We start from the raw sequence: 56,351 nt of genomic DNA on the forward strand, positions 1-56,351 counted from the left end.
AGCCGAGCAGCTCCTCCGCGGCGGGGCTCCAGAGCACCACCCGGCCCGCGGTGTCGAGGATCGCGATGGCCACCTTGAGCATGTCGAGCAGGCTGCCCTCGGACGGCACGCCGGGACCGTTCGGGGGGTCACCGGGCCCGCCGGGGAAGGGCCGGCCGGGGCGGCTGCGCAGGCCGGAGCGGTCGCCCGGCTCGGGGAGCGCGAGGGTGGGCGCCGGCCGGGCGGGCCGCTCGGCGTCGGGGGCGGCGAGGGTGCCGCGGCGGCGGCCGGCCCGCGGCTGGGGGGCGGTCGGACGGGCGGCGCGGCGCAGTCGGGCGCGCGCGGAGGCGCCGCCCGCGGTTCCTGTCCGCCGCTCTCCCCCGCCGCCGTTCCCGGTACTCGACACCGAGGGGGCCTCCGGCTCTGGTCGGGATCGGCGTCGCCGGCTGGGGCGGCTCACCGATGGTGACGAATGGTGCCGAAAAGTGACATACCCAGCAGAACCCAGGCTATCCCGGCCGCCGGGTCGTCTTGTCCGATTGACCTACCCGGCGGACAGCGCGTCGCCCACCGCTCCCGGAGCGGCGAGCAGCCGGGCGACGTAGGGCAGCACGTCGCGGTCGTGGTCGATCCAGTCGACGGCGTCCAGCTCGTCCGGGCCCAGCCAGCGCAGCGCGTCGTGGTCCTGCAGCGCGCGCGGCTCGCCGGCCAGCAGTTCGGCCGCCCAGAAGCGCAACTCCAGGCCGGGGCGCACGGCCCACGCGCCGGGCAGCCGGGCGAGTGCCCGCGCCCTGACGCCGAGCTCCTCCAGCAGTTCGCGCTCCAGCGCCTGCGCCTCGGTCTCACCGGGCTCGGCCTTCCCGCCGGGGAACTCCCACCGGCCGGCCACCGCCTCGGGCGCGCTGCGCCGGGCGGCGAGCACCCGGCCGTCGTGCACCAGCGCGCCACCGACCACGATCCGGGGCCCGACGGGGTGGTCCGCGGGCCGGTCGGCGGGGCGTGCGGCGGGTGTGGCGTCCATGGCCCCGACCCTACGGCCTCAGGCGTTGCGGAGGGTGGCGTCCCCGCTCCCGGCCTCCCCAGTGGGCTCGCCGGCGGCCTCCGCGGCGCCGGCCTCCTCGACCCAGTAGAGCTGTTTGTGGCCGCGGGCCTCGAACTCGGCGGCCAGCCGCCGCGCCTCGGCGCCGTCCAGGCCCTTGGCGACCAGGAAGCGGTTGCCGTTGTCGTCCTGCCGCATCACCCGATAGGTGCCCATGGCGGGAGGCTATCCGCCGTTCCCCGCCCGAGGGGCGCGCAGGGCGGATGCCCTCGTGCCCCCGGCTCGCGTGGGGGTCGGGCCGGGGGGCACGACCCGCGACGCTACGCGCCGTTCGCTACCGACAGGTACGGTCCTTGTTAACGGCCGGTAACCGGGGGCGCGAGGGCTCAGACCCGCAGGTCGGGCGCCTGCTCGCCGGTGGACAGGCCGAGCGATCGGCGGATGTCCACGGTCAGCGGGACGGTCTTGGCCACCTGCGCCCGCGCCCGGCGGATGTCGCCCGCCACGTCGTTGCCCGTGGCGGCGGCGTCCCAGGCGGCGGCCGCCTGGGACTGGGCCTCGGCCAGCTTGCCGATCTTCGGCAGGACGTCGGTCGGCCAGTCCGCGGCCGGCGAGCCGAGCGCGAGGGCCTCGGCGCGTGAGGCGGCGGCCACCCGGCGGGCCCAGGCGCGGTGATCCGCCTCCGCGGCGGAGACGTCCTTCTTCGGCTGGTCCAGGTACACGTCGTTGAAGCCCCGGACCGCCTGCAGGTAGGCCAGCTGGGGCGCGGTCAGACTGCCCCGGTCGGTGCGGACCGTGCCCCGGTGCTGGTCGTCGCGGTCCTCGAAGGCGCAGGTGACGTACCGTTCGCCGGCCGCCCAGTTCCGCGCGGTCGGGTAGAGGTAGACGTCGTCCATGCCGTCCGGGACGGCCCACTGGTCGAGCGCGTAGTCGTCCAGCACCGTGCGGCACAGCCGGGCGGCCGACTCGCGGACCGCGCTCTCGCCGGGGTACGGACCGTTGCCCGTGGGGAGCGCGGCGGTACCGGCCACCTCGCCGTGGTGCGGTTCGGCGCAGGCCACCCGGTGGACCCAGGACACGGTCTCGTCGCCGGCCCCGTCGCTCGCCGCTCCCCCGTCGGGGGAGCGGTAGCAGTCGCCGGCCTTGAGGTCGGACCAGTGGACGGAGCCGGCCGGGGCCTTCGGGCTCTGGGCGAAGCGGCCGTCGCGCGCGGAGCTGAGGTCCCCCGCCCCCAGCAGCAGCGAGAGCAGCACGGTGCCGATCGCGCCGAGCACCACGCCGGTCACCGCCATGGCGTGGCCCTGCTCCTTGCGGCGCTTGATCTGGACCAGCGCCACGATGCCCAGCACCAGGGCCACGGGTGCCACCAGGACCAGGCCGGTCACCAGGGCGGCGACCGCGAAGCCGTTGGTGGATGTCGGAGCGAAGAGCTGCGGGTACGGGTGGCCGGGCGGGAAGCCGGGCTGCGTCCCGGGGTGGAGGCCCGGGTGGGGGCCGGGCTGGAAACCGGACTGGGCGGAGGGCGTGACGGAGGCCCAGCCGCCGGCGGGCAGCGGGTGCGGCGGCGGGGGCGGGGCGGCCGACGGCAGCGGGACGGCCTGCGGGTGCGGGGCCGACACGGCGGCGGCCGGGGCGGGGGCGGCCGGGGCGGGGGCGGCCCAGGGATCGGGCGCCGCCCAGGGATCGGCGGGGGCCGCGGGGGTGGGCGGCTGCGCCGCGTCCGCGGGCGGGGCGGGCTCGGCGGACGGGGCGGGCTCGGCGTCCGCCGGGGCGGCGGCCGGCTCGTCGGCCCGCCGGCCGAAGTCCACCCGCGGATCCTGTCCCGCCGCCGGGGCCGCCGCGGCCGCCCCACTGTCCGCCCCCGCGTCCGAGCCGGTCCGCGCGGGCGGCTCCGACGCCGGGGCGGGCAGCTCGGACTCAGGCTCGGACACGTGGACTCCCCCTCCCGCCGGGGCGGGCATCGGCTCGGCGTTCGGCACCATGGCTCGGACCCGAACGGGCCCGGATGTGAACGGTCGCGCGACTTTACCCGATCATTCCGACACCGGCCCGGCCCGCCCGGGCCCCGCCCGACCGCTCAGCCGCGGGCCAGGATCTCGCCGTGCAGCATCGAGAACCAGCCGTCCCCGGCGGCGCTCCACTCGCGCCAGCCGGCCGCGATCCGCTCCACCTCCTCCTGCTCCGCGTAGCCCCGCTCGACCAGCGTCCGGCCCAGCGCCGTCCCGGCCACCCGGTCCGCCCACATCCCGCCCCACCAGGCGCGCTGCTCGGGCGTCGCGTACGTCCAGGTGCCGGCGCTCGCGGTGACCTCGGCGAAGCCGGCCGCGCGGGCCCAGGACAGCAGCCGGCGCCCGGCGTCCGGCTCGCCGCCGTTGGCCCGGGCGGCCCGCCGGTACAGCTCCAGCCACCGGTCCAGGGCGGGCACCTCGGGGAACCAGGTCATCGAGGCGTAGTCGACGTCCCGTACCGCGACCACGCCGCCCGGCGCCGTCACCCGCCGCATCTCGCGCAGCGCGGCCACCGGGTCGGCCACGTGCTGCAGCACCTGGTGGGCGTGCACCACGTCGAACTCGCCGTCCCGGTAAGGCAGTCGGTGCACATCGGCGCACTCGAGGACCACCTCGGCCGCGCCGCGCCCGGCCAGGTACCGGGCGGCCTGCTCCAGCACCTCGGCCGAGGTGTCCACGGCCACCACCCGCCCGCCCGGGCCGACCAGCTCGGCCAGGTCGGCGGTGATCGTGCCGGGCCCGCAGCCGATGTCCAACAGGGCCGCCCCCGGGCGCAGTTCGGGCAGCAGGTAGGCCGCCGAGTCGGCGGCGGTACGGGAGCGGTGCGAGCGCAGCACGGCCTCCTGGTGGCCGTGGGTGTAGACGGCGGAAGGCTGCGGTCCGGACATGGGGTCCCCCTGGGAGTGGTCGGCGTTCCGTTCTCCTCGACACCCCCGACGCTACTCGTCGTCCCGCATGTCGAGAAGTTCCGTCTCATATTCCGATCGGGGATCGCCCGGGCGGCACCCACCGGCCGTACCGTGGAGCCGCCCCCGACAGAACGGTCCCCGCCCATGCCCGGCCAGCGCCCCTTCGTCCTGCTGAGTGCCGCCGTCTCGCTCGACGGCCACCTCGACGACGCCTCCCCCGACCGGCTGCTGCTCTCCAACGCCGCGGACTTCGACCGGGTGGATGAGGAGCGCGCGGCCGCCGACGCGATCCTGGTCGGCGGCAACACCCTGCGCGCCGACAACCCGCGCCTGCTGGTCAACGACCCCGCGCGCCGGGCCGCCCGGCTGGCGGCCGGCCGGCCCGAGCACCCGCTGAAGGTGGCGCTCAGCGCGAGCGGCGACCTCGACGCCGGGCTGCGGTTCTGGCACACCGGCGGCGCCAAGCTCGTCTACACCACGGACGCCGGCGCGACGGCGCTGCGCCCCCGGCTGGACGGCCTGGCCGAGGTGGTCGCGCTCGGCGGCGCGGTGGACCTCGGCGCGGTGCTGGACGACCTGGGCGCCCGCGGCGTGCGCCGGCTGATGGTCGAGGGCGGCGGGGGCGTGCACACCCAGTTCCTGGCCCGGGGCCTCGCGGACGAGCTGCAGCTGGCCGTCGCCCCGCTGCTGGTCGGCCAGGCCGGGGCGCCCCGGTTCGTCCGCCCGGCCGCCTTCCCCGGCGGCCCGGCCCGGCGGATGCGACTGCTGGAGGCACGTACCGTGGGCGACGTCGTCCTGCTCAGGTACGCCCCGAAGGAGCCCGCGCCGTGAACCGCCCCGCGACCACCGACCTCGACCACCTGCGCCGGGCCGTCGAGCTCTCCCGCCGCTGCCCGCCCTCCGCGACGGCCTTCTCGGTCGGCGCGGTGATCGTCGGTGCCGACGGCGAGGTGCTGGCGGAGGGCCACAGCCGGGAGACGGACGACCACGACCACGCCGAGGAGGCGGCCCTGGCCAAGCTTCCGGCCGGCGATCCCCGGCTGCGCGGGGCGACCGTCTACAGCTCCCTGGAGCCCTGTGGGCAGCGCGCCTCACGGCCGGCGCCGTGCGCCCGGCTGCTGATCGCGGCGGGCGTGCCGCGGGTGGTGGTCGCCTGGCGCGAGCCGGACCTGTTCGTCACCGACTGCCAGGGCACCGCGCTGCTGGAGGCGGCCGGGGTCGAGGTGGTGGAGCTGCCGGAGCTGGCCGAGGCGGCCCGCGCGGTCAACGCCCATCTGCTCGGCTGATATTTTGTATCCTTGAGAAACAAACAGCTCGACGCCCCGTTCTCCCGAGGAGCCCCCATGCCCGCCGCCCCCGTCCGGCTGACCGCCCGCGCCGTCCTCCTGGACATGGACGGCACCCTGGTGAACTCCGACGCCGTGGTCGAGCGCTGCTGGGGGCGCTGGGCCGTGCGGCAGGGCCTGGACCCGGCCGAGGTGCTGGCCGTCGCCCACGGCCGCCAGGGCCACGCGACCATGGCCGCCCTGCTGCCCGACCGCCCGGTCGAGGTCAACCTCGCCGAGAACGAGCGGATGCTCGCCGAGGAGCGCGCCGACACCGAGGGCGTCGTCCCGGTCCCCGGCGCCGGGGCCTTCCTCGCCTCGCTAACCCGCCTCCCGCACGCCCTGGTCACCTCCGCCGACCAGCCGCTCGCCCGGGTCCGGATGGACGCCGCAGGCCTGCCGCTGCCGCCCGTCCTGATCACCGCCGAGTCCGTCGGCGCCAGCAAGCCGGACCCGGAGGGCTTCCTCAAGGGCGCCGCCGCCCTCGGTTTCGCCCCCGGAGACTGCCTCGCCTTCGAGGACTCCGGCGCGGGCATCGCCGCCGCGAAGGCCGCCGGCGTCCGCGTGGTCGGCATCGGCCCCCGCGCCACCGCGCACCGCCCGGACGCCCACGCCGACACCCTCACCGCCGTCACCGTCACGGCCGCCCCGGACGGCCTGCTCACCGTCACCGTGGGCTGAGCCCACCCGAGCCACCCGCGGAACGCCGGACCGCCCGGCCCCGTACGCACACGGGGCCGGGCGGTCCGGTCGGGTGTCAGCCGTCAGACGTTGAAGCGGAACTCCACCACGTCGCCGTCCTGCATGACGTACTCCTTGCCCTCGATGCGGGCCTTGCCCTTGGAGCGGGCCTCGGCGATGGAGCCGGTCTCGACCAGGTCGGCGAAGGAGATGACCTCGGCCTTGATGAAGCCCTTCTGGAAGTCGGTGTGGATGACACCGGCGGCCTCGGGGGCGGTGGCGCCCTTCTTGATGGTCCAGGCCCGGGTCTCCTTGGGGCCGGCCGTCAGGTAGGTCTGCAGACCGAGGGTGTCGAAGCCGACCCGGGCGAGGGTGGCGAGGCCGGGCTCCTCCTGGCCCATCGACTGGAGGAGTTCGAGGGCCTCGGCGTCGTCCAGCTCGATCAGCTCGGACTCGATCTTGGCGTTGAGGAAGATCGCCTCGGCCGGGGCGACCAGCGCGCGCTGGGCGTTCTTGAAGTCCTCGTCGGCCAGCTCGTCCTCGTCCACGTTGAAGACGTAGAGGAAGGGCTTGGCGGTCAGCAGGTGGAGCTCGCGGATCGGGGCGGTGTCGAAGCCGGCCTCGAAGAGGGTCTTGCCGGTCTCCAGGATCGCCTGCGCGGCCTCGGCGGCGGCCAGCACCGGGGCGGTGTCCTTCTTGAGGCGCGCCTCCTTCTGCAGCCGCGGCAGGACCTTCTCGATGGTCTGGAGGTCGGCCAGGATCAGCTCGGTGTGGATGGTCTCGATGTCGTCCTTGGGCGACACCTTGCCGTCCACGTGCACCACGTCGGGGTCGGTGAAGGCCCGCACGACCTGGCAGATCGCGTCCGACTCGCGGATGTTGGCGAGGAACTTGTTGCCCAGGCCCTCGCCCTCGCTCGCGCCGCGCACGATGCCGGCGATGTCGACGAAGTCGACGGTGGCCGGGAGGATGCGCTGGGAGCCGAAGATCTCGGCGAGCTTGGCCAGCCGCGCGTCCGGGACGCCGACCACGCCGACGTTCGGCTCGATGGTGGCGAACGGGTAGTTGGCCGCCAGCACGTCGTTCTTGGTCAGGGCGTTGAACAGGGTCGACTTGCCGACGTTCGGCAGGCCGACGATTCCGATCGTGAGCGACATGAAGCGCAGTCCCGGGGGCTTGGAGGAGTTGGGTCGGCACCGTACGGGCCGACCCCCAAGTCTACGGGCAGACCCCGCGGGCCCTCACGCCTCGGTCGCGGCCTCCCGGGGCTCCAGGAACTCCAGCCGGTTGCCCAGCGGATCCGCGCTGTGGAAGCGGCGGTGGCCGGGCAGCTCGTCGTCCCAGAGCACCTCGTGGCCGTGCGCGGCGAGGCGGTCGGCGAGCGCGTCGAGCGAGCGCACCAGGATGCCCGGGTGCCCCTTGCGCGCCGGACGGAAGTCGGGCGTCACCCCCAGGTGCACCTCCACGCCGCCGCCGCGGAACCAGCAGCCGCCCCGGGCGGCCAGGACCGGCGGCTTCGCCAGCTCCGTCATGCCGAGCACACCGGACCAGAACGCGCGGCACTCGTCCTCGGCGCCGGCCGGGATGTCGAGCTGGACGTGGTCGAACCGTTCGAAGGTGAAACCTGCCATGCGAAGCCCCCGTGCGACGATCTGATGATCATGTTTCGTCGACTCGGCCGAGCAGGTCAGCCCATCCGAGCGACGATCACATGACTACGCCATCCGGAGACACGGGACAAGACCTGAACGGTCCATTACACAGTGTGGCGATGATCGGACCGTACGTTGGGCGGGTGGAGCAGAGCATCCGAACCCAGCCGCCAGGGCCCAGACGCCGTCCGCCGAACGGCGCGGCCGCAGCCGCCGTCCCCGGTCCAGGCCGGGCTCCCGAGACCGCGGGGCCCGCCCCCGCCTCCCGGCTGCGCCCGGTGGCCGGCCCGTCCGGCGCCGCCCGTCCGCCCGCCCCGCGGCTGCGGCTGCCACTGCGCGGGCGCGCCGACGAACAGCTGTACGGCCGCCGCCGGACCGGCCGGCCGACCCGGCTGACGGCCGTCGGCACGGGCGTGCTCGCCGTGCTGGCCACGCTCGCGGTGGCGGGCGTGGACCGGCTGCTCTTCGACGACCTGGGCTGGCTGTTCGGCCTCGGCTACCTGGTGGTCTGCTTCCAGCTGGCCGTCCGGGTCCGCTACGTCGACCTGCTGGCCGCGCCGATCAGCGGGCCGATCGCCTTCGCCCTGGCGCTGCTGCTGCTCGCGCCGGTCGCCTCCTCGGGCGTCACCGCCCAGGTGGTCTCGCTGGCGACCGGACTGGCGCTGCGGGCCGGCTGGCTCTTCTCCGGCACCGGGCTCGCCGCGCTGATCGTCCTCGCCCGCTTCATCGCCCAGCGCCGGATCCAGCGCTCCCGCTGATCCGCCCCGGCCCCGCCGGCGAACGGGCCCCACCGGGAGCGGGTCTCAGCCCGCCGCCCGGGCCGCCGCCATGGCCGCCCCCACGATCCCCGCGTCGTTGCGCAGCTCCGCCGGCACCACCCGCGCCTCGCGGACCTTCAGCAGCGGCAGGAACTTCTCGTGCTTGCGGCTCACCCCGCCGCCGATCACGATCAGCTGCGGCGAGAACAGCATCTCCACCAGGTCCAGGTACTCGTCGACCCGCCCTGCCCACTGCTCCCAGTTCAGCCCGTGCCGCTCCTTGGCGGCCGAGGAGGCCCGGCGCTCGGCGTCCTTGCCGCGCAGTTCCAGGTGGCCCAGCTCGGTGTTGGGCACCAGCGCGCCGTCCACGAAGAGCGCGCTGCCGATGCCGGTGCCGAAGGTGAGCACCATGACGACCCCCGGCTGTCTCCGGCCCGCGCCGTGCGTCAGCTCGGCGAGCCCGGCCGCGTCCGCGTCGTTGAGGACGGTCACGGGCAGGTCCAGCGCTTCGCGGAACAGGCCCTCGGCGTCCACCCCGATCCAGCCCTTGTCCACGTTGGCCGCCGTCCTGGTCCGGCCGCCGACCACCACGCCGGGGAAGGTCAGCCCGACCGGGCCCCGGTGGTCGAAGTGGCGGACCACCTCGCGGACGGCGGCGACCACGGCCTCGGGGGCGGACGGCTGCGGGGTGAGCACCTTGTGGCGCTCCTCGGCGAGCACGCCCCGGGCGAGGTCGACCGGCGCGCCCTTGATGCCCGAGCCGCCGATGTCCACGCCGAATACCGCCGTCATCACGTCCACCCTCCTCCGGGGCCGCGCACCGGTCTGTCCACAGCCTGTGCACAAAGCTACGAGAGGGCGCGCGGGCCCGCACAGCAGAAGGCCCGGTACCCCCGCGCGGGGGTACCGGGCCTTCCGGTGTCGTCAGAGCTTGCCCGCCGCCTCGGCGCGCAGGTCACGGCGCAGTTCCTTGGGCAGCGAGAAGGTCAGGTGCTCCTCGGCGGTCTTGACCGTCTCGACCGTGTCGTAACCGCGCGCGGCCAGGAATTCGAGCACGCCGTCCACCAGGACCTCCGGCACCGAGGCGCCGCTGGTCAGGCCGACGGTGGTGACGCCCTCCAGCCACTCCTCCCGGATCTCCTCGGCGAAGTCCACCAGGTGGGCGGCCTTGGCGCCGTACTCCAGGCCCACCTCGACCAGGCGGACCGAGTTGGACGAGTTCTTGGAGCCGACCACGATCAGCAGGTCGGTCTCGGGGGCCAGCTGCTTCACCGCGACCTGGCGGTTCTGGGTCGCGTAGCAGATGTCGTCGCTGGGCGGGCTGACCAGCGCCGGGAAGCGCTTCTTCAGCTCGCCCACGGTGGCCATGGTCTCGTCCACCGACAGGGTGGTCTGGGACAGCCAGACGACCCGGGACTCGTCCCGGACCTTCACGTTGGCGACGTCCTCGGCACCGTCCACCAGGTGGATCCGGTCCGGGGCCTCGCCCATGGTGCCGATGACCTCCTCGTGGCCCTCGTGGCCCACCAGCAGGATGTCGTAGCCCTCGTCGGCGAAGCGCACGGCCTCCTTGTGCACCTTGGTGACCAGCGGGCAGGTGGCGTCGACGGTGGCGAGCTTGCCGGCCCGCGCCTCGTCGTGGACGGACGGGGCGACTCCGTGCGCGGAGAAGACCACGATCGAGCCCTCGGGCACCTCCTCCGTCTCGTCGACGAAGATCGCGCCCTTCTTCTCCAGGGTCTGCACCACGTACTTGTTGTGGACGATCTGCTTGCGGACGTAGATGGGTGCCCCGTACTGCTCCAGGGCCTTCTCCACGGCGATCACGGCGCGGTCGACACCCGCGCAGTAGCCCCGGGGGGCGGCGAGCAGGACACGGCGCGGCGCGGTGTTGGACATGGCTCCATCGTACGGGCGGCTGCGGGTGGCGCCGCCCGCAGCCGCGAGCCGCGCGGATGGCGGACACATTCCATGCCGACCCGGTCGCAGGTGATCGAATGTGGTGCCTATGAGCTCTGTGAGCGAGCGGACGACGCCCGGCGGCCTGCGCCGCAGCCTGGGCGTCCGCGATCTGATGGTCTACGGACTGCTGTTCATCGCCCCGATGGCCCCGGTCGGCGTCTTCGGCGTGCTGGACGCCGAGAGCCACGGCGCCGTCGCCACGGTCTACCTGGTCGCGACCGTCGCGATGGGCTTCACCGCCTTCTCGTACGCCCAGATGGTGCGCGCGGTGCCGCAGACCGGCTCGGTGTTCGCCTACGCGCGGGCCGGGCTGGGCGAGGGGCCCGGGTTCATCGCCGGGTGGATGGCGATGCTCGACTACCTGCTGATCCCCGCGGTGGCGTACCTGTTCGCCGGGATCGCGCTGCACTCGCTGGTGCCGGACGTCTCGCGCTGGGTGTGGACGGCGGTCGCGGTCGTGGTGACCACCGCGCTCAACCTGATCGGGGTGCGGACGGCGGCGGCGGTCGGCTTCGCCGTGCTCGCGATGGAGATCGTGGTCCTGCTGGTGTTCCTGGCGGCGGCCGTGGTGGCCTTGGTCCAGGACGGCGCCCGGCGCGGCTGGGACACCCCGTTCACCGCCGTCGGCGACTTCTCGCTGACCGCGGTGATCTCGGCGGTGTCCGTCGCGGTGCTCTCCTACCTCGGGTTCGACGCGATCGCGACCTTCGTGGAGGAGGCGGTCGGCGCCTCCGCCGCGGTGGCCCGGGCACTGCTCGGATGCCTGGCGCTGGCCGGGGTGCTGTTCGTCGCGCAGACCTACCTGGCGGCGCTGCTGGAGCCGCTCGGGCCGCAGCAGCTGGCCGCCGACCCGGCCGCGCAGGGCTCGGCCTTCTACGACACCGTGGAGAGCGGGATCGGGCACTGGCTGCACGTGCTGGTGGCGGCCGGCAAGGCGATCGGCGCCGCCTTCGCCGCCCTGGCCGGGCAGGCGGCGGCCGGCCGGCTGGTCTACGCGATGGCCCGGGAGGGGCGGCTGCCCCGCGTCCTCGGCTCGGTCGACCCGGGCAGCGCGGTGCCGCGCCGGGCGCTGCTGGCGACCGCGGTGATCACCATGGCGGCGGCCGTCTGGGCGGCGAACCGGGACGACGGGCTGGACCAGCTGACCTCGGTGGTGAACGTGGGCGCGCTGACCGCGTTCGCGCTGCTGCACGCCTCGGTGATCGGCTGGTACGCGGTGCGGCACGGCTCGCGGGACCGGCTGCGGCACGTGGTCGTCCCGCTGCTGGGGATCGCGGTGATCGGCGCGGTGATCCACGAGGCCTCGACCACCGCGCAGCTGGCCGGGCTGGTCTGGCTGGCCGTCGGACTGGTGGTGCTCGGAGTGCAGGGTTCCCCGGGAAGTGTCGGCGGGCGCCGCTAGCCTCGTACGCATGGCCAACACCAGCTCCCCCGAAGCCCCGCTCCCGGTCGGCAAGGTCTCCGCGCTGATCGGCGGCTGGATCGACCGGCTCGGCGCGGTGTGGGTGGAGGGGCAGATCACCCAGCTCAGCCGGCGGCCCGGGGCGGGCGTGGTGTTCCTGACCCTGCGCGACCCGCAGGCCGACGTGTCGCTCACGGTGACGTGCTTCCGCTCGGTGTTCGAGCAGGTCGCGGACGTCGTGCAGGAGGGCTCGCGGGTCGTCGTGCACGCCAAGCCGGAGTGGTACGCGGCGCGCGGGCAGCTGTCGCTGCGTGCCTCGGAGATCCGGCCGGTGGGGCTGGGCGAGCTGCTGGCCCGGCTGGAGCAGCTGAAGCGCCGGCTCGCCGGGGAGGGTCTGTTCGCGGCCGAGCGCAAGAAGCCCCTGCCGTTCCTGCCGCAGTGCGTCGGGCTGGTCACCGGGCGGGGCTCGGCGGCCGAGCGGGACGTGCTGGAGAACGCCCGGCGGCGCTGGCCGGCCGTCCGCTTCGAGGTGCGCAACGTCCCGGTGCAGGGCATCAGCGCGGTGGAGCGGGTGTGTGCGGCGGTGCGGGAGCTGGACGAGCACCCCGAGGTGGACGTGATCGTCGTCGCCCGCGGCGGCGGCAGCGTGGAGGACCTGCTGCCGTTCTCCGACGAGGGGCTGGTGCGGCTGGTCGCGGCCGCCCGGACGCCGGTGGTGAGCGCGATCGGGCACGAACCGGACCAGCCGCTGCTGGACTTCGTCGCCGACCTGCGCGCCTCCACCCCGACCGATGCCGCCAAACGGGTGGTTCCGGACGTCGGCGAGGAGCTGGCCAAGGTCCGTCAGCTGCGCGACCGCGCCCGCCGGCACGTCCTGGGCCGGGTCGAGCGCGAGCAGCACGGGCTGGACGGGCTGCGCAGCCGCCCGGCGCTGGCCGCTCCGCACCGGATGCTGGACGGGCGCGGCCAGGAGGTGGAGGGCCTGCTGGAGCGGGCCCGCCGCACCCTGCGGCACCGGCTGGACCACGCGCAGAGCGACCTCGGGCACACCCTGGCCCGGGTGGTCGCGCTCTCCCCGGCGGCCACCCTGGAGCGCGGCTACGCGGTGCTCCAGCGGGCGGACGGCACGGTGGTGACCGACCCGGCCCAGACCGCGCCCGGCGAGGCCCTGCACGCCCGGGTGGCGGGCGGCGGCTTCGGGGTCACCGTGGCCGAGGAGGGTTAGCCGGGCCGAGGAGGGCCGGCGGGGCCGGCGGTGTCGGTCCCACCCCCTACGCTGGCACCCATGGCAGAGCAGCAGGAGCAGCAGGACGCGGCGGCGCCGACCGCGGACGACGCGCTGGGCTACGAGCACGCCCGGGACGCGCTGCTGGACGTCGTCCGGCAGCTGGAGAACGGCGGGAAATCGCTTGAGGAGTCGCTCGCCCTGTGGGAGCGTGGCGAGCAGCTGGCGAAGGTGTGCCAGCGCTGGCTGGACGGCGCCCGGGCCCGACTGGACGCCGCGCTGGCCGCCGAGGAGGGCGGGGCCCCGCAGGGCGAGTGAGGCGGATCACATTCGCTTGGGGAATCGTTGAATATTCACCTATGTTGGAGGAAGTGATCGGCCACGGCCGCTCACCCCGACGAACCCCCTCCCGCATGAGGTGCAGAAGCATGACCACCGACGCCCTGGTACTCGACGCCGCCGCTCAGGACCTGCTGTTCCGCGAGGCCCGCACCGCGAACACCTTCACCGACGAGCCGGTCTCCGACGAGCAGATCCAGGCGATCTACCACCTGGTCAAGTTCGGCCCGACCGCTTTCAACCAGCAGCCGCTGCGCGTCGTCCTGGTCCGCTCGGCCGAGGGCCGCGAGCGCCTCGTCCGGCACATGGCGGACGGCAACAAGGCCAAGACCGCCGCCGCCCCGCTGGTCGCCATCCTGGCCGCGGACAACGAGTTCCACGAGGAGCTGCCGACCCAGCTCCCGCACTTCCCGCAGGCCAAGGACATGTTCTTCTCGGAGCGCAGCGTCCGTGAGCAGTCCGCCACGCTGAACGGCGCCCTGCAGGCCGCCTACTTCATCATCGGCGTGCGCGCCGCCGGGCTGGCCGCCGGCCCGATGACCGGCTACGACGCCGACGGCCTCAACAAGGAGTTCTTCGGCGACGGCGAGCACTCGGTGCTGGCCGTGGTCAACATCGGCAAGCCGGGCGAGGACGCCTGGTTCCCGCGTTCGCCGCGCCTGGAGTACGACGAGGTCGTCACCACCGTCTGACCCGTCCCGCGCCAAGGGCCCCGCACCGGTTCGTCCGGTGCGGGGCCCTTCGGCGTTCCGCCGATCGCCGCGCTACTTCAGCGCCTGCGCCAGCTCGGCCAGCTCCTCGTAGGAGGCGGTGCCGGTGAGCACGGTCGTGCCGGGGCCGCCCTGCGCGGCCAGCGCGCGGGCCTTCTCGCCCTGCACCCGGTCCCAGGTGCGGCCGGCCACGTCGGAGGTGCCGTCCGGCTTGCCGCCCGCGACCTTGTCGGCCAGCAGCGCGTCGCGCGACGCGTCGGTCTGCTCGACCGCCGCGTACTGGCCGGACGGCGTCACGAAGCCCAGGTGCCAGGCGTTGCCCTTGCCGTTGTTCTGGTCGGCCGGCCGGTAGCTGACCGAGGTGGCCCGCCACTTGTCGGACAGGCCCTCCGGGGCGAGCAGCGGGTACGGCGCGGCACGCTTGGCGGTGGCCGCGGCCACCCTGTACTCGACCACGTGCACCGGGTCGCTGTTGGCGTCGTGCGGGAGGAACAGGTACCCGATCCAGACGACGAAACCGACCGCCAGCATCGACAGGACCATGTCCCGTACGGTCTGGCGACCCCTCATGCCCTTGCTCTCTGCAGCCACCCCCACATGGTGACTCATCCACATCCGGGGGCGGCCACCCGGGGTGTCCACGTACGGGTGAAGCGGGACGAACCGGTGCTTTTCGCCGAGGGGCGGCGACCCGCGCCACAGACAGTCATCTCGTGGGCAGATACGATCGCAGAACCCTCACCACGGCGTTCGACCAGGCAGTAGTCGGGCGCTCACTGGCCGTCGCGTACAGAGAGGTAACGACGATGACCACGCAGTACCCGCACCACCTTCCCAGTGCCCTGGAGGTCGCGCCCGAGGCCCCGGACCGGAACCTCGCGCTCGAACTCGTCCGGGTCACCGAGGCGGCCGCGATGGCCGCCGGCCGGTGGGTCGGACGTGGCGACAAGAACGGCGCGGACGGCGCAGCCGTCAAGGCGATGCGCACCCTCGTCTCGACCGTCTCGATGAACGGCGTGGTCGTCATCGGCGAGGGCGAGAAGGACGAGGCCCCGATGCTCTACAACGGCGAGCGGGTCGGCGACGGCACCGGCGCCGAGTGCGACGTCGCGGTGGACCCGGTGGACGGCACCACCCTCACCGCCAAGGGCATGAACAACGCCGTGGCCGTGCTGGCGGTGGCCGACCGCGGCACCATGTTCGACCCCAGCGCCGTGTTCTACATGGACAAGCTGGTGGCCGGGCCGGAGGCCGCCGAGTTCGTCGACATCACCGCCCCGGCGGCGGTCAACATCCGCCGGGTCGCCAAGGCCAAGGGCAGCGCCGTCGAGGACGTCACCGTCGTGGTGCTCGACCGCCCGCGCCACGACGGCCTGGTCCGGGAGATCCGCGAGGCGGGCGCCCGGATCAAGTTCATCTCCGACGGCGACGTGGCCGGCGCCATCATGGCCGCCCGCGAGGGCACCGGCGTCGACCTGCTGATGGGCGTCGGCGGGACCCCGGAGGGCATCATCGCGGCCTGCGCGATGAAGTGCATGGGCGGCGTGATCCAGGGCCGGCTGTGGCCCAAGGACGACGCCGAGCGGCAGAAGGCCCTGGACGCCGGGCACGACCTGGACCGGGTGCTCACCACGGACGACCTGGTCAGCGGCGAGAACGTGTTCTTCGTCGCCACCGGCATCACCGACGGCGAGCTGCTGCGCGGGGTGCACTACCGCTCGGAGACCGCCACCACCAGCTCGCTGGTGATGCGCTCCAAGAGCGGCACGATCCGCGAGATCAACTCCACCCACAAGCTCGCGAAGCTGCGGGCCTACAGCGCGATCGACTTCGACCGCGCCAACTGACGCACCGGCGACGACGCGTCCTGCGGACAGCAGGCAGCGGCCCCGGCGGGGATCCTCCTCCGCCGGGGCCGCGGCACGTCCGGCCCCGGGTCCTCGGCTCCTCGGCGCCGCCTCCGGGGTCTTCGGCCCGCCGTCACCCGGCTATCCGGCGCCGCGCGGCCGCCGTCACCCGGGCCGCCTCGCGCAGCTCCGTGTCCCGGCGACGGCGCCGGGCCAGGACCACCCGCCGCTCGGCGGCCGTCAGCCCGCCCCAGACGCCGTACGGCTCCGGCTGCGCCAGCGCGTGCTCCCGGCACTCCAGCAGCACCGGGCAGCGGGCGCAGACCTGCTTGGCCTGCTCCTCCCGGGACAACCGGGCCGCGGTCGGCTCCTTGGAGGGCGCGAAGAACAGCCCCACCTCGTCCCGCCGACACGCCGCACCGGTGTGCCAGGGGTTGTCCTCGCCCGCGGGGGCACCGGCCGGGCCGCCCGGGGGCTGCGGCTGCGGGCGGACGTCGGGACGGCGCTCCAGCAACTGGGCGGCGGCGACTGGCGAGGTGGTGCGGGACTCGATCGGATGCAGCACGGCCGTACTCCTGACGAGGCTCTCGGACACGGGGAACCCTCGCTCCCCTGCCCGGCTGCGAGCCCCCGCTGTCCAACCCTCCGGAACGGCCGCTGGGCCGCCTCCGGTGCGCAGCCGTACAAGAAGCGATGTGCGGAAGGAACTACCCCGCCCGGCCCCGATTCATGCACACTGCACGCAATCGACTACGGAGTGCACCCGGCGCAACGTCGAGCGCCCGACCGGGAGTTGGTCCCCGGTCGGGCGCCGTGCAGGTCAACAGGGACTATTCGGTGCCGAGTTGGCGGCGGACCCACTCCTTGAGCTTCTTGCCCCGGCGCGGCTTGGCGGTGCAACCACCGAACAGGGCAAGGCCCTTGACCCGGACAACCGGAGCGTACGGATCCGCGGCGGTCTGCTCGCGGACGTCGAAACCGCCGAACAGGCCGACCCCGGCGCCCTGCAGGCTGACGTTCTCCGGCACCCGGACCTCGACCCCGCCGAACACCGCCACCACCACGATCTCCACCTCCGGAGACTCGAAGACGGCGTCGCTCAGGTCGATCTCCACCCCGCCGAACGCGGCGAAGGCCTTCAGGTGCGAGCCCACCCGCCAGCGGCCCTTGCGGGACGCGCCGCCGAAGACCGCCACCACGGCCGGCGACTCCTGGCGGGCGGGCGGCTGGGGCGGCGCGGCCGGCGCGCCCAGCGGCTGCTTCTCGAAGGACAGCGGGCGGGCCGGCAGGTCCCGGGTCAGCGGCGCGAGCTCGCCGAAGGTCTTGGCGGCGTACGCGGCCTCGATGCGCTCCGCGTGCTCGTCCGCGTCCAGACGCCCCTCGGCGTAGGCGTCCCGCAGCAGTTCCGCGATCCGCTCGCGGTCGGCGTCCGAGACGCGCATCTCCGCCTGCGCGACCGGCGCGTGCGACGGCTGCGGCTGCGGCTTCGCCTCCGGCGTGGCCTCGGGCTCGAGTTCGGACTTGGTCATCGGTACGGGCGCCGGCACCGGCTGCCCCGGATCGTCGTGCGACGGCGAGTTGTCCACGGGATCAGCCTAGTCGCTCGCACTCCAGCCCGAGTGAGCCCGGTCACGCAAGGCTGACCTGTCCGCATGCCGACCGCGACCGGGTCCTACCCTGGATGGTGCTTCGCCGACGCAGCCGCACCACTGGACCCTAAGGACCGCCCCGATGGCTCCCACGCCAGACTTCGAGTACAGCGACCTGCTCCCCCTGGGCGCTGACCCGACCCCGTACCGCAAGCTGACCTCCGAGGGAGTCTCCACCTTCGAGGCGGGCGGCCGCACGTTCCTCCAGGTCGAGCCCGAGGCCCTGCGGCTGCTCACCGCCGAGGCGATGCACGACATCTCGCACTACCTGCGCCCCGCCCACCTCGCCCAGCTGCGCCGCATCCTGGACGACCCGGAGGCCAGCCCCAACGACCGCTTCGTCGCGCTCGACCTGCTGAAGAACGTCAACATCTCGGCCGGCGGCATCCTCCCGATGTGCCAGGACACCGGCACCGCGATCGTCATGGGCAAGCGCGGCCAGAACGTGCTCACCCAGGGCGGCGACGAGGCCGCCATCGCGCGCGGCGTGTACGACGCGTACACCAAGCTCAACCTGCGCTACTCCCAGATGGCCCCGGTCACCACCTGGGACGAGAAGAACACCGGCAACAACCTGCCGGCCCAGATCGAGCTGTACGCCACCGACGGCGACGCGTACAAGTTCCTCTTCATGGCCAAGGGCGGCGGCTCCGCCAACAAGTCGTACCTGTACCAGGAGACCAAGGCCATCCTGAACGAGGCCAGCATGCTCTCGTTCCTGGAGCAGAAGATCCGCTCCCTCGGCACCGCGGCCTGCCCGCCGTACCACCTGGCCATCGTGATCGGCGGCACCAGCGCCGAGTTCGCGCTGAAGACCGCCAAGTACGCCTCGGCGCACTACCTGGACAACCTGCCGACCTCGGGCAACGCCAAGACCGGCCACGGCTTCCGCGACCTGGAGCTGGAGGCCAAGGTCACCGAGCTGACCCAGAAGATCGGCATCGGCGCCCAGTTCGGCGGCAAGTACTTCTGCCACGACGTCCGCGTGGTGCGCCTGCCCCGCCACGGCGCCTCGCTGCCCGTCGCCATGGCCGTCTCCTGCTCCGCCGACCGCCAGGCGCTCGGCAAGATCACCGCCGAGGGCGTCTTCCTGGAGCAGCTGGAGACCGACCCGGCGAAGTACCTGCCGGACACCACCGACGAGCACCTGGACGACGACGTGGTGCGCGTCGACCTCGACCAGCCGATGTCCGCGATCCGCGCCGAACTCTCCAAGTACCCGGTGAAGACCCGCCTCTCGCTCACCGGCACCCTGGTCGTCGCCCGCGACATCGCCCACGCCAAGATCAAGGAGCGCCTGGACGCCGGCGAGGGCATGCCCAAGTACCTGCAGGACCACCCGGTCTACTACGCGGGCCCGGCCAAGACCCCCGAGGGCTACGCCTCCGGCTCCTTCGGCCCGACCACGGCCGGCCGGATGGACTCCTACGTCGACCAGTTCCAGGCGGCCGGCGGCTCGATGGTCATGCTCGCCAAGGGCAACCGCAGCAAGCAGGTCACCGACGCCTGCGCCCAGCACGGCGGCTTCTACCTCGGCTCCATCGGCGGCCCGGCGGCCCGCCTCGCCCAGGACTGCATCAAGAAGGTCGAGGTCCTGGAGTACGCGGAGCTCGGCATGGAGGCCGTCTGGCGCATCGAGGTCGAGGACTTCCCGGCGTTCATCGTGGTGGACGACAAGGGCAACGACTTCTTCCGCGAGACGACGGAGGGCCCGCTGATCACCAACCTCCGGGTCCGCTCCAAGGAGTAGCCCGTAGGCTCCCGAACACCTCCGAACCGCCCCGGCCGCCTCCCGCGCCCGGGGCGGTTCTCGTAGCGACCGGCTCAGGCGTCGAAGTCGTACTCCAGGACGTAGGAGGCGGCGTCCAGGATCATCTCGTTGAGCTCGACCACCTGGCCCTCGTCGGCGAAGGCGGTGCGGCAGATCAGGATCACCGGGGTGCCGGCGGACAGGTCGAGGCGGGTGGACTCCTCGCCGCTGGGCATCCGGGAGCGGACCTCCTCGCGGAAGTGCACGGGCTTGGCGCCGATCTCGGCCAGCCGGGCGTAGGTACCGCCCGGGCCGGTGTCCTCGCGGGTGATCGCGGTGCCGGCCACCAGACCGGCCGGCAGGTACGAGGTGGAGAGCAGCACCGGCTTGCCGTCCAGGACGAAGCGGCGGTTCCGCACGCACATCGGAGCGCCCGGGTCCACACCCAGCACCCGGGCCACGTGCTCGGGCGCGCCCTGCTCGGTCACGGACACCTGGTCGACCACCAGGGTGCGGTTGTCGATGTCCGCCGACCATATCGACCGGCCGGACCCCCACTGCCCCTGCGCCAGCCGCTGGATGCCGCGCCGGCGCAGCGGCCGGAAGTCCCGGACGAACACCCCCGCACCGCGGCGCGCCTCGGCGATGCCCTCGCTCTGCAGCACCCCCAGCGCCTGGCGGGCGGTCATCCGGGCCACGCCGTACTCGTCCATGAGGTCGTTCTCGCCGGGCAGGCGGTCCCCCGCGCGGTACCGGCCGGTGTCGATGGCCGCCTTCAGCGCCTCGGCGATCCGCTGGTACTTGGGCCGTTTGTCGCCAGTGCTGCCGGTCATCGCCGCTCCCTCTGCCTCGGACAAATCGTAGGCGCGCCTGCGGCCGCTAGTAAGCAGATACGACCGTTGACATCTCTAGAGATATTAGCTTCTCTAGAGATGCTGGCCAGTCGCCTCCCAGAGCGAGGAGCACAGCGGTGAGCATCCGACAGCGCAACGCCCCGGCCTACCGACCGCACGTGGGTGAACTCGTCCTCGACCGGAGGACCGGACGCACCGGCATCTACATGGACACCATCGGCGGCGAGTACTACCTGCGCCCCGAGGGCGGCGGCCTCGAATGGGCCGTCGAACCCGCCCACGTCTCACCCGTTCCTGGGCCGCGCGAATCGGCTGAATGAGTTCGGCGTCGATAATTCCGGCGAAATCCCCGCGAACGGCAACATTCCGGACTTCGCAATCCCCGCGGTGAATCCGTAATTCCGGAACGCCCCGCGCGCGCCGCCGGGCACGTTACGGACAACGCCGGTCACCATGCGTGCACCGGGGGCGGGAATCGGCCACCGACCCGCCGGGGTACGAACTGGCGCGTACACCACCAGCAGTGCCCCCGCGCCCTGACGGGGCACGGGGGCACTCGAGGGGAACGGCTTACGGGTGGCCGCCGATGACGCTCTCCGGCACGTACTTCTTACCGGGCTCGTCGGTGGTCGGCGCGGTGGGCTCCGCCACGTGCTCGGCCTCGTCGCCGAAGAGGTCGTCCTCGACGTTCGCCTTCTGCTCGTCGGTCGGCGCGGTGTACTCGGCCGGGTTCGAGGTCGCTGCCACCGCGCCCTCGACAGTCTTGCCCGCCTCCACAGCGGCGGCCGGAGCCTCGGTCTTCGCCGCGTTCTCGGGCGCCGACGCCACCGGGGTCTCGCTCTGGTCGTTGGCCATGGGGCGGCCGCCTTTCGGTCATCAAATGTGTCCAGCCCGACCTCCGTGGCGCGGGCGCGCGGACAGTATCGTAGGGTTGATTAAATGTCCGATAAACATCGTGTGGCTTGCGCTGCCGTCCGGCAGAGTCGGGCGTCCGCCTAAGCTGAAGCACCGCGGCGGACCGCCGAGCGCCCTTTCACGGAATCGACACCACAGGCCATCGGGGGACTTCATGGAGTTTCGGGAGACGCCGCAGACCCCTGCGCTGCGCTTCCAAGTCCTCGGTCCGGTCCAGGCCTGGCTCGACGGCAAACCCCTCTCCCTCGGATCCCCCCAGCAGCAGGCCGTCCTGACCACCCTTCTGCTGCACTCCGGACGCCCGGTCACCACGCAGGACCTGGTCGACGCGCTCTGGGGCGACCGGCCCCCGACCCAGGCGGTGGCCGCCCTCCGCACGTACGTCTCCCGCCTGCGCTCCGTCATCGAGCCCCGGCGCGAGGTGCGCCGACCGGCCGAGCTGCTCGTCTCCGTCGCCGACGGCTACGCGCTCCGCATTCCGGGCGAGGCGCTCGACCTGACGGTCTTCGAGCGGCTCTCCGCCGAGGCCACAGCGGCTCGGACCTCGGGCGACAAGCACGAGGCGCACCGGCTGCTGCTCCAGGCACTGGACCTGTTCAGCGGCCGTCCGCTCACCGGCATCCCCGGCCCCTACGCCGACACCCAGCGGCAGCGCCTCGCCGAACGCCAGGTCGCCGCGGCCGAGGAACTCTGCTCCACCGCCCTCGACATCGGCCTGCACGCCGAGGTCGTCGGCGAGCTCAACAGCCTGACGGCCGAGCACCCGCTGCGCGAACGCCTGCGCGAGCTGCTGATGCTGGCGTTGTACCGCTGCGGCCGGCAGGCCGAGGCGCTCGGCGTCTACACCGACACCCGCAAGCTCCTGATCGAGGAGCTCGGCGTCGAGCCGGGCACCGGGCTGTCCGCGATGCACAACCGCATCCTCGCGGCCGACCCGGCGCTCGCCCTTCCGGCCGCAGCCGACCGCGCTGTGCGCGAGGACGGTCCGGCCGCACCTCCCGCCCCGGCTCAACTCCCTGCTGACGTCTCGGACTTCAGCGGCCGCACCGAGTTGGTCGGCGACCTCTCCACGGTCCTGATGAACGCCACCGGCCAGGCCGTGGTGGTCACCTCGCTGGCCGGCATCGGCGGTGTCGGCAAGACCACCCTCGCGGTGCACGTCGCCCACCGCGTCCGCGCCGAGTTCCCCGACGGACAGTTGTATGTCGACCTGCGCGGAGCCGGCGCCTCGCCGGCCGATCCGGTGGTCGTCCTGGGCGACTTCCTGCACGCGCTCGGCGTCGCGGAGAACCCGGACTCGCTCGAGCAGCGTGCCGCCCTGTACCGCTCGCTGCTCGCCAACCGGCGGATGCTCATCCTGCTCGACAACGCCCGCGACGCCGAACAGATCCGCCCGCTCATCCCGGGCGTCTCCGGCTGTGCTGTGCTCGCCACCAGCCGCTCCCGGCTGGCCGGCATCCCCGGTGCGCAGCTTTTCGACGTCGAGGAACTGACCCCGGCTGAAGCGCTGGCGCTCTTCTCGGCCATCGTCGGTGAGCAACGGGTCGCCGCCGAACCGGAAGCAGCCATGAAGGTGGTCACCGCCTGCGGCTTCCTGCCGCTGGCGGTCCGCATCGCCGCCGCCCGGCTGGCCAGCCGCCCGCGCTGGAGCGTCTCCGACCTGGCCAGTCGGTTAGCCGATCAGCGACGGCGGTTGGACGAACTCCAGCTCGGCAACCTCGCCGTGGAGACCACCATCGGACTCGGCTACGGACAGCTGTCCACGGACGAGGCCCGCGCCTTTCGGCTCCTCGCCCTGATCGACTCGCCCGACATTCCCCTGGCGGCCGCCGCGGCGCTACTCGGCGTGGACGAGTACACCGCCGAGGACCTCGCCGAGGCGCTGGTCGAGGCGAACATGCTGGAGTGCTTCACCCCCGGCCGCTACCGCTACCACGACCTGCTCCGGCTGTACGCCCAGCGGCAGAACGAGCGGATCGGGGACACCGGGGAGCAGGAGCGGGCGGTGCTGCGCCTGCTCGACCTGCTGATTCCGACCGTGCGCAACGCGGCCCAGGTCATCGAGCCGGACGATCCGCTGCCCGAGCTCCTGACCTCCCTCACCCAGCCGGGACTCGACCTGCCCACGAGCCAGGCCGCGCAGGACTGGCTTCGGACCGAGGGTTCCCTACTGCTCAGCGCCGTCGAGGCTGCCGCGCCAGGCCCCGGTGCCCTGCAGCGGGCTGCCGTCGACCTCTTGAACTACCTGTTCAGCATCGACCCGGACCCGACCCGCGGCCCTCGCATGCTCCGGGTCCTGGAGGCGATCGGCGAGGACACGCAGCACCGCGACGACTCCGCCGGAATCGCCCGGGTGTACTTCGCCCTCGGCACCCTGCAGTCCATCACCAGCGACTTCCAGGGGTCCGAGCGGTCCTTCCGCCGCAGCCTGGACCACCAGGCGCCGAACGACCCGACCGTCCTGCTCCTGGCCGCGGCCAACATGCTGGGCGTGATCCTGAGCGTGGGCAACCGTCCGGCCGAGGCCCTGCCGTTCCTCGAACAGGCCCTTACCATCAACCGGCAGGTCGGCACGGCCATCGGCGAGGCCAGGCTGATCAGCAACATCGCTCGCGTGCAGCACCGGTTGGGTATGACCGAGACGGCGGTCCAGTCCGCCCGGGACGGTGTCGCCGCCGCACGGGCCTCCAAGAACGGTCCGCTGCTCGCCCAGACCCTCTACCAGCTGGGCGTGGTGCTCTCCGGCGGTGAAGCCGTCCCGCATCTGCGCGAGGCGCACCGGCTGTACCAGTCCCAGCAGAACGCCCTCTGGGAGGGATACGCCCTGGCCCGCCTCGCCTCCGCCCTGTTCGCCGACGAGCAGCCTGTCGAGGCTGCCGAGACGGCCGGCGCGTCGTTGGCGATAGCCCAGGAAATGGACTTCGCCTACTGCCAGGGCCTGGCCAACGCCGCACTGGGCGAGGCACTGCTGGCCCTCGCCCAGCCCGCTCGCGGGCTCGCGTGCCTCCAGGAGGCGCACGCGATCTTCACGCGGCTCGGTGTGCCCGAGGCCTCCCCCGTGGCGGACCTCATCTCCCAGCAGCACACCGAGCCCATCATTCCCCCGGCGCCGTAAGGCCTCCGCTCCCCCTCGGAGTACCTCCCCCGATCCGCGCGTCGGCGCTCCCGCAGCCCCCCGGCTGCGGGAGCGCCCTCAACGCTTCCCCGGCGCTGGACTCCACTGTGCACCGCACCGATTGACGTTCGATAAACGTCCGATAGTCAGCCTGCAGATCGGAGAAACCGCAGGTCAGCGCCGCCGTCCCGGCGTCACCCCTGGCGTCACCCCCGGCGCTCCGTACGGCGCGCGGGCCCTCGCGCACCACCCCGGCCCGCACCGCCGTGCTTCCGCAACCCCGGCCACATCGACCCAAGCACGACGAGTTGGCCGGAAAGGGACCCCATGGCGCGGTGATCGCGCATATTCTCAGATGCCAGTACGCACACGAGTGTCCGTCGCGAGCGCGCCGGGGTGCAGTCGGTCCGCGTGCTGCTGGGAGTGTGACACGCCGCCACCGGCAGCGGCCCGGGAGGCCGCCGAGAGCCGACCGGAGGCACGGGTGGAAGGGTGCCTCTCAACGTGACGACCGGACGGATATCCGACCCGTTCCCCGTCGGCGAGGACGCCGGGGACGACGAGCCCGAGGTACGGCGGCGCCGGGCGGCGCGGGCCCTGCAGGCGGTCGCCTTCGACACCATCGGCGCGGGGTACGGCGAGGCCTTCCCCGCGAAGGACGGACAGCTGGCCTGCGGCCGGCGTCTCCTCGCCGGGCTGGAACCGGGCGCCAGGGTGCTGGACGTGGGCTGCGGCACCGGTGAGCCGACCGTCCGCCAGCTGACCGGGGCCGGGCTGCGGGTGACCGGTGTGGACCTCTCCGACGTGATGCTGACGCTGGCCCGGCAGGCGGCGTTCCCCGGCGCGATCCCGCCGGTGTTCCATCGGATCGACCTGTACGATCTGGCCACCGAGCGCGCCGACCGGGTCTGGAACGCGCCCGCGCTCGGACCGGACGGCCACGGCACCTTCGCCGCCGTCACCGCGTTCTTCACGTTGATCCTGCTGCCGCAGGACGAGATCCCGACCGTGCTCCGGCGGCTGCGCGAACTCCTGCGACCGGGCGGACTGCTGGCGCTCGGTATGGTCGAGGCGGACCTGGATCACGTTCCGCTTCCGTTCCTTGGCAGAGAGCTGCGGATCAGTGGGTATCTGAGGGAGGATCTGGAGCGGGTCCTGGTCGCATCCGGCTTCGCCGTCGAGGAGTGCTCGGGGCATCCGTACGCGCCGGCCAGTACCTCGCTGCCGCCGGAGGAACAGCTGTTCCTGTGCTGTCGACGCGTCGGCTGATCGACCGACCGGCCCAGAACACCCCCATCGACCCACCGAATCCAGGACAGGCAGCCGTGCGCGACCAGCTCAAGACCGAGGCGGAGCAGCCGCCCGCCGTCCCGGGCCAGCGCCGCCAGGTCCCGGCCCAGGCACCGGCTGCGGCTCACGCCCCGGCGCCGAACCAAGCCCCGGCCCCGGCTCCGGCCCAAGCCCCGGCACCGGCCCCCGCGAAGCCGTCCGCCGCCCGCCCGGAGCGGGCCGAGGTGGCGGACCGCCTCGCCTACCTCGACTCGGCGACCCGGCGGATCAACAGCGCCCTCGACCTGGCCGCGACGCTGCGCAACATCGGCCGGGTGCTGGTCCCGACGCTGGCCGACGCCGCCGTGGTCCACCTGCGCGACCCGCTGCCCAACGTCGAACGCGAACCCGGCTTCCCCGAGGAACTGCGGATCCACCACAGCACCGGCACCCGGATCGGCCGCCGCGGCCGCCCGGGCGGCTTCGACGACCGGCGCCGCTCCCGCTACGGCGCCCGCTCGACCGCCGACAGCGGGCCCGCCACCCCCGTCACCCGCGGCGGGGCGCTCGCGCACGCCCTGCTGAGCCGCCGCCCCGCCGAGCCCGCCGTCCTCGGCACGCCCGGCGCCGAGCGCACCGAGGTGCTGCTGCGCGAGCTGTACGGCACCCGCGGGGTGGCCCGGCTGGCCGCGGGCACCTCCGTCCTCGCCCTCCCGCTGCGCGGCCGCAAGGCCGTCCTCGGGCTGTTGGTGCTGATCCGCCGCCCTCCCGAACGCAGCGGCCGCCCGGTCTTCGACGCCGCGGACACCGCGACCGCCGCGCACCTCGCCACCCAGGCCGGGCTGGCCGTGGACACCGCCCTGCGGTACGCCCGCGAGTGGGAGATAGCCAACGAACTCCAGCGCAGCATGCTGCCGTTGCGGCTGCCGCAGCCGCACGGCGTCCGGCTCGCCCAGCGCTACCTGCCCGGCGAGCGCGGCGCGCAGGTCGGCGGCGACTGGTACGACGCCGTCCCGCTGCCCGGCAACCGGGTGGCCCTGATCGTCGGCGACGTGATGGGCCACTCACTCACCTCGGCCGCCATCATGGGCCAACTGCGCACCAGCGCGCAGACCTTGGCCGCCCTCGACCTGCCTCCGCACGAGGTGCTCTACCACCTGGACGAGCAGGCCCAGCGGCTCGGCCGCGAACAGCACCTGGCCACCTGCGTGTACGCGGTCTACGACCCGATCGCCAACCGGGTGGTGCTGGCCAACGCCGGACACGTCCCGCCGGTGCTGGTCCGCCCGGACGGGACGGCCGAGCTGGTGGAGCTGGACTCCGGGGCGCCGATCGGGGTGGGCGGGGTCGACTTCAACTCCGTCGAGCTGCCCGCGCCGCCCGGCTCGGCGCTGCTGCTGTTCACCGACGGCCTGGTGGAGACCCGCAGCCGGCCGATCAGCGACGGCCTGGAGGTGCTGCGCGCCCGGATCGCCGCCGCCCGCTGGCAGTCTCCCGAGCAGCTGTGCATGGAGGCACTGCGGATCCTGCCGCCCGGCGACCGCGGTGACGACATCGCCCTGCTCGGCGCCTGCTTCGACGGCATCCCGGCCGGGGACGTCGCGCACTGGTACCTGCAGCCGCGCAACGAGACGCCCGGCCGGGCCCGCCGGCTGGCCGCGCACACCCTGCGCCGCTGGGGGCTGGACGAGCTCAGCGAGGCGACCGAGCTGATGGTCAGCGAGCTGGTCACCAACGCCGTCCAGCACGCGACCCGGCCGATCACCCTCAGCCTGGTGCGCACCACCCGGCTGCGCTGCGAGGTCGGCGACGACAGTCCGCTGCTGCCGCGGCCGCGCCGCACCGGGCCGGAGGACGAACGCGGGCGCGGGCTGCAGATAGTGGCCAGGTGCGCGGACCGCTGGGGCGCGACCCGGCTGGGCACCGGCAAGGTGGTCTGGTTCGAGCAGCGGCTGCCGCAGCCGTAACCGGCCGCGGCAGCCCCGGCCTCAGACGCCGACCGGCTCCTTCGCCGGCTGCTCCGCCAGGCGCGCGATCAACTGCTCGCCCTCCATGTCCACCTTCGGCACGACCTTCTCCAGCCGCTTCGGGAACCACCAGGCGGCCTTGCCGAACAGCGCCATCGCGGCCGGCACCAGCGCCATCCGCACCACGAAGGCGTCCACCAGCACGCCCACCGCGAGGGCGAAGCCGATCGGCTGGACGATGGGGTCGTGGCCGAAGACGAAGGCCCCGAACACCGAGACCATGATCAGCGCGGCCGCCGTCACCACCCGGGCGCCGCCCTTGACCCCGCCCACGACCGCCTCGCGCGGCGCCTTGCCGTGGACGTACTGCTCCTTCATCCCGGAGACCAGGAACAGCTCGTAGTCCATCGCCAGTCCGAACAGCACCCCGATCAGCAGGATCGGCACGAAGCTGACCACCGGGCCGACCTTCGGCACGTCGATCAGGCCGTCCAGCCAGCCCCACTGGTAGACCGCGACCACCGCGCCGAGCGAGGCCCCGATGCTGAGCAGGAAGCCCAGCACCGCCTTGAGCGGCACCAGCACCGAGCGGAAGGCCAGGGCGAGCAGCACCAGCGCGATCGCGACGATCACCGCGATGAACGGCGGCAGCGCCTGGCCGAGCTTGGTGGAGACGTCGATGTTGGCGGCCGTGGTGCCGGTGACGGCGATGTCCGCGCCGGTCGCCGCCTTCACCTCCCCGCGCTGGTCGCGGATCTCGGTGACCAGCGCCTTGGTGTCCGCGTGGTCCGGGCCGGTCTGCGGGATGACGGGGACGAGCGCGGTCCGGCCGGCCTGGTCGACCTGCGGCGGCAGCAGCGTCCTGACGCCCTTCAGGGTCTGCAGCTTCGCCGCCACGCCCTGCACCGCCTGGTCGGGCCGCGGGGCGTCGTGGGCGTCCACGACCACCACCAGCGGGGCGTTGAAGCCCGCTCCGAAGCCGTCGCTGACCAGGTCGTACGCCTTGCGCGCGTCCGTCCCGACGGCCTGTGAACCGCCGCCCGGCAGACCGAGGTCCAGGCTCGCCGCGGGCACCGCCAGGGCGCCCAGCCCGGCCAGGCCGACCAGCAGGACGGGCAGCGGGCGGCGGACCACGAAGCGGGCCCAGCGCTCGCCCGTGGTGGTCCGGCCGCCCGTGCGCAGCGCCCGGTTCCAGACCGGGAGCCGGTCGATCGCGCGGCCGACGAAGCCCAGCACCGCGGGCAGCAGCGTGATCGCGACCAGGACGGCCACCACGACCGCGCCGGAGGCGGCCAGGCCCATCACGGTGAGGAACGGGACGCCGGCGACGGCGAGCCCGGCGAGCGCGACGACCACGGTCAGCCCGGCGAAGACGACGGCGCTGCCGGCGGTCGCGGTGGCGCGGGCGGCGGCCTCCTCCGGCTCCAGGCCCTCGTCCAGGTGGCGGCGGTGGCGGAACAGGATGAACAGCGCGTAGTCGATGCCGACCGCGAGGCCGACCATCAGGGCCAGCACCGGCGCCGTGGTGATGATCTGGAACGAGCCGGTCAGCGCCAGCAGTCCGGCCATCGACACCCCGACGCCCACCAGCGCGGTGAGCAGCGGCAGTCCGGCCGCGACCAGGGTGCCCAGGGTGACCACCAGCACCAGCCCGGCCACGAGCAGGCCGATCGACTCGGAGCCGCCCTCGATCTGGGCGAACCTGTTGTAGGCGTCGCCGCCGAAGGCCACGTCCAGGCCGGCCGCGCGGACCGGTTCGGCGGCGGCCTTGACGGCGTCGCGCTGCTGGTCGGTGACGTCGGCGAGCTTGTGGTCGAAGGAGACCAGGGCGATCGCGACCCGGCCGTCGGACGAGACGGCGCCGGTCGCGTAGGGGTCGGGCACGGCGGCCACGCCGGGGACGCGGGCGATCCGGCCGACCGCCTCGCCGACCGCCTTCGCGGCCTCGGGCGTGGTGGCGCCGCCGGGCGCCGGGGCGGCGAAGACGACCTGGGCGGAGCCGTGGCCCTGGGCCGGGAAGGTGTCCTTGATCCGGTCCAGCGTGGCCTGCGCCTCGGTGCCGGGCACCTTGAACTCGTCGCTGGTCTTGCCGGCGAAGGCGCCCGCGGCCCCGCCGATCGCGATCAGCACGGCGATCCAGACGGCCAGGACGGTACGCCGCCGCCGGAAGCAGAAGCGGCCCAGTCGGTACAGGTAGGTGGCCATGGGCGGTCCCTCGGAGTCGGTCAGGGCAGGTCGCGTTCCACCGTACGCTCAAGTTGGTCGGGTGACAAAGTTGGCCGACCGGATCGACTGACCGCATCGTTTGACACAGTTGACCGACCATGGCGCTACCCTGGCTGGATGGCTCACGTCCCCGCCTCCGAACGCCGCCCGCAACTGGTCCAGGCCGCACTCGACCTGATGGCACGGGAAGGGGTCGCCGCGGGCAGCACCCGCGCGATCGCGGCCGAGCTCGGGGTCGCGCAGGCGACGGTGCACTACACCTTCGGCACCAAGAAGGACCTCTACCGGGCCGTGGTGGAGCAGCTGACCTCCGAGGCGATCGGGCAGGTGCGCGCCGCGACCCCCGGCGACGGGCCGTTCGGCGAGCAGGTCCGCACCCTGGTGTACGCGCTCTGGGAGGCCGCCACCGGCGAGGAGGGGCGATGCGTGCTGCTCAGCGAGTTCGGGGCGCTGGCGATGCGCGACCCGGACGTGCGGGAGATCATGCTCGGGCTGCAGCGCGAGGTCGAGGGCACCGCCACCGAGATGCTCACCGCCCTCGCGGTCGCCCACGGGCTGACCCTGGCGATGCCCGCGCGCGAGATCGCCGTCCACTTCCTCAGCGGCTTCGACGGACTGACGGCCCGCCACCTCGCACTGCGCGGCGCCGACGGTCGGCCCGAGGCGGACACCCTGCGGACCCTGGACCTCCTGGTCGCGACGACGGTCGGGCTCTGCCTGGGCGCCCCCGCCGTCCGCCCCGAACCGCGCTGGCACGGGGAGCCGGGCCCGGCCGGAGCCGGCCAGGGCTGAGCCCGGCCCGGCCCGAACCGGTCGGGGCCGAGTCGGCCCCGACCCGAGCCGGTCAGGCCTCCACGATCCGGACCGGCAGCTCGACCAGCACCTCGCGCAGCGCGGCCGCGAAGCGCTCGTACTCGGCGCCGCGCGCCGAGCCCGGGCGGACGGCCAGTCCGATCCGCCGCCCCGGCGCCGGGGCGGCGAAGCGGACGGCGGCCAGTCGGTCGGTGCGCCCGGCCTCGACGTCCAGCGCGGTGGCGGGCAGCAGCGTCACCCCGAGGCCGCCGGCGACCAGCTGCACGAGGGTGGACAGGCCGGCCGCGCGGGTGGTCGAGCCCGCCGGGTCGGCACCGACCTCGCGGCAGATGTCCAGCGCCTGGTCGCGCAGGCAGTGGCCCTCCTCCAGCAGCAGCACGTCCAGGTCGAGCAGCACGTCACGCGGCACGTCCACCCGCCCGGCGAGCGGATGGCCCGGCGGGGTGACCAGGACGAAGTCCTCGTCGAACAGCGGGATGTCCGTGGTCGGCGCGCTCCCGCCGGCCGGGAGCGCGAGCAGCAGGACGTCCAGCCGTCCGGCGGCCAGGCCCTCCAGCAGCGAGGGGGTGCGCTCCTCGTGGACGTGCAGCTCCAACTCCGGGAAGCGGTCCCGGACCAGCCGCAGCACGGTGGGCAGCAGGTAGGGCGCGACGGTCGGGATGACACCCAGGTGCAGCGGCCCGGTGAAGGGCCGGCGGGCGGCCTCGACCTCCTCGGTGAGGGCCTGCAGCGAGGCCAGCACCCGGCGGGCGTGCTGGTGCACGCGCTCCCCCAGCGGAGTGACGATCACCCTGCGCGTCGTACGCTCGACGAGCTGCGCACCGAGCGACTCCTCCAGCGCCGCGACCGCCCCGGACAGCGCGGGCTGGCTGGTCCCGGTGGCGGCGGCGGCCTCCCGGAAGTGCCGGTGCTCCGCCACCGCGACGAAGGCCCTGAGCTGGGCGACGGTCGGGGTACGGGGGCCGCGGGCTGTGGTGCTCGCCACAGCCTGGCCGGCCTTCGCGGCGGCGGCCCGGCGGGTACCCGGCCGCGACGTGGGGGATTCGGTACTGATAGCAATCTCCGATCAGACACATCCAGTCTAGCTATTTCCCTGATCAGTCCACGATGTGGAATCGTGATGCGTGTCCGGAATCCGGACAAAGCTCCCCTCATCTCACTTCAGGAGAAGCGAACGTGCTCACGATCGGTGACAAGTTCCCCGAGTTCGACCTCAAGGCCTGTGTCGACCTCGACGCCGCGAACGCCTTCGCTGACATCAACCACAAGTCCTACGAGGGCAAGTGGAAGGTCGTCTTCTTCTGGCCGATGGACTTCACCTTCGTCTGCCCCACCGAGATCGCCGCGTTCGGCAAGCTGAACGACGAGTTCGCCGACCGCGACGCCCAGATCCTCGGCGTCTCCGGCGACTCCGAGTTCGTGCACCACGCCTGGCGCAAGGACCACAAGGACCTGCGCGACCTGCCCTTCCCGATGCTGGCCGACGTCAAGCACGACCTGATGCGCGCCTGCGGCGTCGAGGGCGAGGACGGCACCGCCCACCGCGCCGTGTTCATCGTGGACCCGAACAACGAGATCCAGTTCGTCATGGTGACCGCCGGCTCCGTCGGCCGTAACCCGAAGGAGGTCCTGCGGGTGCTGGACGCCCTGCAGACCGACGAGCTGTGCCCGTGCAACTGGAACAAGGGCGAGGACACCCTCGACGCCCAGGCCCTGCTGGCGGGCTGACCCATGGCCCTGGACGACCTGAAGGCCGCCCTCCCGGACTACGCCAAGGACCTCAAGCTCAACCTGGGCTCGGTCATCGGCAACTCCGACCTGCCGGCCCAGCAGCTGTGGGGCACCGTGCTGTCCTGCGCGATGGCCACCCGTAGCCCCGGTCTGCTGCGCGAGCTGGAGCCCGAGGCCAAGGCCAACCTCTCCCCCGAGGCGTACACCGCCGCCAAGGGCGCGGCCGCGATCATGGGGATGAACAACGTCTACTACCGGACGCTGCACCTGCTCTCCGACAAGGAGTACAGCACGATGCGGGCCGGTCTGCGGATGAACATCATCGGCACCCCGGGCGTCGAGAAGGTCGACTTCGAGCTCTGGTGCTTCGCGGTCTCGGCCATCAACGGCTGCGGCCAGTGCCTGGACTCGCACGAGGCCGTCCTGCGCAAGGCCGGCGTCGAGCGCGAGGTCATCCAGGCCTCGATGAAGATCGCCGCCGTCCTGCAGGCCGTGGCCGGCGTCCTCGACTCCGAGGCCGCCCTCGCCGCCGTCACCGCCTGACGCACCCGGCACCCCGAGCGGGCTCCTCCCGGACACCACGTCCGCGAGGAGCCCGCCGCCGTTTCCGCCGGGCGCCCCGCGCTCCGCTACAGTGCTGGGCGATCCGTGCACGACATTCGGTCCGAGGGGGCCCGCGGTGTCCGACCGACCGTCATCCGGCTTCCGAGCGAGCCCCGACGAACTCCGGCAGACCGGGGACACGGCCGTCGAGACCGCGTCCGTGATCCCCGGCGAACTGAAGGCCCTGGTCGACGCCTCGCGGCAGTCCGCGGCCGGATTGTCCGGCCTGAGGTGCGGCGCCGCCCTCGACGACTGCACCGGCGCCTGGAACACCCTGGTGACCGGCCTGCACACCAGGATGAGCCGCCAGGGCCAGAGCCTCCTCGACGCGGCCGACGGGTACGCGAGCACCGACCGGCGGATCAGTACGGCCTTCGGCCCGGACACCCGCACCACCGCCACCACAAACCCCACCGGCCCCACCGCGGCACAGCGGCAGAACTTCGTGCTGCACTTCGGCTAGGGGGAGCCGCGTGGACCTCGCCACCCTGCGCGACACCGACCTCGCCCACCTGTACGCCGCGGCCGACGCCTACGACAGGCTCCACGGCTCCCTCGGGCGGCACGCCCAGACGTGGGGCACCGGCATCGACCACCGGATCGCCGCCTCCGGGTGGTCCGGGGCCACCGCCGACACGGCCCGCCCGGCGCTGCACCGCACCACGGGCGAACTGAGGGCCGCCCGGAGCGAGGTCGGCCTGATCGGCCGCTCCCTGCGCACCGGGGCCGACGCGCTGACCGTCGCCCAGTCCACGCTGCGCAAGGCGCTGGCCGACGTGCGGACCGCCGGCATGTCCGTCGACGACCGCGGCACCGTCTCCTGGCCGCCCGCAAGCCACGCCGACCAGCGCGACCCGGAGGACGAGGAGAGCCGCGAACGGTCCGCCGGGCAGCTGGCCGCCCGCATCACCACGGCCCTCGCCGAGGCCGACGCCGTCGACCGGGCCCTCACCGCCCGGCTCCGGCACTACACCGGCCGCGCCCGGGACGGCACCGGCCTCGACCCCGTGACGGCCGCCGGCGACCGGCTCGACCCCGGCCTCCTCCCGGACGGCCTGCTGCTCGGCGCCGTCCCGGACGCGGACGCGTCACCGGCCGAGGTCAACGCCTGGTGGAACGGGCTCCCCACCGACGAGCAGCAGTGGCTGATCACGGAGCACCCGGACCTGGTCGGCAACCGTGACGGTGTGCCCTCGGCCGCCCGGGACCAGGCCAATCGGATCCTCCTGCCCAGGCTCATCGCCGCGTACGAGCGGGGTGACCACGCGTCCGACCCGAACGGGGAGCTCAAGCTGAACGGGTTCCGGAGCATCGCCCGGCGGCTGCGCGACTCGGACGGAACGCAACCGCCCGTCCTCCTGCTCGGCATCGGGAGTGAGGGGCGGGGCCGCGGCATCCTCTCCTTCGGCGATCCCGACACCGCGGACGACGTCACCTCGCTGGTCGGCGGCCTGGGCACCGAGCTGCAGCGGATCGGCGGCGGCGACGCGACCCGGGCGAGGGCCGTGTACGACGCGGCCCGACGCGTCGACCCGACACGGTCGACGGCGTCGATCGCCTGGCTGGGCTACGACGCACCGCTCTCCGCCGCGGAGACCCTCGACCTCGGCCGCGCCCGGGACGGGGTCGACGCCTACCGCAGGTTCCTCGAAGGGCAGCGCGCCTCGCACCAGGGGCGGCCGGCCCATGTGACGGCGCAGGGACACAGCTTCGGCTCGCTCCTGGTCGGTCTCGCGGCGAGGAAGCCGACCGGGCTGGCGGCCGACGACCTCGTCCTGGTCGGCAGCCCCGGAACGGACGCCCTCCACGCCTCCGACTTCTCCGTCGGCGCCGATCACACCTACGTCGGCGCCGCCGGCTGGGACTACGTGTCCCACACCGGCTGGTACGCCAGGGATCCGGCGAGCACCGAGTTCGGTGCCCGGCGCTTCGCCGTCGGCGCCGGGTCCGCGGACGGCACGGCGCACTCGTCCTACTGGGACGACGGGCCCGGCGGCGACCGCACCTCGGTCGACAACATCGGAAGGATCGTGAGCGGGCACGGCCGCCGGATCACCGAGGCGCCCGGGCGCCGTGACTGAACCCTCTGGCGAGCGGCGCTCCGCCCGGCGGCCGTCGCCCGGACGGTGCCGGCCCTCGGACCGGCTTCGGCCCGCCGGGGTGGGACTGGTGCTGCCCGCCCTGCGCGGGCCCTACTCCGCGGCCGGAGCCGCTGGGGCGGCGGAGGCCGGCTCGGCGGCCGGTCCCGGTGTGGCGGCGGCGGTGCGTTCGGCGGCTTCACGGGCGGCTTCGAGGGCGGTGAAGACGGCTTGGCCGGCCTCGTTGCGGCGGCGCAGATGGGTCACCACCGTGTTGGTGACGGCGATCAGCGGGACGGCGACGACCGCGCCGCCGATGCCACCGACGATGCCGCCGGCCGCGACGCCGAGGACCACGCCCAGCGGGTGCACCCGGACGGCCCGGCCGAGGATCAACGGCTGCAGGATGTGGCTCTCGACCTGCATCACCGCGATCAGCAGCACCAGCACCATCAGCGCCGTCCACGGGTTCTGCGTGACCAGCGCGATCAGCACCGCGACGGTGCCGGTGACCAGCGCGCCGACCAGCGGGACGAAGGCACCCAGGAAGATGATCACGGCCAGCGGCATCGCCAGCGGCACGCCCAGCAGGTCGATGCCGATCCCGATGCAGACCGCGTCGATGAAGGCCACGCACACGGTGCCGCGCACGTAGGCGGTGAGCGTCGCCCAGGCCTTCGGTCCGGCGCCGGCCATCGCGAAGCGGGAGTTGCGGGGCAGGCCGCGCAGCGCCCAGGACCAGATCCGCTCGCCGTCGTAGAGGAGGAAGAAGGTGGTGAAGAAGGTCATCAGCAGCGCGGTCAGCACCTCGACGGCGATCTGCGCTCCGGTGATCGAGGCCGAGGTGAGCTGATCGGTGTTGGTGGTGATCGCCTTGGTGATCTGGTCGGCGAAGTCCTTGATCTGCTGCTGGGTCAGGTGCAGCGGGCCGGTGATCAGCCAGTCCCTCAGCTGGTTGACGCCGTCCTTGACCTGGGCGGTGACGTCCGGCAGGTTGGTGCTCACCTGCCAGACCACGAACCAGCCGACCAGTCCGATCCCGGCCAGACCGCTCAGGAACACCCCGCCGGCCGCCAGCGAGCGCGGCGCCCCGTGCCGGCGCAGCCAGGACACCGAGGGCTCCAGCAGGGCGGCGATCAGCAGCGAGGCCAGCACCGAGAAGGCGACCAGCCGCAGCATGTCGACCACGTAGAAGACCACGTAGAGCGCGGCGCCGAGCAGCAGCAGCCGCCAGGTCGACTCGGCGGCCACCCGCAGACCCCACGGGACCGCCTCGGCGGGAGTGGCGGGCCGGCCGGGGTGGTACTCCCGCCCGAGCCCCGCGTGCGCGGTGGGCACGGCCCGGGTGGTGGGCACGGGAGCGCCGGAGGGAGCGGCGACGGCCGCACCCGTCGGTGCCGGCGCCGGGTCGGCCCGGGGCACCGGCACCGGGCTGGGCGCCTCGGCCGCCGCCGGTACGTGCCCCTCGGCGAACCCGTGCCCCTCGGCGAGCGCGGGGACGGCGAGTTCGTGCGGGTCGGCCGCCATCGCGGCGCGTCGGCGCCGTTCGATCACGGCGGCCGCGCTCGCCACCACGGCCATGCCCTTGGCCACGGCCTTGAAGGCCTTCCCGCCCCGCGCCATCCTCGCTACCACCGCTCCGCTGCCCGGTCCGCCGTGCCCCGGCGGTACGCCGCGGGTCCCGCCGCGGCCGTCAGGGATGACGCTACCCGGCGAGGGTGCGGCCCGTCCGGTCACCGTTGGGTTCGATTCGAACACCCCAGTCCGACGACTGGGACAAATCGCCATGTTCCGGATGGTTTCGGATGCACTTCGCTGGGGAGGACTCGGGACGAGACCCCGGAGACCACAGCTCCGGAGGGCACCCGAGAGCCAACCGCCGGCGGACCGGCCGGTGCGGGAAGCAACCAGGACCCCTTCCCGCGCCCCGCGTCCGCAACCAGGACCGCACCGCCCGAGAGCGCACTGGTCAGCGCAGCCCGGGCGGCGCGGTTCGCTCGCGCCGGCCGCCCGCGGCGCGGGCGCCCCGAAAGCGACGACCCCCGGTCACCCGCCCTCGGAAGGGAGGGCGACCGGGGGTCGCACGGAGTGCGCCGCCGCGGCGGCGGCCTCCTAGTACCAGCTGTGGGCCTGCCAGAACGACCAGGCACCGCAGGGGCTGCCGTAGCGGCTGTTCATGTAGTTGAGGCCCCACTTGATCTGGGTGGCCGGGTTGGTGCGCCAGTCGGCGCCGACCGAGGCCATCTTCGAGCCGGGCAGCGCCTGGACCAGGCCGTACGCGCCGGAGCTCTTGTTGGTCGCGGTGTAGTCCCAGCCGCTCTCGCGCTTCACGATCTGGCTGAAGCACTGGAACTGCGCGTCGTTGCCGACGATCTGCCGCGCCAGGTCCTGGACCGAGCCGGGGCTGACCGAGACGGCGGGGGCGCTGTCGTCGACCGCGGTCATCGCCGAGCGGGCCTTGGACCGGTTCGCGGCCTCGGCGGCCTTGCGCTGGTCGTCGGCGGCCTTGGCGGCCTTCTCCGCGTCGGCCTTGGCCTGGGCGTCGGCCTTCGCCTGGGCGTCCGCGGCGGCCTTCTGGCGCGCGGCCTCCTCGGCGGCCTTCTGCTCCGCGGCAGCCTTGGCGGCAGCGTCGGCGGAGGCCTGCTGGGCGGATGCCTGCTGGCCGATGTTGTCACTGATGGTCTGCGCCTGGGCGCCAGAGGGGACTTCGGCAAGCAGGGTCGCGCCGGCGGCGACATCGACCGTCTGCGTGGTCTTGCCCTCGCTGCCCGAGGCCATGCCGACGACGGCACCGACAGCGGTGACGGCGGTGGCGGAGGCCACAGCAACTCCCCGGACCGAGATCCGAGTCACATGGATTCCTTCCAGCATCGCCCACGCGTGACCGTGCGGGCGCAACATGCCCCTTGGCACGGACCTCCGCAGGTGCTCTGGTCACGGGAGGTGCTGGCCCGGCGTCCGGCCGAGGTGAGGCGACCGGGCGTTGGAATCGGGCGGCGTACGGCTCATCGGTGTTCAATTGTGCGTCCACCGACCGGAGTTGGCGGACCTTCCGGGCCTGACTCCCGGAGTCCGGAAGCCCTGCCGCGCCGTACGCGGGGCCTGACAGAACCCTCACCATGCCGCACCGGGCGCTGTCGACGCAATTCCCGCTCGCGTGGCGCATGTCACATTCACCGTACGGGAGTTCCCCGGACGGAAAGCACTCGATGTGATGAAACGGGCGGGGCCCGCTCCGTCAGGAGCGGGCCCCGGGGCGCAAGTTGACCGGATTGTCCGACTATGTCCCGATCAGGGGTGGATCACGGGTGGATGTCCTCCAGCATCTCCGTGACCAGCGCCGCGATCGGCGAACGCTCCGAGCGCGTGAGCGTGATGTGGGCGAAGAGCGGATGCCCCTTCAGCTTCTCCACCACCGCCACCACGCCGTCGTACCGGCCCACCCGGAGGTTGTCCCGCTGCGCCACGTCGTGGGTGAGCACCACCCGCGAGCCCTGGCCGATCCGGGACAGCACCGTCAGCAGGACGTTGCGCTCCAGCGACTGGGCCTCGTCCACGATCACGAAGGCGTCGTGCAGCGAGCGCCCCCGGATGTGGGTCAGCGGCAGCACCTCCAGCATCCCGCGGGAGATGACCTCCTCGATCACGTCCGGGGTGGTGACGGCGGAGAGGGTGTCGAAGACCGCCTGCGCCCAGGGGCCCATCTTCTCCGCCTCGGAGCCCGGCAGGTAGCCGAGCTCCTGGCCGCCGACCGCGTACAGCGGCCGGAAGACCATCACCTTGCGGTGCTGCCTCCGCTCCAGCACCGCTTCCAGACCCGCGCACAGTGCCAGCGCCGACTTGCCGGTGCCGGCCCGGCCGCCCATCGAGACGATGCCGATGTCCGGGTCGAGCAGCAGGTCCAGCGCCACCCGCTGCTCGGCGCTGCGCCCGCGCAGCCCGAAGGCCTCGCGCTCCCCGCGTACCAGCCGGACCCGGCCGTCGCCGGTGACCCGGCCGAGGGCGCGCCCGCGCTCCGAGGTGAGCACCAGTCCGGTGTGGACCGGCAGCTCGTCCGCCCCGTCGACGTCCACCGCGACGTCGTGGCCGGCCGAGAACAGCGCGTCCACCTGGTCGGCGGGGACGTGCAGTTCGGACATGCCCGTCCAACCGGAGGTGATCGCCAGCTCGGCCCGGTACTCCTCGGCGAGCAGGCCCACCGAGCTGGCCTTGATCCGCAGCGGCAGGTCCTTGGAGACGACGGTGACGTCGTAGCCCTCGGCCTGGAGGTTGCGGGCGACCGCCAGGATCCGGGTGTCCGCCTCGCCGCCGCCGGCCCGGTAGCCGACCGGCAGTATCGACACGTCGGAGTGGTTGAGCTCGACGCGGATGGTGCCGCCGAGTTCGCCGACCGGGATCGGCTCGTCGAGCCGGCCGTGGCGGATGCGGTAGTCGTCGAGCAGTCGCAGCGCCTGGCGGGCGAAGTAGCCCAGCTCCGGGTGGTGCCGCTTGGCCTCCAGCTCGGTGACGACCACCACCGGGAGGACGACCTCGTGCTCCTCGAAGCGGGTCATGGCGAGCGGGTCCGCCAGGAGCACGCTGGTGTCGAGAACGTACGTGCGCCGGTCTGGTGTCCGGCGGCTCTTGGAACTGACCACTAGGCCTCCAGAGCGGATGACCCTGCGTCATCCGCGGCAAGCCGGCCCCGCTGCCCCGGTGGCCTCGGAGCCGGTCTGGCTGGAGTATTCCCAGGCGGGGGGCGGTGCATTCGCGCCCCCGGCGAACTGACGGATCATTGCCGGTGAACGTTTGGCCTCAGGAGGCGGCCGGGTACGCCAGCCCTACGGCGGTCACTTCACTCCGCGCCGAGCCTCCCACCCCGAGCCTCCCACTCCGAGCGGGACTTACAGGCCCAGCCGTCGGTTGCGCTGCTCGAAGGCGCGCAGGGCGCGCAGGAAGTCGACCTTGCGGAAGGCCGGCCAGTACGCCTCGCAGAAGTAGAACTCGCTGTGCGCGCTCTGCCAGAGCAGGAAGCCGGACAGCCGCTGCTCGCCCGAGGTGCGGATGATCAGGTCCGGGTCGGGCTGGTTGCGGGTGTAGAGGTGCTCGGCGATGTGCTCGACGGTGAGGATCTCGGCCAGTTCCTCGATCGAGGTGCCGCGGCCGGCCTGCTCCTGGAGCAGCGAGCGGACGGCGTCGGCGATCTCGTGCCGGCCGCCGTAGCCGACCGCGACGTTGACGGTGATGCCGTCGATGTCGGCGGTCTCCTCGGCGGCGCGCTTGAGCACGTCGGCGGTGTGCTGCGGGAGCAGGTCGAGCGCGCCGACCGGGTGGACCCGCCAGCGGCGGGCGGCGGCCAGACCGGTGACGGCGTCCTCGATGATGCCGAGCAGCGGGACCAGCTCGTCGGCCGGGCGGTCCAGGTTGTCGGTGGAGAGCATCCAGAGGGTGACGACCTTGACGTGGGTCTCGTCGCACCAGCCGAGGAACTCGCTGATCTTGTCGGCGCCGCGCTGGTGTCCGTACGCGGTGGAACCGCCGGCGGCCTTGGCCCAGCGACGGTTCCCGTCCAGGATCACGCCGATGTGGTGCGGGGTGCGCGCGAGGTGGACCTCGACCCGGCGGCCGTAGAGCCCGTACATCCCGCCCAGCAGGGTGCGCAGCCCCGGCGTCCGTTCGGCGACATCGCGCAGACCCATGTTTTCCGGACCCCTCCGTACTCGTTCAGCTGGTGCGTCACCACCCCGGCGCAGCCTACTCCCGCGCACAGGCGCACGGTAAAGCCGCAGGTAGCGGTCTGGTCACGGTCCTGTACGAAGTCTGTCGCGACGGCGTGCCGGGGAGTGCGCGAGGGCCGTCGGAGTGCCATTCGACGGTGTTCCCGCGATCGTCCGGCCTCCGGGGCGGTGCGGACACGGAACGGTCTCCGAATCCTTAACGGAACCGTAAGCCGTCGGTCCCGTGCTTGACGACCCGCAATGGTCTAGTCCAGCTTGTGATCCGGGACGGAACGACCCCTCGTCCTCCCTCCCCCCGGCTCATCGCGGACGCAACAGCCCTCCCCCACACGCGGCCGCCGCGCCCCCCACCGCGGCGGCCGCTCCTCCCCCAGGAGCGTCACCCCCATGGCCCGTACGCTGAACCAGCCCGCGCACAAGCGCCGGCGCAGCCCCCTCCCGGCCGTCGCGGCCGGTGCCACCGCCCTCGCCCTGGCCGGCGGCGGCCTCGCCCTCTTCGCCGGCGGCGCGGGCGCCGCGGTCGGCAACCTCGTCACCAACGGCGGCTTCGACGGCGGTCTGGGCGGCTGGAGCTGCACAGGCGCCGCGACCACCGTCTCCTCGCCGGTCCACTCCGGCACCGGCGCGCTGCAGGCCACCCCGGGCGCCGGCGACACCGCCGAGTGCACCCAGACCATCAGCGTGCTGCCCAACACCAGCTACACGCTGAGCGCGTGGGTTCAGGGCCCGTACGTCTACCTCGGAGCGCGCGGCACCGGCGGCACCGACCCGTCCACCTGGTCGAACCAGAACAGCTGGAACCAGCTGTCCACCACCTTCACCACCGGGGCGAACGCCACCAGCGTCACCGTCTACCTGCACGGTTGGTACGGCCAGAGCGCCTACCTCGCCGACGACGTCACGCTGGTCGGCCCGGGCGGCACCGGCACCCCCTCGCCGACCGCGACCCCCACCGCCACGCCCACCGCCACCGCCTCCCCGACGGCGACGGCGACCCCCACCGCGACGCCGACGCCGACGCCCACGGCCACCCCCACCGTCACCCCGACGGCCACGCCGACCGGCACCACCCCGCCGGCCACCGGTCTGCCCGCCCACGTGGTCACCGGCTACTGGCAGAACTTCGACAACGGCTCGACCCCGCAGCGCCTGAGCGACGTCCAGAGCGCGTACGACATCATCGCGGTCTCCTTCGCCGACGCCGTGCCGACCCGGACCGGCGCGATCGGCTTCACCCTCGACCCGGGCCTGTCCAAGGCGCTCGGCGGCTACACCGACGCCCAGTTCCGCGCCGACATCAAGGCCAAGCAGGCGGCCGGCAAGAAGGTCGTCCTCTCCATCGGCGGCCAGAACGGCGCGATCAGCGTCGGGGACGCCACGGCCGGCGCCAACTTCGCCGACAGCGCCGCCGCGATCCTCAAGGACTACGGCTTCGACGGCATCGACGTCGACCTGGAGAACGGCGTCCAGCCCGGCCCGCTCGCCGACGCGCTGCACTCGCTGCGGGCGAAGGCCGGCTCCGGCTTCGTGCTGACCATGGCGCCCGAGACCATCGGGATGTACAGCACCGCCGGCGCCTACTTCCAGCTGGCGCTGAAGACCAAGGACATCCTGACCGTCGTCAACACCCAGTTCTACAACTCGGGCGGTATGAACGGCTGCGACGGCAAGGTCTACAACCAGGGCACCATCGACTTCATCACCTCGCAGGTCTGCACCCACATCCAGGGCGGCCTGCGGCCGGACCAGGTCGGCATCGGCGTCCCGGCCTCGGCCAGGGCGGCCGGCGGCGGCTACGTCTCGCCGACCGTGGTGAACAACGCGCTGGACTGCCTGGCCACCGGCAACAACTGCGGCAGCTTCGTGCCGCCGGCCAAGTGGCCCACCATCCGCGGCGCGATGACCTGGTCCACCAACTGGGACGCCAACAACGGCAACGCCTTCTCCACCGCGGTCGGCCCGTTCGTCCACAAGATGCCCTGAGGCGTCAGGGCGGACCCCAGGCGTCACTCCCCCCGGCGCGCCGCTCCCCGAGGGTGGGGCTCGCGCGCCGGCGGAGGGGCCCGCCGTACCGGCTCCGGTACGGCGGGCCCCCCGTCATCCGGCCAGGACCGCGATGAGGGAGCCGAGCAGCAGGAACGGGCCCACGGGGACGTCGAGTCCGCGCACCGGACGGCGCCGGACCAGGGCGGCGGCGGCCCGCAGGGTGGCCCACAGCCCGGCGAGCACCACCGCGGCGAACAGCCCGCCGAACGCCACCGACCAGCCGTACCAGCCGAGCAGGCCGCCCAGGGCGAACCCGAGCGGGGAGTCGCCCGGGCCCAGCGCCCGGGCCCAGACGGCGAGTTCCAGCAGCGCCCCGACGGTCAGTGCGACCAGCAGGCAGCGCAGCAGCACCCCGGGGCGCCCCTCGGCCAGGGCGGCCACCACCAGCAGCACGGCCACCCCGGCGACCAGGGCCAGGTTCAGCAGGTGCGGCAACCTGTGCACCCGCCCGTCCACGAAGCCGAGCGCCACGCCGAGCGCGCCGGCCCAGCCCAGGGCCATCGTCTGCGGACCGTCCGCCGCGGACGCCAGCGCGAGGGCGACGGCCACCGCGACCGCCTCCACCGTCCCGGCGCCGGCGCCCAGCCGGCCCCGGCAGCCCGGGCAGCGCCCGGTCGGCGGCAGCAGCCGCACCGTCCGTCCGCACAACGGGCAGGCCCCGCACCAGGGTTCGCCCTCGGGCACGGCGAAGTAGGCGATCAGCCCGCGCAGCGGCGGAGCCACCAGGAGACCGACCAGCACCGCCGCGGCCACGACCGGTACCACCGGCGCACCCCCTCCTCGTCACGTGGCTCCCCGACCCGGAGCCGACACCGACCGATCCTCCCGCGCCGAGCCGCCGCTTGGTGTGCCGTCCGTCTCGTTCCGCCCGGGTTCGACGCGGCGCTCCTCGCGTACGGGAGCATTCCGGACATTCGGCCACCGGTTTGGAAGGTCTCCGCATGCCCCCGCCTGCCGATCCAAGGAGGGCTCTCCGGCCCCTTTCACCCGCTCCCCCGGACACCCGACGCGCGGCCCCGGCGTACCCCTAAAGTAGGCAGACATGCAGGTCATCCAGTCCAGCAAGCTCGCCAATGTCTGCTACGACATCCGCGGCCCGGTGCTCGACGAGGCGATGCGGCTGGAGGAACAGGGCCACCGCATCCTCAAGCTCAACACCGGCAACCCGGCCACCTTCGGTTTCGAGGCGCCCCCGGAGATCCTCCAGGACATCCTGCGCAACCTCGCGAACGCGCACGGGTACGGCGACTCCAAGGGCCTGCTCTCCGCCCGCCGCGCGGTGGTCATGCAGTACGAGGACCGCGGGCTGCACGGCCTCTCCGTCGACGACGTCTTCCTCGGAAACGGCGTCTCCGAGCTGATCCAGCTGGCCATGACCGCGCTGCTGGACGACGGCGACGAGGTGCTCGTCCCGGCGCCGGACTACCCGCTGTGGACGGCCTCGGTCTCGCTGGCCGGCGGCACCGCGGTGCACTACCGCTGCGACGAGCAGTCCGAGTGGTACCCGGACCTCGCCGACATCGAGTCCAAGGTCACCGACCGCACCCGGGCCATCGTGGTGATCAACCCGAACAACCCGACCGGCGCGGTCTACCCGCGCGAGGTGCTGGAGGGCATCGTCGAGATCGCCCGCCGGCACGACCTGGTGGTCTACGCGGACGAGATCTACGACAAGATCCTCTACGACGACGCCGAGCACGTCCCGCTGGCCACCCTGGCCCCGGACCTGTTCTGCGTCACCTTCAACGGCCTGTCCAAGGCCTACCGCGTCGCGGGCTTCCGCTCCGGCTGGATGGTGCTGTCCGGCGACCGGCACCGGGCCCGCAGCTACATCGAGGGCCTCACCGTGCTCGCCTCGATGCGGCTGTGCGCCAACATGCCCGCCCAGCACGCGGTGGCCGCCGCGCTCGGCGGCCGGCAGTCGATCCGCGACCTGGTGCTCCCCGGCGGCCGCCTGCTCGCCTCGCGGGACGCCGCGTACGAGCTGCTGAACCAGATCCCGGGGGTCAGCTGCGTCAAGCCCAAGGGCGCCCTGTACGCGTTCCCGCGGTTGGACCCGAAGGTCCACAAGATCAAGGACGACGCCCAGATGGTCCTCGACCTGCTGCGCTCCCAGCGCATCCTGCTGGTCCAGGGCACCGGCTTCAACTGGCCCGAGCCGGACCACTTCCGCCTGGTCACGCTGCCCCGGGCGGAGGAGATCACCGACGCGGTGACCAGGATCGGCGACTTCCTCGGCGGCTACACCCAACCTTGACCCGCCCTTTGGCCACGGATGAACGACCGGACCGTAGGATTCCGGCGCGTCGGCGGGCCGGGTTCCTCCCCGGGCCGTAGGGGGGACGGGCCGGCCGGCGGTGTACCGGGGCCCGGGCCGACGCGGACACCGAGGCGCTCGACGCCCCGGGAGGCTCCGCTCCCCTGCCTCCATTCTCTGCAAGGGACCGGTCCGCCTTGACCATCCGCATTCCGCTCACCCGCGCCCGCGCCGCCGCGGCCGTCTCGGTCGCCGCCATCGCGCTGACCACCGCCCTGCCGGCCACGCCCGCGTCCGCCTACAACGGCGGCTTCCGCACCCCGACGTCGAGCACCGTCGTGAACCTCAACTCCGGCAAGTGCCTGGAGATCGCGGACTGGCGCACCGACAACGGCGCCCCCGCCCGCCAGTGGGACTGCACCGGCGGCGCCAACCAGCGCTGGGACTTCCGGCTGGCCAACGGCATCATGATGCTGGTCAACCACTTCTCCGGGAAGTGCCTGGAGATCGCGGACTGGCGCACGGACGACGGCGCCCCGGCCCGCCAGTGGGACTGCACCGGCGGCTGGAACCAGGGCTGGCTCTACCGGGGCGACATAGGCCCCGCCAAGGCGATGGGCCTCTCCAACCTGAACTCCGCGGCCCTGCTGGAGATCGCGGACTGGCGCACCGACAACGGCGCCCCCGCCCGCCAGTGGCACGACCAGACGGTCGGCGTGGCCCAGGCGAACAAGGCCTGGATCACGAACATCACGCTTCTCTGAGCCCGTTCGCAGAAGCACTACGGCCGGAGTTCCGGCCGGACGATCTCCTTGGTCGGGGGAAAATCGTCCGGCGGAACTCCGGCCGTCCTGTCGCTCGGCGGGCGCGCGGTTCGTGCCGCGCGGCCGCTTCCCGCTCGGTTGAGGCTCAGCCGAGGCGCGCGACGAGGTTCCGGTACTCGTCCCACAGTTCCTTCGGGGTGTGGTCGCCGAAGGTCTCCAGGTGGGCCGGCACGAGGGCGGCCTCCTGGCGCCAGATGTCGGCGTCCACGGTGAAGAGCAGGTCGAGGTCCTCCTGGGACAGCTTCAGGTCGCCGAGGTCGAAGCCCTCGACGGTCGGCAGCACGCCGATCGGGGTCTCCACGCCCTCGCCGGTGCCCTCCAGGCGCTCGACGATCCACTTGAGCACGCGGCTGTTCTCGCCGTAGCCGGGCCAGACGAACTTGCCCTCGGCGTTCTTGCGGAACCAGTTGACGTAGTAGATCTTCGGCAGCTTGGCGGCGTCGGCCTGGGCGCCGACCTTCAGCCAGTGGGCGAAGTAGTCGCCCATGTTGTAACCGCAGAACGGCAGCATCGCGAACGGGTCGCGGCGCAGCTCGCCCACGGTGCCCTCGGCGGCGGCGGTCTTCTCGGAGGCGATGTTGGCGCCGAGGAAGACGCCGTGCTGCCAGTCGAAGGACTCGGTCACCAGCGGGACGGCGGTGGCGCGTCGGCCGCCGAACAGGATCGCCGAGATCGGCACGCCCGCCGGGTCCTCCCACTCGGGGGCGATGGTCGGGCACTGCGCGGCCGGGACGGCGAAGCGGGCGTTCGGGTGGGCGGCCGGGGTGCCGGACTCGGGGGTCCAGTCGTTGCCGCGCCAGTCGGTCAGGTGCGCCGGGGGCTCCTCGGTGAGGCCCTCCCACCACACGTCGCCGTCGTCGGTGAGGGCGACGTTGGTGAAGACGGTGTTGCCCCAGAGGGTGTCGATGGCGTTGGCGTTGGTGTCCACGCCGGTGCCGGGGGCGACGCCGAAGAAGCCGGCCTCGGGGTTGATGGCGTACAGACGGCCGTCGGCGCCGAAGCGCATCCAGGCGATGTCGTCGCCGATCGTCTCGACCTTCCAGCCCGGGATGGTCGGCTGGAGCATGGCCAGGTTGGTCTTGCCGCAGGCGGACGGGAAGGCGGCCGCGACGTACTTCGGCTCCGCCTCACCCGTGGCGCCGGCCGGCGGGGTGAGCTTCAGGATCAGCATGTGCTCGGCCAGCCAGCCCTCGTCGCGGGCCATGGTCGAGGCGATGCGCAGCGCGTAGCACTTCTTGCCGAGCAGGGCGTTGCCGCCGTAGCCCGAGCCGAAGGACCAGATCTCCTTGGTCTCCGGGAAGTGCGAGATGTACTTGGTGCTGTTGCACGGCCACGGCACGTCGGCCTCGCCCTCGGCGAGCGGGGCACCCACGGTGTGCACGGCCTTGACGAAGTCGCCGTCCTCGCCCAGCTGGTCCAGCACGGCCCGGCCCATGCGGGTCATCACGCGCATCGAGACGGCGACGTAGGCGGAGTCGGTGATCTCGACGCCGTACGCGGCCAGCGGGGAGCCGACCGGGCCCATCGAGAAGGGCACGACGTACATCGTGCGGCCCTTCATCGCGCCGCGGAACAGGCCCTGCTCGCCCTGGAAGACCTCGCGCATCTCGGCGGGGGCCTTCCAGTTGTTGGTCGGTCCGGCGTCCTTCTCCTGCTCGGAGCAGATGTAGGTGCGGTCCTCCACGCGCGCCACGTCCGTCGGGTCCGAGGCGGCGTAGTAGGAGTTGGGGCGCTTGTCCTCGTCGAGCTTCTTGAAGGTGCCCTGAGCCACCAGCAGGTCCGCGAGGCGCTGGTACTCCTCGTCGGAGCCGTCGCACCACTCGATGCGGTCCGGCTGGGTGAGCTCGGCGATCTCGCTCACCCAAGCCAGCAGCTGCTTGTGGTGGGTGGGCGCGGATGCGCTGAGAGCAGAGATCTCGTACGACACGATCGCTCCGTTTCACGCCATCTCGGCGAAGAGACGGCGTTGCGGGGGTCTGAGGGTGCTTGCAGCGTAGCTCCGGCCTCAAGGCCGGAACGCCCCGCAGAGTCGAAATTGACGCATCTTTTACTACAGTCAGTATGATTACTGGCCAGTAACAGGTCGCTCACGTCCCGGCCGGAGTGCGCGGCGCCACACCTCGAATACTCCAAAACGTCCAAGAGTGATGATCGCCACTTCCTACGCGCGAGTAACCTACGCATGCGTAGGTAGCCGGTAGCATGCTGCGCATGACTGCTGCTGTGCTCGCTGAGAGCCTCGCGGAGGGCCCTGCCGAGAACGGGGAGGGCAAGCCGAAGTGGCGCGGCTGGCTGCACGCCGGGATGTTCCCCGCCACGGTGGCCGCCGGGATCGTCCTGATCTGCCTCGCCGACTCCACGCCCGCCAAGATCGCCTGCGCGATCTACTCGGTCAGCGCCTGGCTGCTGTTCGGGGTCAGCGCGGTGTACCACCGCTTCACCTGGGGACCGCGCGGCGACGCCGTGCTGCGCCGGCTGGACCACGCGAACATCTTCCTGATCATCGCGGGCACCTACACACCGTTCACGATGCTGCTGCTCAAGGGCACCAGCCAGCAGCTGCTGCTCTGGGCCGTCTGGGGCGGCGCGCTCGCCGGGATCGCGTTCCGGGTGTTCTGGGTCGGCGCGCCGCGCTGGCTGTACACGCCGGTGTACATCGCGCTGGGCTGGGCCGCGGCGTTCTTCCTGCCGGACTTCCTGCGCACCGGCGGGGTCGCCGTGCTGGTGCTGATGATCGTCGGCGGGGTGCTCTACAGCATCGGCGGCGTGGTGTACGGGCTCAAGCGGCCCGACCCCTCACCCCGCTGGTTCGGCTTCCACGAGGTGTTCCACGCCTTCACCCTCGGAGCCTTCATCGTGCAGTACGTCGGCGTCTCACTGGTGGCGTACAGCACGGCCGGCTGAACCCGGCGCACCACGACGGGCGGTCGAACGGTCCACGGACCGGGCGGCCGCCCGTTCCGCCGTCCAGGGGCGCTCGTACGGCGCCCGGCTCTGCGGGCGGCGCGCGTACGGAGCGTGATCGGCCGGCGCCCCGGACTCCGGTTGCGGGGCGGTCTCCCGGTGCTCCTCGCGCTCCGCGCGCCCGCCGTGCTCCGCATACCCCCCGCGCGCCTGCCGGGCGTCCAGCGCCTCGCGGGCCCGGCGGCAGCGCTCGCAGTGCGCGGCGTCCGGCATGCCGCGACCCGGCCGGTGCCGGGCCGGGGACGGCCGGCCGCGCAGGGCCCGCCAGCGGCGGCCGACGTAGACCATGAGCAGCAGAGTCTCGACCCCGGCGACCCCCAGGACCAGCGCGGCGCCGTTGATCAGATAGGCCGCGACCACGGCCAGCGCGGAGGCCACCACCGCCGCCGCACCCCACACCTGGGCACTCGCCCGCCTGTCGTCCGCGTCAGCCACTTCGGCTCCCCTTTCCCCGGTGCCGGGCTCGTGGTCGGCTCCTGCCGCCCCACCCCTTCTCCGCTCTCGGCACGCGTCGGCCAGCACTGACCGATTGCCACATGGTATCTACCGACAGTCACCCGGGACGGCCCTCGGGCGGCGAACGACAGATCAACGTTGCGTCAATTCCTTGTGCGGATGCGGCACTTCCAGGACACGTCACCGAGCGTGATGAAGATCCGACAGTGCACCATGTTGACGGTTGCAATCTTTTGAGAGTTACTTTCATTTGAGATGGACTCCCATGCGAGGCTTCCGGAGGTCACCGTGCCCGCCGCTCCGCCCACCCCCGCCACCGCCACCGCCACCGCCGACCCGCGCCGGTGGCTCGCCCTGGTCGCCGTCGCCCTGAGCGTCCTGGTGATCAGCTTCGACATGACGATCCTCAACGTCGCGCTGCCCACGCTCGCCGGGCAGCTGCGGGCCACCACCGGCCAGCAGCAGTGGATCGTCGACGCCTACACCGTGGTCTTCGCCGCCGCGATGCTCCCCGCCGGACTGCTCGGCGACCGCTTCAGCCGCCGCCGCACGCTCACCGCCGGCCTCGCACTGTTCGGCCTCGCCTCGGCCGTCGGCATGCTCACCGACTCCCCCGCCACCCTGATCGCCGCGCGCGCCGGGATGGGCCTGGCCGGCGCGCTGGTCATGCCGATGTCCCTGGCGGTGATCCCGGGCCTCTTCCCGCCCGCCGAGCAGCGCCGGGCCACCGCCGTCCTGGCCGCCGCGCTCTCCGCCGGCGCCCCGCTCGGGCCGCTGATCGGCGGCTTCCTGCTGCAGCACCTCTGGTGGGGCTCGGTCTTCGCGATCAACGTCCCGCTGACCGTGATCGGCATCGTCGCCTGCGTCCTGCTGCTGCCCGAGAGCCGCAACCCCGCCGCGCCCCGGATCGACCTGCCCGCCACCGTGCTCGCCGCCGCCGGACTGGGCGCGCTCACCTACGGCGTCATCGAGGGCGCCGAGCGCGGCTGGACCGACCCGCTGGTGATCGGCACGCTGGCCGGCTCGGTGATCGCCCTCACCGTCCTGGTGCTGCGCAGCCGCCGACAGCACGACCCGATGCTCGACCTCGGGCTGCTGGCCGACCGGACCTTCCGCTGGTCCTCCGCCGCGGCGACGCTGATCTCCTTCGTCCTGTTCGGCGCCTTCTTCGTGCTGCCGCTCTACTTCCAGAGCGTGCTCGGCACCGACGCCCTCGGCAGCGGGCTGCGGCTGATGCCGATGATGCTCGGACTGATGGTCGCCGCCAAGCTCACCGACCCGCTGGTCCGCCGGATCGGCACCCGTACGGTGATCGCCGTCGGCCTGGCCCTGCTCTCCGCCGCCCTGCTGTTCGGCAGCCGCACCGGCGCCGCGGACGGCTACGGGCGGGCCGCGCCCTGGCTCGTCGTGCTGGGCTTCGGCATGGGCCTGTCGCTGATCACCGCCCAGGCCGCGGCCCTGGTCACACTGCCCGCCGCGCGGGCCGGGGTCGGCTCCGGGCTGCTGCAGACGCTGCGGCAGGTCGGTGGCGCGCTCGGCATCGCCGTCTTCGGCAGCCTGCTGTCCGGGGCGTACCGGGGCGCACTGGACACCGGCGGGCTGCCGGCCGGGGCCGCGCACCGGGCCGGGGAGTCGGTGGTCGCCGCCGACGCGCTCGCCCGGGCCGGCGGCGGACCGGCGCTCAGCGCCTCCGCGCACGCCGCGTACGTGCACGGGATGGGGGTGGTCCTGCTGGTCGCCGGGCTGGTCGCGGTGGTCTCGGCGGTGCTGGTCACGGCGCGGATGCCGGCGGACACCCCGGCCGCCGAGGGAGATCCCGGATAATCGGGGGCATGACTCCCCAGCAGCCGACCGCGGTCCCTCCGGACGTTCCCACCCCGGACGCCCCGACCCCGGACGCCCCGACCCCGGACGCCCCGGCTTCGGGCGCCCCGGCCGATCCGGTCCAGGCGATGCTGGAGGCGCCGCTGTCGCTGCGCGAGCGCAAGAAGCTGAAGACCCGCCAGACCATCCGCCGCGAGGCGTACCGGCTGATCGCCGAACAGGGCTACGAGAACACCACGGTGGAGCAGATCGCCGCCGCCGCCGAGGTCTCGCCGTCCACCTTCTTCCGGTACTTCGCCACCAAGGAGGACCTGGTCCTCTCCGACGAGTACGACCCGGTGATGATCGCCGCCCTGCTCGCCCGGCCCGCCGACGAGCCCTTCCTCACCTCCTGCCGGGAGGCCCTCCGCGTCCTGATCCGCCGGCTGCTCCGGACCGAGCGCGAGGAACTGTTCACCCGGATGCGGCTGGTCACCGAGGTTCCGGCGCTGCGCGCCGGGGTGTACCGCAGCAGCAACGACCCGCAGCAGCTGTTCCTCACCGTGCTCACCCGGCGGGCCGGCGTCGAGGAGCCCACGTACGAGATGCGCGTCACCGCCGCCGCCATCGCGGCCGCCACCACCGAGGCCCTCCTGCAGTGGGCCGCGAGCGGTGGCCGGGAGGACATCGCGGACCTGGTCGACCGCACCTACGCGCTGCTGGAGAGCGGCTTCGCCGGGGTGTGAGCCCCGCGGACGGGAAGAGCAGCGGGGCCCGGGCCGCTCGGCCGAGCCCCGCTGTCCCCTTCACCCGCGGCGGACGCCCGTCCTCCGCCGCAGGGCGGCGCCCGCGCCCACCAGCGCGGTGGCACCCAGGGCCGCGACCACCGTCACGGCCGGCAGCACCTGACCACCACCGGCCGCCGGCTCCGGCGCGGCCACCGGCCGGGCGGCGGCGTCGGCGGCACCCGCGGCACCCGCGGTGTCCACCTGGTAGCCGCCGCCCTCGCCCGCCCGGTCGTACGCCGAACCGGGCAGCTTGTCCCCGTAGCGCTGGTGCACCAGCTGCTGGTAGGCGGCCAGCGACACCCCGTCGGTGCCGACCGAGCGCCGGGCCTCGTCGTCCAGCGGCAGCACCCGGCCGTCGCGCAGCACGTACCAGGCGTTGACCTGCGGCTCGCGGAACGCGGTGCCGCCGCCGCTCGCCGCCTTCGCCGCGTAGTCGCTCTCGTCGCCGCCCGAGGCGATGTTCACGACCCGCCAGGCGTCGCCCTGCCGGACGGTCCAGACCGAGGCGGTCTGCCCGTCCGCCGCCACCACCTTGCTGGCGGTGAACTCGGCCTTCGCCACCGGTGCGCCCGGGGTGCCGGCCACGAAGCCGGCGTCCAGGACGTACACCGGCACGGTGTCGCCGGCCAGCCGCGGCGCGGACGCGCTCGCCGCCCGCGCCTCCTCGGCGGCGCCGATGGTCAGCTGCTGGGTCGGCGGGACGCCCTTGCGGGCGAAGAAGTGGCCGACCTTGTCCAGGACGGCCGGGTCCTGGACGGCGCTGCGGGCCTGCGCCAGTTCGGCGGCGGGCACCGGAGCGGGGGCCTGGGCGGGCGCCTGGGCGGGCGCCTGGGCACCGGCCGACGCGGGCGCGTCGGCGTGCGCGGCCGGGGCGAGCGCCAGCGCGAGACCGGCGGTGAGCAGGGCGCCGGCGGCGGCCCGACGGAGGTTACGGCTCTCGGTCATGGTCGCCCTCACGCGCCGATCCGGTACAGGGAGTGGGTCCACGAGAACGTGTCGTTGTTCACGTAGTACCAGTAATCCGCCCAGTTGTAGCGGTAGTTGGACGGCCACGGGTCGCCCCAGTAGACCCAGTTGTTCCCGGTGTCGTAGCCGTACACGACGTGCATGTGGCCGCCGCCCGAGCTCCACTGGATGCGGGTCTCGATCGGCCGGTTGGCGTCCACCTCGGCCTGCACGGTGCTGTAGCGCAGGTAGCCGGTGACATACGAGCCCGGGTTGATCCCGACCCGGTCGAGCCCGTTCTGCACGTCGCCCAGCGTGGCCTGGCTGTTGGGGCAGCTGGAGTTGCCGGCGCGGCCGAACGCGGCGTTGCAGAACTGGTTCTGGCTGTAGGTGTAGCCGAACCAGGTGGCGATGGTGTTCCCGCTCGCCGCCCAGCACCAGTTGGTCTGCTGTTGCTGCTGCATGGTGATGTTGAGCTTCTTGTACGTGCCGGCCAGATCGGCCGTGCTGCCGGGCGCGGCGGCCTGGCGCACCTGGTGCGGGGCCCGGTCCGCCGTGGGGGCGGCGATCGCGGGCGCGGCCACTGCCGCCGTGAGCGCCGGCCCGAGCACGCCGAGGGCGAGCAGCGAGACGGCACGGCGCAGCCGTATCCGTGGAACTGGCATGTGGGGATGCCTCCTTGCGCGAATGGAGCGAGGTGCCTTGTGGGGGGGGCGCGGTCCGGATCGCGTCCCGAGCATCGCGCCGCTTCCCGGAGGTGGTCAACGGGCTTCGCGAAGGCCTGAGTTGAGGTGTGAATGCCCGGGCGGAGGTGTGAACGGCGCGCCGGAAACCCCCGCGCAGCAGGCGTGGACCGGTGACAAACCGCCGTACCGATGTGAATATTCACGGTCAAAAGCCGGTCCGCCCGCCCCGCCCCCGTCCGCCAGGAGGCCGCCATCCACCGGAGCGACCCAGCCGACCTCGCCGCCGCCCTGCGCACCGGCCCGTTCCACCTCGCCCTGCGCACCGCCATCACCGCCCGCGGCCTCGCACTGCACCGGATCCGCCACCGGCTCGCCCTGCGCGGCGTGAACGTCGGCCTCACCAGTCTGAGTTACTGGCAGCAGGGCCGCCGCCGCCCGGAACGGCCCGAGTCCCTGCGCGCCGTCGCCGCCCTGGAGGACGTCCTCGACCTGCCCGAGCACTCCCTGACCCGGCTGCTCGGCCCCCGCCGCGCCGCCGGACCGGCCCCGGCCGGACCGCCCGTCCGGCCGTACCGGGACCTCATCTCCCCGGCCGCCGCCGTCGACGACCTGCTCACCGCGCTCCCCGGGCCGCGCGACACCGGCCTGCACACCGTCACCCACATCGAGCGCATCCGGGTCGGCCCCGACCGCCAGCTGGCCCGCCGCGACTCCCAGCACGCGCTGCGCGCCCACCGCGACGGCATCGACCGCTACCTCGCGCTCTACCAGGGCGACCCGGGCAGCGACATCGCGCTCGTCGGCGTCCGGGCCGAGGAGAACTGCCGCCCCGGCCGCATCCGCCGCGACCCGGCCCACCACCTGCTCGCCGCCGAACTCCTCCTCGACCGCCGGCTGCGCGCCGGCGACACCCACCTGCTCGGCTACGGCTTCGACGACGCGCCCTCCCCGGACCCGAGCTGCGAGTACGTCCGCGGCTTCAACTCCGGCGCCGGGCAGTACGTCCTCCAGGTCACCTTCCACCCGGACGCCCTCCCGGTGCGCTGCCACCGCTTCGCCCTCCACTCGCCGGGCGAGGCGCCGTACGAGACCGAGGAGCTGACCCTCGACGGGCACCACTGCGTCCACCTGGTCGCCACCGCGCTGCGGCCGTGCATCCTGGGGATCCGCTGGGACTGGGAGTAGCGGCGGTCAGTGCGACCAGTACGGGTCGTCGAGGTCGGGCGCGGGCTCAGGACTCGGCCGCTCGCCGACCGGCGGGGTGCCGTAGTCCTCCCGGGGCTGGAACCGCACCAGGAAGGCCGCTCCGCTCAGGTGCACCTTGACGGAGGAGTCGGCCGTCGAGGTGGTCACCGAGAGCGTGAACAGGACCTCGCCGTGTCCGGAGCAGTTCAGGTCGGTGTCGCACTTGTGCAGGTACTCGACGGTGGTATCGGTACGCCGGCAATCGCCCCAGAGCTGCGACATGCGGTCCAGCAGCACCTGCACTTTCGCCGGGGCCACCTTCGTCCGGACGGCTACCACTTCCCTGACACCGGACAACAGGCTCGGCTCACCGTCGGCGTGGTCAGGCTCCCGGTCCACGGCGTAGAACCCGCCGGAGTAGGCCAGCGGCGGGGTGATCGCCCCCATGGCCGCCTGCAGGGTGCCGTTGAGCCGCATCCTCGTCTCACGCGGGCTCCGGGCGTTGTCCCGGTCCTTCAGGGCCATCGGGCCGTAGCCGTTGTAGAAAAGACCCGCGCCGGTGGCCAGCACGAGCACCGCCGCCGCGGAACAGCCCAGCGCGCGCCGCGGGCGCTTCACCCGCGCCGGCCCGTCAGTTTCACGTCACCGCTGCCGCTCACGATCGCCGCGATGTTGTCCAGCGAGGGCCCGCCGCGCCCGTTCAGGTACTTGGTGTGCGCGTCGATCGGGTTGCCGCGACTCCAGTCGTCGACGGTGAAGCGGTTCGCGCCGAAGTGCCTGCTGGACGGGTCCCGTCCGTACCAGCATTCGTCCGGGTCGAGGCTGAACTTCGAGGGGGCGTGCGTCACGACGTCGTTGTCGGCGGCGCCGACCCAGACGTGGCCGGAGGGCATGTGGAGGTCGGAGGCCCTGTCCGCTCCGACGCCAGGGCTGCCGATGAAGACCACGTCGTCCGGCGGCGCGTCGTGCGAGCCCGGCCGGGTGGCGATCATGGTGGCCTGGCCCACCAGGTACGAACCGTAGCTGTGACCGACCGCGGTGATGTGGAGGGGCCGGGTGCCGTCGTGCCCGGCCCTCACCCCGCTCAGGAACTTCGCGTACGCCGGGGCGCCGTCCTTGCCGGCCTTCGTCGACGCGGCCCCGAGGTCCATCCCCGGCGAGTCGTACCCGAGCCAGACGATGGAGGCGACGGAGTGGCCGGCCGGGGCCTTGCCGCTCGCGGCGCGGTAGAGGTTCAGCGCGTTCTCCGCCTCGTTGGTCCCGTCGTTCTCTCCCGGTCCCAGGCTCTTCATGGTGGTGGTGATCCCCGGCACGTAGGCGGAGATGTCGGTGGCGGTGTCCGGGTTCCCGTACGAGAGGATCGCCCGACCCCGGCCTTCGTCGCCCAGACCGAGCAGGAGGATCGGCGGATCTCCCTTGTGCTGCCGAAGGCGCGCGTCGATGGGCCCGTAGAGGGCGAACAGGTCCTTCTCCCCGGCGCTCATCTCGTCCGGCTTCTTGGTCCTGATGGAATTCATCAGGGCTTCCAACCGGTCACGGTTCACCTTGTCCCGCACCTCCGCCGGGATGCCGTCGAGGTTGCCGAGCACCTCCGGGTGGTGGCTGAGGAACCACTGCCGCCCCTCCGGGCCGAGGCCCTTCCACCAGGTGTCGACCTCCGTCGGGGCGGCGTCCTTGCCGGGCATGCCCCGCTGCCACATCGGGTTGGAAGCGTCGGCGAACTGGTCCAGGTACACGTCGGCGGCGGCCGTCTTCTCGTCCAGGCCCGACTTGTCCCGGGCGTGCCCCGCGAACCTGTTGAGCGTGCCGGCCAGCGCGCTGTCGGCCTCGGCCGCGTCGGAGAGCGCCTTTCCGATCTGCTGGCCGATCTCCTC

General features: G+C 73.3%; 51 protein-coding genes and 1 pseudogene (2 of these 52 cut by a window edge). 25 read left to right on the plus strand and 27 right to left on the minus strand.

Annotated features, from left to right (window positions below; translation table 11 throughout):
- The 5 genes from ACIRD3_RS22215 to ACIRD3_RS22235 all read right to left on the minus strand — a co-directional run.
- Nucleotides 1-385: the 5' portion of a SpoIIE family protein phosphatase gene (locus tag ACIRD3_RS22215; RefSeq protein WP_402219244.1), read on the minus strand. Its footprint begins 2,360 nt before the window's first position; 385 of the gene's 2,745 nt are visible here — the first part of the coding sequence; it begins with the start codon at nt 383-385; its stop codon lies beyond the left edge, outside the window.
- Between the two features lie 138 nt (nt 386-523).
- Nucleotides 524-1,000: an NUDIX domain-containing protein gene (locus ACIRD3_RS22220; protein WP_402219246.1), complete on the minus strand. Its 477-nt coding sequence runs from the start codon at nt 998-1,000 to the stop codon at nt 524-526.
- An 18-nt stretch (nt 1,001-1,018) separates the two neighbouring features.
- The gene (locus ACIRD3_RS22225; RefSeq protein WP_402219248.1) at nt 1,019-1,234 is read right to left on the minus strand and encodes an SPOR domain-containing protein; all 216 of its coding nucleotides are present in this window, start codon (nt 1,232-1,234) and stop codon (nt 1,019-1,021) included.
- A gap of 170 nt (nt 1,235-1,404) precedes the next feature.
- A complete protein-coding gene (locus ACIRD3_RS22230) occupies nt 1,405-2,949 on the minus strand; it encodes a DUF4190 domain-containing protein (protein ID WP_402219251.1) in 1,545 nt (514 codons plus the stop codon).
- A 146-nt stretch (nt 2,950-3,095) separates the two neighbouring features.
- Complete coding sequence (locus ACIRD3_RS22235; RefSeq protein ID WP_402219253.1) at nt 3,096-3,914, minus strand: methyltransferase domain-containing protein; 819 nt, start codon at nt 3,912-3,914, stop codon at nt 3,096-3,098.
- A gap of 165 nt (nt 3,915-4,079) precedes the next feature.
- Between ACIRD3_RS22235 and ACIRD3_RS22240 the strand changes: the two are divergent.
- A pseudogene (locus tag ACIRD3_RS22240) lies at nt 4,080-5,221 on the plus strand (dihydrofolate reductase family protein).
- Between the two features lie 57 nt (nt 5,222-5,278).
- Nucleotides 5,279-5,941: an HAD-IA family hydrolase gene (locus tag ACIRD3_RS22245; RefSeq protein ID WP_402219256.1), complete on the plus strand. Its 663-nt coding sequence runs from the start codon at nt 5,279-5,281 to the stop codon at nt 5,939-5,941.
- Nucleotides 5,942-6,024: 83 nt separating this feature from the next.
- Here the strand turns inward: ACIRD3_RS22245 and ychF are convergent, their stop codons facing one another.
- Together ychF and ACIRD3_RS22255 are read right to left on the minus strand one after the other, a co-directional pair.
- Nucleotides 6,025-7,098, minus strand: a complete 1,074-nt coding sequence (gene ychF / locus ACIRD3_RS22250; RefSeq protein WP_402219259.1) for a redox-regulated ATPase YchF — start codon at nt 7,096-7,098, stop codon at nt 6,025-6,027.
- Between the two features lie 84 nt (nt 7,099-7,182).
- A complete protein-coding gene (locus tag ACIRD3_RS22255) occupies nt 7,183-7,572 on the minus strand; it encodes a VOC family protein (RefSeq protein WP_402219262.1) in 390 nt (129 codons plus the stop codon).
- 164 nt (nt 7,573-7,736) lie between these two features.
- Here ACIRD3_RS22255 and ACIRD3_RS22260 point away from each other — a divergent pair, with 164 nt between their 5' ends.
- Complete coding sequence (locus tag ACIRD3_RS22260) at nt 7,737-8,351, plus strand: DUF6542 domain-containing protein (RefSeq protein WP_402219265.1); 615 nt, start codon at nt 7,737-7,739, stop codon at nt 8,349-8,351.
- Between the two features lie 45 nt (nt 8,352-8,396).
- Here the strand turns inward: ACIRD3_RS22260 and ppgK are convergent, their stop codons facing one another.
- Nucleotides 8,397-9,143, minus strand: a complete 747-nt coding sequence (gene ppgK, locus ACIRD3_RS22265; protein ID WP_402219441.1) for a polyphosphate--glucose phosphotransferase — start codon at nt 9,141-9,143, stop codon at nt 8,397-8,399.
- A 132-nt stretch (nt 9,144-9,275) separates the two neighbouring features.
- On the minus strand, nt 9,276-10,250 hold the full coding sequence (locus ACIRD3_RS22270; protein ID WP_402219267.1) for a 4-hydroxy-3-methylbut-2-enyl diphosphate reductase: 975 nt from the start codon (nt 10,248-10,250) through the stop codon (nt 9,276-9,278).
- Between the two features lie 109 nt (nt 10,251-10,359).
- Between ACIRD3_RS22270 and ACIRD3_RS22275 the strand changes: the two genes are divergently transcribed.
- The 4 genes from ACIRD3_RS22275 to ACIRD3_RS22290 all read left to right on the plus strand — a co-directional run bounded on the left by ACIRD3_RS22275 (nt 10,360) and on the right by ACIRD3_RS22290 (nt 13,971).
- The gene (locus ACIRD3_RS22275; protein WP_402219270.1) at nt 10,360-11,715 is read left to right on the plus strand and encodes an APC family permease; all 1,356 of its coding nucleotides are present in this window, start codon (nt 10,360-10,362) and stop codon (nt 11,713-11,715) included.
- A gap of 10 nt (nt 11,716-11,725) precedes the next feature.
- The gene (xseA, locus tag ACIRD3_RS22280; RefSeq protein WP_402219272.1) at nt 11,726-12,940 is read left to right on the plus strand and encodes an exodeoxyribonuclease VII large subunit; all 1,215 of its coding nucleotides are present in this window, start codon (nt 11,726-11,728) and stop codon (nt 12,938-12,940) included.
- A gap of 60 nt (nt 12,941-13,000) precedes the next feature.
- Nucleotides 13,001-13,258, plus strand: coding sequence for an exodeoxyribonuclease VII small subunit (locus ACIRD3_RS22285; RefSeq protein WP_402219275.1), 258 nt, complete (start codon nt 13,001-13,003; stop codon nt 13,256-13,258).
- A 110-nt stretch (nt 13,259-13,368) separates the two neighbouring features.
- Nucleotides 13,369-13,971, plus strand: a complete 603-nt coding sequence (locus ACIRD3_RS22290) for a malonic semialdehyde reductase (protein ID WP_402219278.1) — start codon at nt 13,369-13,371, stop codon at nt 13,969-13,971.
- A gap of 72 nt (nt 13,972-14,043) precedes the next feature.
- On the opposite strand, the gene ACIRD3_RS22295 is transcribed toward ACIRD3_RS22290, so the two are convergent.
- The gene (locus tag ACIRD3_RS22295) at nt 14,044-14,580 is read right to left on the minus strand and encodes a DUF4245 domain-containing protein (RefSeq protein WP_402219280.1); all 537 of its coding nucleotides are present in this window, start codon (nt 14,578-14,580) and stop codon (nt 14,044-14,046) included.
- A 215-nt stretch (nt 14,581-14,795) separates the two neighbouring features.
- Here ACIRD3_RS22295 and glpX point away from each other — a divergent pair, with 215 nt between their 5' ends.
- A complete protein-coding gene (glpX, locus tag ACIRD3_RS22300) occupies nt 14,796-15,836 on the plus strand; it encodes a class II fructose-bisphosphatase (RefSeq protein WP_387749748.1) in 1,041 nt (346 codons plus the stop codon).
- 133 nt (nt 15,837-15,969) lie between these two features.
- Here glpX and ACIRD3_RS22305 read toward each other — a convergent pair whose 3' ends face one another.
- Nucleotides 15,970-16,401, minus strand: coding sequence for a WhiB family transcriptional regulator (locus tag ACIRD3_RS22305; protein ID WP_402219283.1), 432 nt, complete (start codon nt 16,399-16,401; stop codon nt 15,970-15,972).
- A gap of 265 nt (nt 16,402-16,666) precedes the next feature.
- Nucleotides 16,667-17,422, minus strand: a complete 756-nt coding sequence (locus tag ACIRD3_RS22310) for a DUF1707 domain-containing protein (RefSeq protein ID WP_402219286.1) — start codon at nt 17,420-17,422, stop codon at nt 16,667-16,669.
- Between the two features lie 145 nt (nt 17,423-17,567).
- Here ACIRD3_RS22310 and ACIRD3_RS22315 point away from each other — a divergent pair, with 145 nt between their 5' ends.
- A complete protein-coding gene (locus ACIRD3_RS22315; RefSeq protein WP_402219289.1) occupies nt 17,568-19,235 on the plus strand; it encodes a fumarate hydratase in 1,668 nt (555 codons plus the stop codon).
- Nucleotides 19,236-19,309: 74 nt separating this feature from the next.
- Here ACIRD3_RS22315 and ACIRD3_RS22320 read toward each other — a convergent pair whose 3' ends face one another.
- Nucleotides 19,310-20,068 (minus strand): GntR family transcriptional regulator, encoded by a 759-nt coding sequence (locus tag ACIRD3_RS22320; protein WP_402219291.1) that lies wholly within the window; start codon nt 20,066-20,068, stop codon nt 19,310-19,312.
- A gap of 137 nt (nt 20,069-20,205) precedes the next feature.
- Here ACIRD3_RS22320 and ACIRD3_RS22325 point away from each other — a divergent pair, with 137 nt between their 5' ends.
- A complete protein-coding gene (locus tag ACIRD3_RS22325; RefSeq protein WP_402219294.1) occupies nt 20,206-20,409 on the plus strand; it encodes a hypothetical protein in 204 nt (67 codons plus the stop codon).
- 250 nt (nt 20,410-20,659) lie between these two features.
- Here ACIRD3_RS22325 and ACIRD3_RS22330 read toward each other — a convergent pair whose 3' ends face one another.
- A complete protein-coding gene (locus ACIRD3_RS22330; RefSeq protein WP_402219297.1) occupies nt 20,660-20,944 on the minus strand; it encodes a hypothetical protein in 285 nt (94 codons plus the stop codon).
- 214 nt (nt 20,945-21,158) lie between these two features.
- Here ACIRD3_RS22330 and ACIRD3_RS22335 point away from each other — a divergent pair, with 214 nt between their 5' ends.
- From ACIRD3_RS22335 to ACIRD3_RS22345, 3 genes are all read left to right on the plus strand, one after another.
- Complete coding sequence (locus ACIRD3_RS22335; RefSeq protein ID WP_402219299.1) at nt 21,159-24,119, plus strand: AfsR/SARP family transcriptional regulator; 2,961 nt, start codon at nt 21,159-21,161, stop codon at nt 24,117-24,119.
- 504 nt (nt 24,120-24,623) lie between these two features.
- Nucleotides 24,624-25,388 (plus strand): class I SAM-dependent methyltransferase, encoded by a 765-nt coding sequence (locus ACIRD3_RS22340; protein ID WP_402219302.1) that lies wholly within the window; start codon nt 24,624-24,626, stop codon nt 25,386-25,388.
- Between the two features lie 56 nt (nt 25,389-25,444).
- Entirely contained in the window at nt 25,445-27,355 is a 1,911-nt protein-coding gene (locus tag ACIRD3_RS22345) for a SpoIIE family protein phosphatase (RefSeq protein WP_402219305.1), read from the plus strand.
- A 21-nt stretch (nt 27,356-27,376) separates the two neighbouring features.
- On the opposite strand, the gene ACIRD3_RS22350 is transcribed toward ACIRD3_RS22345, so the two are convergent.
- Nucleotides 27,377-29,560 (minus strand): MMPL family transporter, encoded by a 2,184-nt coding sequence (locus ACIRD3_RS22350; protein WP_402219307.1) that lies wholly within the window; start codon nt 29,558-29,560, stop codon nt 27,377-27,379.
- A gap of 138 nt (nt 29,561-29,698) precedes the next feature.
- On the opposite strand from ACIRD3_RS22350, the gene ACIRD3_RS22355 reads away from it, so the two are divergent.
- Nucleotides 29,699-30,373: a TetR/AcrR family transcriptional regulator gene (locus ACIRD3_RS22355; RefSeq protein ID WP_402219308.1), complete on the plus strand. Its 675-nt coding sequence runs from the start codon at nt 29,699-29,701 to the stop codon at nt 30,371-30,373.
- Nucleotides 30,374-30,425: 52 nt separating this feature from the next.
- Here ACIRD3_RS22355 and ACIRD3_RS22360 read toward each other — a convergent pair whose 3' ends face one another.
- Nucleotides 30,426-31,379: a LysR substrate-binding domain-containing protein gene (locus tag ACIRD3_RS22360; RefSeq protein WP_402219311.1), complete on the minus strand. Its 954-nt coding sequence runs from the start codon at nt 31,377-31,379 to the stop codon at nt 30,426-30,428.
- A gap of 191 nt (nt 31,380-31,570) precedes the next feature.
- Between ACIRD3_RS22360 and ACIRD3_RS22365 the strand changes: the two genes are divergently transcribed.
- From ACIRD3_RS22365 to ACIRD3_RS22380, 4 genes are all read left to right on the plus strand, one after another.
- Nucleotides 31,571-32,122 (plus strand): peroxiredoxin, encoded by a 552-nt coding sequence (locus tag ACIRD3_RS22365; protein ID WP_402219314.1) that lies wholly within the window; start codon nt 31,571-31,573, stop codon nt 32,120-32,122.
- Nucleotides 32,123-32,125: 3 nt separating this feature from the next.
- Entirely contained in the window at nt 32,126-32,668 is a 543-nt protein-coding gene (locus ACIRD3_RS22370; protein ID WP_402219317.1) for an alkyl hydroperoxide reductase, read from the plus strand.
- A 136-nt stretch (nt 32,669-32,804) separates the two neighbouring features.
- Nucleotides 32,805-33,191 carry a WXG100 family type VII secretion target gene (locus ACIRD3_RS22375; RefSeq protein WP_402219320.1) on the plus strand — a complete coding sequence of 129 codons (387 nt, stop codon included), beginning with the start codon at nt 32,805-32,807 and terminating at the stop codon, nt 33,189-33,191.
- A 10-nt stretch (nt 33,192-33,201) separates the two neighbouring features.
- Nucleotides 33,202-34,809, plus strand: a complete 1,608-nt coding sequence (locus tag ACIRD3_RS22380; protein ID WP_402219322.1) for an alpha/beta hydrolase — start codon at nt 33,202-33,204, stop codon at nt 34,807-34,809.
- Nucleotides 34,810-34,920: 111 nt separating this feature from the next.
- Here the strand turns inward: ACIRD3_RS22380 and ACIRD3_RS22385 are convergent, their stop codons facing one another.
- The 4 genes from ACIRD3_RS22385 to ACIRD3_RS22400 form a co-directional block, all read right to left on the minus strand.
- Nucleotides 34,921-36,429, minus strand: a complete 1,509-nt coding sequence (locus tag ACIRD3_RS22385) for an AI-2E family transporter (RefSeq protein WP_402219324.1) — start codon at nt 36,427-36,429, stop codon at nt 34,921-34,923.
- 489 nt (nt 36,430-36,918) lie between these two features.
- On the minus strand, nt 36,919-37,677 hold the full coding sequence (locus tag ACIRD3_RS22390; RefSeq protein WP_402219327.1) for a transglycosylase SLT domain-containing protein: 759 nt from the start codon (nt 37,675-37,677) through the stop codon (nt 36,919-36,921).
- Nucleotides 37,678-38,108: 431 nt separating this feature from the next.
- The gene (locus ACIRD3_RS22395; protein ID WP_402219330.1) at nt 38,109-39,443 is read right to left on the minus strand and encodes a PhoH family protein; all 1,335 of its coding nucleotides are present in this window, start codon (nt 39,441-39,443) and stop codon (nt 38,109-38,111) included.
- 246 nt (nt 39,444-39,689) lie between these two features.
- Nucleotides 39,690-40,484, minus strand: a complete 795-nt coding sequence (locus ACIRD3_RS22400; protein ID WP_402219333.1) for an isoprenyl transferase — start codon at nt 40,482-40,484, stop codon at nt 39,690-39,692.
- 426 nt (nt 40,485-40,910) lie between these two features.
- Here ACIRD3_RS22400 and ACIRD3_RS22405 point away from each other — a divergent pair, with 426 nt between their 5' ends.
- Nucleotides 40,911-42,506, plus strand: coding sequence for a chitinase (locus ACIRD3_RS22405; protein ID WP_402219336.1), 1,596 nt, complete (start codon nt 40,911-40,913; stop codon nt 42,504-42,506).
- 114 nt (nt 42,507-42,620) lie between these two features.
- Here ACIRD3_RS22405 and ACIRD3_RS22410 read toward each other — a convergent pair whose 3' ends face one another.
- Entirely contained in the window at nt 42,621-43,334 is a 714-nt protein-coding gene (locus tag ACIRD3_RS22410) for a prepilin peptidase (protein ID WP_402219338.1), read from the minus strand.
- Nucleotides 43,335-43,611: 277 nt separating this feature from the next.
- On the opposite strand from ACIRD3_RS22410, the gene ACIRD3_RS22415 reads away from it, so the two are divergent.
- Complete coding sequence (locus tag ACIRD3_RS22415) at nt 43,612-44,826, plus strand: pyridoxal phosphate-dependent aminotransferase (protein ID WP_402219340.1); 1,215 nt, start codon at nt 43,612-43,614, stop codon at nt 44,824-44,826.
- A 197-nt stretch (nt 44,827-45,023) separates the two neighbouring features.
- Entirely contained in the window at nt 45,024-45,590 is a 567-nt protein-coding gene (locus ACIRD3_RS22420; RefSeq protein WP_402219342.1) for an RICIN domain-containing protein, read from the plus strand.
- 145 nt (nt 45,591-45,735) lie between these two features.
- Here ACIRD3_RS22420 and ACIRD3_RS22425 read toward each other — a convergent pair whose 3' ends face one another.
- Nucleotides 45,736-47,577 (minus strand): phosphoenolpyruvate carboxykinase (GTP), encoded by a 1,842-nt coding sequence (locus ACIRD3_RS22425; RefSeq protein ID WP_402219344.1) that lies wholly within the window; start codon nt 47,575-47,577, stop codon nt 45,736-45,738.
- Between the two features lie 284 nt (nt 47,578-47,861).
- Between ACIRD3_RS22425 and ACIRD3_RS22430 the strand changes: the two genes are divergently transcribed.
- Nucleotides 47,862-48,554 carry a hemolysin III family protein gene (locus ACIRD3_RS22430; RefSeq protein ID WP_402219346.1) on the plus strand — a complete coding sequence of 231 codons (693 nt, stop codon included), beginning with the start codon at nt 47,862-47,864 and terminating at the stop codon, nt 48,552-48,554.
- Here ACIRD3_RS22430 and ACIRD3_RS22435 read toward each other — a convergent pair.
- Nucleotides 48,525-49,049 carry a hypothetical protein gene (locus tag ACIRD3_RS22435; RefSeq protein ID WP_402219347.1) on the minus strand — a complete coding sequence of 175 codons (525 nt, stop codon included), beginning with the start codon at nt 49,047-49,049 and terminating at the stop codon, nt 48,525-48,527. The genes ACIRD3_RS22430 and ACIRD3_RS22435 overlap by 30 nt on opposite strands.
- Nucleotides 49,050-49,325: 276 nt before the next feature.
- On the opposite strand from ACIRD3_RS22435, the gene ACIRD3_RS22440 reads away from it, so the two are divergent.
- On the plus strand, nt 49,326-50,894 hold the full coding sequence (locus tag ACIRD3_RS22440; RefSeq protein WP_402219348.1) for an MFS transporter: 1,569 nt from the start codon (nt 49,326-49,328) through the stop codon (nt 50,892-50,894).
- Nucleotides 50,895-50,902: 8 nt separating this feature from the next.
- Nucleotides 50,903-51,619 carry a TetR family transcriptional regulator gene (locus tag ACIRD3_RS22445; protein ID WP_402219350.1) on the plus strand — a complete coding sequence of 239 codons (717 nt, stop codon included), beginning with the start codon at nt 50,903-50,905 and terminating at the stop codon, nt 51,617-51,619.
- A 60-nt stretch (nt 51,620-51,679) separates the two neighbouring features.
- Here the strand turns inward: ACIRD3_RS22445 and ACIRD3_RS22450 are convergent, their stop codons facing one another.
- Both ACIRD3_RS22450 and ACIRD3_RS22455 read right to left on the minus strand, forming a co-directional pair.
- Nucleotides 51,680-52,606: a hypothetical protein gene (locus ACIRD3_RS22450; protein ID WP_402219351.1), complete on the minus strand. Its 927-nt coding sequence runs from the start codon at nt 52,604-52,606 to the stop codon at nt 51,680-51,682.
- Nucleotides 52,607-52,614: 8 nt separating this feature from the next.
- The gene (locus tag ACIRD3_RS22455) at nt 52,615-53,271 is read right to left on the minus strand and encodes a papain-like cysteine protease family protein (protein WP_402219354.1); all 657 of its coding nucleotides are present in this window, start codon (nt 53,269-53,271) and stop codon (nt 52,615-52,617) included.
- 273 nt (nt 53,272-53,544) lie between these two features.
- On the opposite strand from ACIRD3_RS22455, the gene ACIRD3_RS22460 reads away from it, so the two are divergent.
- Nucleotides 53,545-54,477: a hypothetical protein gene (locus ACIRD3_RS22460; RefSeq protein ID WP_402219444.1), complete on the plus strand. Its 933-nt coding sequence runs from the start codon at nt 53,545-53,547 to the stop codon at nt 54,475-54,477.
- A 6-nt stretch (nt 54,478-54,483) separates the two neighbouring features.
- Here the strand turns inward: ACIRD3_RS22460 and ACIRD3_RS22465 are convergent, their stop codons facing one another.
- Complete coding sequence (locus ACIRD3_RS22465; protein WP_402219356.1) at nt 54,484-55,095, minus strand: hypothetical protein; 612 nt, start codon at nt 55,093-55,095, stop codon at nt 54,484-54,486.
- On the minus strand, nt 55,092-56,351 hold the 3' portion of the coding sequence (locus ACIRD3_RS22470; protein WP_402219359.1) for an alpha/beta hydrolase. The gene runs 411 nt beyond the window's last position; the window shows 1,260 of its 1,671 coding nt (coding positions 412-1,671); its start codon lies off the right edge, out of view; it ends in the stop codon at nt 55,092-55,094. The genes ACIRD3_RS22465 and ACIRD3_RS22470 overlap by 4 nt, the downstream gene beginning before the upstream one ends.

This window comes from Kitasatospora sp. NPDC093550 (assembly GCF_044764985.1).
GTDB lineage: Bacteria > Actinomycetota > Actinomycetes > Streptomycetales > Streptomycetaceae > Kitasatospora.

What these genes read in the sequence shown, in the direction of transcription:
- ACIRD3_RS22220 (WP_402219246.1), bottom strand. Translation starts at nt 1,000, where the DNA reads ATGGACGCCACACCCGCCGCACGCCCCGCCGACCGGCCCGCGGACCAC.
- ACIRD3_RS22225 (WP_402219248.1), bottom strand. Translation starts at nt 1,234, where the DNA reads ATGGGCACCTATCGGGTGATGCGGCAGGACGACAACGGCAACCGCTTC.
- ACIRD3_RS22235 (WP_402219253.1), bottom strand. Translation starts at nt 3,914, where the DNA reads ATGTCCGGACCGCAGCCTTCCGCCGTCTACACCCACGGCCACCAGGAG.
- ACIRD3_RS22245 (WP_402219256.1), top strand. Translation starts at nt 5,279, where the DNA reads ATGCCCGCCGCCCCCGTCCGGCTGACCGCCCGCGCCGTCCTCCTGGAC.
- ychF (WP_402219259.1), bottom strand. Translation starts at nt 7,098, where the DNA reads ATGTCGCTCACGATCGGAATCGTCGGCCTGCCGAACGTCGGCAAGTCG.
- ACIRD3_RS22255 (WP_402219262.1), bottom strand. Translation starts at nt 7,572, where the DNA reads ATGGCAGGTTTCACCTTCGAACGGTTCGACCACGTCCAGCTCGACATC.
- ppgK (WP_402219441.1), bottom strand. Translation starts at nt 9,143, where the DNA reads ATGACGGCGGTATTCGGCGTGGACATCGGCGGCTCGGGCATCAAGGGC.
- ACIRD3_RS22270 (WP_402219267.1), bottom strand. Translation starts at nt 10,250, where the DNA reads ATGTCCAACACCGCGCCGCGCCGTGTCCTGCTCGCCGCCCCCCGGGGC.
- ACIRD3_RS22275 (WP_402219270.1), top strand. Translation starts at nt 10,360, where the DNA reads ATGAGCTCTGTGAGCGAGCGGACGACGCCCGGCGGCCTGCGCCGCAGC.
- xseA (WP_402219272.1), top strand. Translation starts at nt 11,726, where the DNA reads ATGGCCAACACCAGCTCCCCCGAAGCCCCGCTCCCGGTCGGCAAGGTC.
- ACIRD3_RS22285 (WP_402219275.1), top strand. Translation starts at nt 13,001, where the DNA reads ATGGCAGAGCAGCAGGAGCAGCAGGACGCGGCGGCGCCGACCGCGGAC.
- ACIRD3_RS22290 (WP_402219278.1), top strand. Translation starts at nt 13,369, where the DNA reads ATGACCACCGACGCCCTGGTACTCGACGCCGCCGCTCAGGACCTGCTG.
- glpX (WP_387749748.1), top strand. Translation starts at nt 14,796, where the DNA reads ATGACCACGCAGTACCCGCACCACCTTCCCAGTGCCCTGGAGGTCGCG.
- ACIRD3_RS22315 (WP_402219289.1), top strand. Translation starts at nt 17,568, where the DNA reads ATGGCTCCCACGCCAGACTTCGAGTACAGCGACCTGCTCCCCCTGGGC.
- ACIRD3_RS22320 (WP_402219291.1), bottom strand. Translation starts at nt 20,068, where the DNA reads ATGACCGGCAGCACTGGCGACAAACGGCCCAAGTACCAGCGGATCGCC.
- ACIRD3_RS22330 (WP_402219297.1), bottom strand. Translation starts at nt 20,944, where the DNA reads ATGGCCAACGACCAGAGCGAGACCCCGGTGGCGTCGGCGCCCGAGAAC.
- ACIRD3_RS22335 (WP_402219299.1), top strand. Translation starts at nt 21,159, where the DNA reads ATGGAGTTTCGGGAGACGCCGCAGACCCCTGCGCTGCGCTTCCAAGTC.
- ACIRD3_RS22350 (WP_402219307.1), bottom strand. Translation starts at nt 29,560, where the DNA reads ATGGCCACCTACCTGTACCGACTGGGCCGCTTCTGCTTCCGGCGGCGG.
- ACIRD3_RS22355 (WP_402219308.1), top strand. Translation starts at nt 29,699, where the DNA reads ATGGCTCACGTCCCCGCCTCCGAACGCCGCCCGCAACTGGTCCAGGCC.
- ACIRD3_RS22370 (WP_402219317.1), top strand. Translation starts at nt 32,126, where the DNA reads ATGGCCCTGGACGACCTGAAGGCCGCCCTCCCGGACTACGCCAAGGAC.
- ACIRD3_RS22385 (WP_402219324.1), bottom strand. Translation starts at nt 36,429, where the DNA reads ATGGCGCGGGGCGGGAAGGCCTTCAAGGCCGTGGCCAAGGGCATGGCC.
- ACIRD3_RS22390 (WP_402219327.1), bottom strand. Translation starts at nt 37,677, where the DNA reads ATGCTGGAAGGAATCCATGTGACTCGGATCTCGGTCCGGGGAGTTGCT.
- ACIRD3_RS22400 (WP_402219333.1), bottom strand. Translation starts at nt 40,484, where the DNA reads ATGGGTCTGCGCGATGTCGCCGAACGGACGCCGGGGCTGCGCACCCTG.
- ACIRD3_RS22405 (WP_402219336.1), top strand. Translation starts at nt 40,911, where the DNA reads ATGGCCCGTACGCTGAACCAGCCCGCGCACAAGCGCCGGCGCAGCCCC.
- ACIRD3_RS22415 (WP_402219340.1), top strand. Translation starts at nt 43,612, where the DNA reads ATGCAGGTCATCCAGTCCAGCAAGCTCGCCAATGTCTGCTACGACATC.
- ACIRD3_RS22430 (WP_402219346.1), top strand. Translation starts at nt 47,862, where the DNA reads ATGACTGCTGCTGTGCTCGCTGAGAGCCTCGCGGAGGGCCCTGCCGAG.
- ACIRD3_RS22440 (WP_402219348.1), top strand. Translation starts at nt 49,326, where the DNA reads ATGGACTCCCATGCGAGGCTTCCGGAGGTCACCGTGCCCGCCGCTCCG.
- ACIRD3_RS22445 (WP_402219350.1), top strand. Translation starts at nt 50,903, where the DNA reads ATGACTCCCCAGCAGCCGACCGCGGTCCCTCCGGACGTTCCCACCCCG.
- ACIRD3_RS22450 (WP_402219351.1), bottom strand. Translation starts at nt 52,606, where the DNA reads ATGACCGAGAGCCGTAACCTCCGTCGGGCCGCCGCCGGCGCCCTGCTC.
- ACIRD3_RS22455 (WP_402219354.1), bottom strand. Translation starts at nt 53,271, where the DNA reads ATGCCAGTTCCACGGATACGGCTGCGCCGTGCCGTCTCGCTGCTCGCC.